The sequence below is a fragment of the Mediterraneibacter sp. ICN-202921 genome, assembly GCF_037890075.1.
In the GTDB taxonomy this organism is placed as follows: domain Bacteria; phylum Bacillota; class Clostridia; order Lachnospirales; family Lachnospiraceae; genus Mediterraneibacter; species Mediterraneibacter massiliensis.
The window spans coordinates 172,452-230,122 of sequence record NZ_JBBKBE010000001.1 but is presented as its reverse complement, the minus strand read 5'-3'; the positions used below and the strand labels follow the sequence as shown (position 1 = coordinate 230,122).

General features: G+C 41.5%; 54 protein-coding genes (2 of these 54 cut by a window edge). 50 read left to right on the top strand and 4 right to left on the bottom strand.

The features are described from left to right. Nucleotides 1-36 carry the start of a Mur ligase family protein gene (locus tag WKT01_RS01130; RefSeq protein WP_059069697.1) on the bottom strand. The gene continues 1,326 nt to the left of window position 1, outside the view, so 36 of the gene's 1,362 nt are visible here — the first part of the coding sequence; its start codon is at nt 34-36; its stop codon lies off the left edge, out of view. A 156-nt stretch (nt 37-192) separates the two neighbouring features. Between WKT01_RS01130 and WKT01_RS01125 the strand changes: the two genes are divergently transcribed. The 9 genes from WKT01_RS01125 (at nt 193) to WKT01_RS01085 (ending at nt 13,995) form a co-directional block, all read left to right on the top strand. Beyond that, nucleotides 193-2,634 (top strand): cation-translocating P-type ATPase, encoded by a 2,442-nt coding sequence (locus WKT01_RS01125; protein WP_059069695.1) that lies wholly within the window; start codon nt 193-195, stop codon nt 2,632-2,634. Beyond that, nucleotides 2,619-3,650 (top strand): 3-deoxy-7-phosphoheptulonate synthase, encoded by a 1,032-nt coding sequence (locus WKT01_RS01120; RefSeq protein ID WP_059069694.1) that lies wholly within the window; start codon nt 2,619-2,621, stop codon nt 3,648-3,650. Before WKT01_RS01125 ends, WKT01_RS01120 begins: the two co-directional genes overlap by 16 nt. Before the next feature lie 446 nt (nt 3,651-4,096). Next, nucleotides 4,097-4,324: a helix-turn-helix domain-containing protein gene (locus WKT01_RS01115; RefSeq protein WP_270394733.1), complete on the top strand. Its 228-nt coding sequence runs from the start codon at nt 4,097-4,099 to the stop codon at nt 4,322-4,324. Next, nucleotides 4,317-5,879, top strand: coding sequence for a type I restriction-modification system subunit M (locus WKT01_RS01110; RefSeq protein ID WP_340311319.1), 1,563 nt, complete (start codon nt 4,317-4,319; stop codon nt 5,877-5,879). The genes WKT01_RS01115 and WKT01_RS01110 overlap by 8 nt, the downstream gene beginning before the upstream one ends. A gap of 3 nt (nt 5,880-5,882) precedes the next feature. Next, the gene (locus WKT01_RS01105; protein ID WP_270394730.1) at nt 5,883-6,656 is read left to right on the top strand and encodes a hypothetical protein; all 774 of its coding nucleotides are present in this window, start codon (nt 5,883-5,885) and stop codon (nt 6,654-6,656) included. Continuing rightward, nucleotides 6,653-8,428 (top strand): restriction endonuclease subunit S, encoded by a 1,776-nt coding sequence (locus WKT01_RS01100; RefSeq protein ID WP_340311318.1) that lies wholly within the window; start codon nt 6,653-6,655, stop codon nt 8,426-8,428. Before WKT01_RS01105 ends, WKT01_RS01100 begins: the two co-directional genes overlap by 4 nt. A gap of 12 nt (nt 8,429-8,440) precedes the next feature. Further along, nucleotides 8,441-11,656, top strand: a complete 3,216-nt coding sequence (locus WKT01_RS01095) for a type I restriction endonuclease subunit R (RefSeq protein WP_270394727.1) — start codon at nt 8,441-8,443, stop codon at nt 11,654-11,656. 536 nt (nt 11,657-12,192) lie between these two features. Further along, nucleotides 12,193-13,224 carry a site-specific integrase gene (locus tag WKT01_RS01090; RefSeq protein WP_270394725.1) on the top strand — a complete coding sequence of 344 codons (1,032 nt, stop codon included), beginning with the start codon at nt 12,193-12,195 and terminating at the stop codon, nt 13,222-13,224. A gap of 309 nt (nt 13,225-13,533) precedes the next feature. Next, nucleotides 13,534-13,995: a low molecular weight protein-tyrosine-phosphatase gene (locus tag WKT01_RS01085; protein ID WP_270394723.1), complete on the top strand. Its 462-nt coding sequence runs from the start codon at nt 13,534-13,536 to the stop codon at nt 13,993-13,995. Here the strand turns inward: WKT01_RS01085 and WKT01_RS01080 are convergent. Next, complete coding sequence (locus WKT01_RS01080) at nt 13,984-14,697, bottom strand: J domain-containing protein (protein WP_059069640.1); 714 nt, start codon at nt 14,695-14,697, stop codon at nt 13,984-13,986. The genes WKT01_RS01085 and WKT01_RS01080 overlap by 12 nt on opposite strands. Nucleotides 14,698-14,847: 150 nt before the next feature. Between WKT01_RS01080 and fliB the strand changes: the two genes are divergently transcribed. The 26 genes from fliB to rnfB all read left to right on the top strand — a co-directional run bounded on the left by fliB (nt 14,848) and on the right by rnfB (nt 42,865). Continuing rightward, complete coding sequence (gene fliB, locus WKT01_RS01075) at nt 14,848-15,993, top strand: flagellin lysine-N-methylase (protein WP_117974334.1); 1,146 nt, start codon at nt 14,848-14,850, stop codon at nt 15,991-15,993. 35 nt (nt 15,994-16,028) lie between these two features. Then, the gene (locus WKT01_RS01070; RefSeq protein WP_117974185.1) at nt 16,029-17,078 is read left to right on the top strand and encodes an alcohol dehydrogenase; all 1,050 of its coding nucleotides are present in this window, start codon (nt 16,029-16,031) and stop codon (nt 17,076-17,078) included. Nucleotides 17,079-17,148: 70 nt separating this feature from the next. Beyond that, nucleotides 17,149-17,928, top strand: coding sequence for a C39 family peptidase (locus tag WKT01_RS01065; RefSeq protein ID WP_117974187.1), 780 nt, complete (start codon nt 17,149-17,151; stop codon nt 17,926-17,928). Between the two features lie 76 nt (nt 17,929-18,004). Further along, on the top strand, nt 18,005-19,243 hold the full coding sequence (locus WKT01_RS01060; RefSeq protein ID WP_117974189.1) for a D-alanyl-D-alanine carboxypeptidase family protein: 1,239 nt from the start codon (nt 18,005-18,007) through the stop codon (nt 19,241-19,243). Between the two features lie 140 nt (nt 19,244-19,383). Then, nucleotides 19,384-20,277 (top strand): metallophosphoesterase, encoded by an 894-nt coding sequence (locus tag WKT01_RS01055; RefSeq protein WP_242866635.1) that lies wholly within the window; start codon nt 19,384-19,386, stop codon nt 20,275-20,277. Between the two features lie 69 nt (nt 20,278-20,346). After that, nucleotides 20,347-21,090 carry a segregation and condensation protein A gene (locus WKT01_RS01050; RefSeq protein WP_059070472.1) on the top strand — a complete coding sequence of 248 codons (744 nt, stop codon included), beginning with the start codon at nt 20,347-20,349 and terminating at the stop codon, nt 21,088-21,090. 4 nt (nt 21,091-21,094) lie between these two features. Beyond that, on the top strand, nt 21,095-21,664 hold the full coding sequence (scpB, locus tag WKT01_RS01045; RefSeq protein ID WP_059070471.1) for an SMC-Scp complex subunit ScpB: 570 nt from the start codon (nt 21,095-21,097) through the stop codon (nt 21,662-21,664). 59 nt (nt 21,665-21,723) lie between these two features. Beyond that, nucleotides 21,724-22,965 (top strand): D-alanyl-D-alanine carboxypeptidase family protein, encoded by a 1,242-nt coding sequence (locus tag WKT01_RS01040; protein ID WP_340311317.1) that lies wholly within the window; start codon nt 21,724-21,726, stop codon nt 22,963-22,965. A gap of 118 nt (nt 22,966-23,083) precedes the next feature. Continuing rightward, nucleotides 23,084-25,075, top strand: a complete 1,992-nt coding sequence (locus WKT01_RS01035; RefSeq protein WP_059069630.1) for a 2-isopropylmalate synthase — start codon at nt 23,084-23,086, stop codon at nt 25,073-25,075. A gap of 493 nt (nt 25,076-25,568) precedes the next feature. Beyond that, nucleotides 25,569-27,008, top strand: a complete 1,440-nt coding sequence (locus WKT01_RS01030) for an acyl-CoA carboxylase subunit beta (RefSeq protein WP_059069627.1) — start codon at nt 25,569-25,571, stop codon at nt 27,006-27,008. Between the two features lie 14 nt (nt 27,009-27,022). Continuing rightward, nucleotides 27,023-27,796, top strand: coding sequence for an OadG family transporter subunit (locus WKT01_RS01025; RefSeq protein WP_117974191.1), 774 nt, complete (start codon nt 27,023-27,025; stop codon nt 27,794-27,796). A gap of 16 nt (nt 27,797-27,812) precedes the next feature. Further along, on the top strand, nt 27,813-28,184 hold the full coding sequence (locus tag WKT01_RS01020) for a biotin/lipoyl-containing protein (RefSeq protein ID WP_059069623.1): 372 nt from the start codon (nt 27,813-27,815) through the stop codon (nt 28,182-28,184). A 20-nt stretch (nt 28,185-28,204) separates the two neighbouring features. Next, on the top strand, nt 28,205-29,356 hold the full coding sequence (locus tag WKT01_RS01015; protein ID WP_059069622.1) for a sodium ion-translocating decarboxylase subunit beta: 1,152 nt from the start codon (nt 28,205-28,207) through the stop codon (nt 29,354-29,356). A 17-nt stretch (nt 29,357-29,373) separates the two neighbouring features. Next, nucleotides 29,374-30,789, top strand: coding sequence for an oxaloacetate decarboxylase subunit alpha (locus WKT01_RS01010; protein WP_059069620.1), 1,416 nt, complete (start codon nt 29,374-29,376; stop codon nt 30,787-30,789). A 142-nt stretch (nt 30,790-30,931) separates the two neighbouring features. Beyond that, nucleotides 30,932-32,716 (top strand): aminopeptidase P family protein, encoded by a 1,785-nt coding sequence (locus WKT01_RS01005; RefSeq protein ID WP_117974193.1) that lies wholly within the window; start codon nt 30,932-30,934, stop codon nt 32,714-32,716. A gap of 17 nt (nt 32,717-32,733) precedes the next feature. Further along, nucleotides 32,734-33,663 (top strand): MurR/RpiR family transcriptional regulator, encoded by a 930-nt coding sequence (locus tag WKT01_RS01000; protein ID WP_059070469.1) that lies wholly within the window; start codon nt 32,734-32,736, stop codon nt 33,661-33,663. Beyond that, nucleotides 33,656-34,906 carry a BaiN/RdsA family NAD(P)/FAD-dependent oxidoreductase gene (locus tag WKT01_RS00995; protein ID WP_059069615.1) on the top strand — a complete coding sequence of 417 codons (1,251 nt, stop codon included), beginning with the start codon at nt 33,656-33,658 and terminating at the stop codon, nt 34,904-34,906. Before WKT01_RS01000 ends, WKT01_RS00995 begins: the two co-directional genes overlap by 8 nt. A gap of 44 nt (nt 34,907-34,950) precedes the next feature. Next, nucleotides 34,951-35,607, top strand: coding sequence for a (d)CMP kinase (gene cmk, locus WKT01_RS00990; RefSeq protein ID WP_059069613.1), 657 nt, complete (start codon nt 34,951-34,953; stop codon nt 35,605-35,607). Between the two features lie 11 nt (nt 35,608-35,618). Then, the gene (gene ispH / locus WKT01_RS00985; protein WP_059070467.1) at nt 35,619-36,473 is read left to right on the top strand and encodes a 4-hydroxy-3-methylbut-2-enyl diphosphate reductase; all 855 of its coding nucleotides are present in this window, start codon (nt 35,619-35,621) and stop codon (nt 36,471-36,473) included. Further along, nucleotides 36,454-37,536 carry a 30S ribosomal protein S1 gene (rpsA, locus tag WKT01_RS00980; protein ID WP_059069611.1) on the top strand — a complete coding sequence of 361 codons (1,083 nt, stop codon included), beginning with the start codon at nt 36,454-36,456 and terminating at the stop codon, nt 37,534-37,536. The genes ispH and rpsA overlap by 20 nt, the downstream gene beginning before the upstream one ends. Before the next feature lie 284 nt (nt 37,537-37,820). Continuing rightward, nucleotides 37,821-39,140, top strand: coding sequence for an electron transport complex subunit RsxC (rsxC, locus tag WKT01_RS00975; protein WP_059069610.1), 1,320 nt, complete (start codon nt 37,821-37,823; stop codon nt 39,138-39,140). Between the two features lie 14 nt (nt 39,141-39,154). After that, a complete protein-coding gene (locus WKT01_RS00970) occupies nt 39,155-40,087 on the top strand; it encodes an RnfABCDGE type electron transport complex subunit D (protein WP_059070466.1) in 933 nt (310 codons plus the stop codon). Then, the gene (locus WKT01_RS00965) at nt 40,087-40,698 is read left to right on the top strand and encodes an RnfABCDGE type electron transport complex subunit G (RefSeq protein ID WP_340311316.1); all 612 of its coding nucleotides are present in this window, start codon (nt 40,087-40,089) and stop codon (nt 40,696-40,698) included. The genes WKT01_RS00970 and WKT01_RS00965 overlap by 1 nt, the downstream gene beginning before the upstream one ends. Further along, the gene (gene rsxE / locus WKT01_RS00960) at nt 40,695-41,420 is read left to right on the top strand and encodes an electron transport complex subunit RsxE (protein WP_117974197.1); all 726 of its coding nucleotides are present in this window, start codon (nt 40,695-40,697) and stop codon (nt 41,418-41,420) included. Before WKT01_RS00965 ends, rsxE begins: the two co-directional genes overlap by 4 nt. A 12-nt stretch (nt 41,421-41,432) precedes the next feature. Beyond that, nucleotides 41,433-42,023: an electron transport complex protein RnfA gene (locus WKT01_RS00955; protein WP_059070464.1), complete on the top strand. Its 591-nt coding sequence runs from the start codon at nt 41,433-41,435 to the stop codon at nt 42,021-42,023. 14 nt (nt 42,024-42,037) lie between these two features. Next, nucleotides 42,038-42,865 carry an RnfABCDGE type electron transport complex subunit B gene (rnfB, locus tag WKT01_RS00950; protein WP_059069604.1) on the top strand — a complete coding sequence of 276 codons (828 nt, stop codon included), beginning with the start codon at nt 42,038-42,040 and terminating at the stop codon, nt 42,863-42,865. A gap of 282 nt (nt 42,866-43,147) precedes the next feature. On the opposite strand, the gene WKT01_RS00945 is transcribed toward rnfB, so the two are convergent. Further along, nucleotides 43,148-44,116, bottom strand: coding sequence for an FAD:protein FMN transferase (locus WKT01_RS00945; protein ID WP_340311315.1), 969 nt, complete (start codon nt 44,114-44,116; stop codon nt 43,148-43,150). Nucleotides 44,117-44,280: 164 nt separating this feature from the next. Between WKT01_RS00945 and WKT01_RS00940 the strand changes: the two genes are divergently transcribed. From WKT01_RS00940 to WKT01_RS00885, 12 genes are all read left to right on the top strand, one after another. After that, the gene (locus WKT01_RS00940; protein ID WP_059069600.1) at nt 44,281-44,637 is read left to right on the top strand and encodes a NusG domain II-containing protein; all 357 of its coding nucleotides are present in this window, start codon (nt 44,281-44,283) and stop codon (nt 44,635-44,637) included. A gap of 48 nt (nt 44,638-44,685) precedes the next feature. After that, nucleotides 44,686-45,180 (top strand): Gx transporter family protein, encoded by a 495-nt coding sequence (locus WKT01_RS00935; RefSeq protein ID WP_059069597.1) that lies wholly within the window; start codon nt 44,686-44,688, stop codon nt 45,178-45,180. A gap of 16 nt (nt 45,181-45,196) precedes the next feature. After that, the gene (gene ruvA / locus WKT01_RS00930; RefSeq protein ID WP_059069595.1) at nt 45,197-45,796 is read left to right on the top strand and encodes a Holliday junction branch migration protein RuvA; all 600 of its coding nucleotides are present in this window, start codon (nt 45,197-45,199) and stop codon (nt 45,794-45,796) included. Nucleotides 45,797-45,835: 39 nt separating this feature from the next. Next, nucleotides 45,836-46,828: a Holliday junction branch migration DNA helicase RuvB gene (ruvB, locus tag WKT01_RS00925; protein ID WP_059069594.1), complete on the top strand. Its 993-nt coding sequence runs from the start codon at nt 45,836-45,838 to the stop codon at nt 46,826-46,828. Between the two features lie 165 nt (nt 46,829-46,993). Beyond that, nucleotides 46,994-47,404: a cell division protein ZapA gene (zapA, locus tag WKT01_RS00920; protein ID WP_059069592.1), complete on the top strand. Its 411-nt coding sequence runs from the start codon at nt 46,994-46,996 to the stop codon at nt 47,402-47,404. A 132-nt stretch (nt 47,405-47,536) separates the two neighbouring features. After that, nucleotides 47,537-49,954 carry a DUF3656 domain-containing U32 family peptidase gene (locus tag WKT01_RS00915; RefSeq protein WP_445299682.1) on the top strand — a complete coding sequence of 806 codons (2,418 nt, stop codon included), beginning with the start codon at nt 47,537-47,539 and terminating at the stop codon, nt 49,952-49,954. Nucleotides 49,955-49,968: 14 nt separating this feature from the next. Then, entirely contained in the window at nt 49,969-51,426 is a 1,458-nt protein-coding gene (locus tag WKT01_RS00910) for an FtsW/RodA/SpoVE family cell cycle protein (RefSeq protein WP_270394709.1), read from the top strand. A gap of 37 nt (nt 51,427-51,463) precedes the next feature. After that, nucleotides 51,464-52,816, top strand: coding sequence for a peptidoglycan D,D-transpeptidase FtsI family protein (locus WKT01_RS00905; RefSeq protein ID WP_117974338.1), 1,353 nt, complete (start codon nt 51,464-51,466; stop codon nt 52,814-52,816). Between the two features lie 18 nt (nt 52,817-52,834). Beyond that, on the top strand, nt 52,835-53,179 hold the full coding sequence (locus WKT01_RS00900) for a hypothetical protein (RefSeq protein WP_270394707.1): 345 nt from the start codon (nt 52,835-52,837) through the stop codon (nt 53,177-53,179). Nucleotides 53,180-53,184: 5 nt separating this feature from the next. Further along, entirely contained in the window at nt 53,185-54,063 is an 879-nt protein-coding gene (locus WKT01_RS00895; protein ID WP_270394705.1) for a DUF2953 domain-containing protein, read from the top strand. Nucleotides 54,064-54,100: 37 nt separating this feature from the next. Further along, nucleotides 54,101-54,508 (top strand): GerW family sporulation protein, encoded by a 408-nt coding sequence (locus WKT01_RS00890; protein ID WP_059069584.1) that lies wholly within the window; start codon nt 54,101-54,103, stop codon nt 54,506-54,508. A gap of 55 nt (nt 54,509-54,563) precedes the next feature. Further along, nucleotides 54,564-54,701, top strand: a complete 138-nt coding sequence (locus WKT01_RS00885; RefSeq protein ID WP_162858245.1) for a hypothetical protein — start codon at nt 54,564-54,566, stop codon at nt 54,699-54,701. Between the two features lie 77 nt (nt 54,702-54,778). Here the strand turns inward: WKT01_RS00885 and rpmB are convergent, their stop codons facing one another. After that, nucleotides 54,779-54,964, bottom strand: coding sequence for a 50S ribosomal protein L28 (gene rpmB, locus WKT01_RS00880; protein ID WP_059069581.1), 186 nt, complete (start codon nt 54,962-54,964; stop codon nt 54,779-54,781). 174 nt (nt 54,965-55,138) lie between these two features. On the opposite strand from rpmB, the gene WKT01_RS00875 reads away from it, so the two are divergent. The 3 genes from WKT01_RS00875 to WKT01_RS00865 form a co-directional block, all read left to right on the top strand. Further along, nucleotides 55,139-55,744 (top strand): cytidylate kinase-like family protein, encoded by a 606-nt coding sequence (locus WKT01_RS00875; protein ID WP_059069579.1) that lies wholly within the window; start codon nt 55,139-55,141, stop codon nt 55,742-55,744. A 95-nt stretch (nt 55,745-55,839) separates the two neighbouring features. Then, nucleotides 55,840-56,199 (top strand): Asp23/Gls24 family envelope stress response protein, encoded by a 360-nt coding sequence (locus WKT01_RS00870; protein WP_059070458.1) that lies wholly within the window; start codon nt 55,840-55,842, stop codon nt 56,197-56,199. Between the two features lie 14 nt (nt 56,200-56,213). After that, a protein-coding gene (locus WKT01_RS00865; protein ID WP_059069577.1) for a DAK2 domain-containing protein crosses the window boundary here: on the top strand, nt 56,214-57,671 show its 5' portion. 195 nt of this gene lie beyond the right edge of the window; 1,458 of the gene's 1,653 nt are visible here — the first part of the coding sequence; it begins with the start codon at nt 56,214-56,216; its stop codon lies beyond the right edge, outside the window.

Here is a 57,671-nt window from a genome sequence, read left to right as displayed (position 1 = left end):
TGCACATTTGATAGCTAATTTACTTCTTAATCTCATACTTATAACCCAACTTTTTATCTATACTTGTATTTTATTAAATACCTGTATTATTATAAGGGAAAAGGCCATAGAAAACAAGGAGTTATTGTGTTAGAATAACAAGGAAATAGAAATAAAAACGGCAGAATACTTCGGAAAGAAGGGAAATTATACATGAGCAAAAAACAGAAGATAAAGGAAGAAGAAAAAAAGGACAGAAGGATCCCGACAACCCGTTACTCTCCAGAATATAGAGTGGGACTTACAAGCGCGCAAGTACAGGAACACAGGCTGCACGGCTGGACAAACAAAGCAGTCGATCCGCCGTCTAAAACGACAAAAGAAATCATTCATGAAAATACATTTACCTATTTTAACTTGATTTTTACGATTCTGGCAGTGCTTTTATGTATTGTAGGGTCTTTTAGGGATCTGACCTTTTTGCCGGTCATCATTTCCAACACACTGATCGGTATCATACAGGAGATACGGGCGAAGAAAGTTCTGGATAAGATGACAATGTTAAATGCGCCTCATGCTCTTGTGGTCAGAGATGGGAAAACATGGACGATTGATGCTGAAGAATTGGTACTGGACGATATTGTTATTTTTCGTGCCGGCAATCAGGTGTGTGCGGACGCAGAAGTATGCGCCGGAGAGGTGCAGGTGAATGAGTCGCTTCTGACAGGGGAATCCGATGAGATTACAAAAAGAAGAGGCGATACATTAATGTCCGGCAGTTTTATCGTTTCCGGACAGTGCCATGCCCGCTTGGAAAAAGTAGGGGCAGATTCGTATATTTCAAAGCTGACGATACAGGCAAAAGAGATGCAGGAAGGCGAACAATCTGAGATGATCCGTTCCCTTGATAAGTTGGTAAAATGTGTCGGAATCGCCATTATCCCAATTGGCCTGGTATTGTTTGGACAGGCATTTTTTCTGCAGGGAGAAGGTTTTCGTTCCAGTGTGACTTCTATGATCGCCGCGATCATTGGGATGATTCCGGAAGGATTATACTTACTCGCCAGCGTGGCGCTTGCGGTAAGTTCTATCCGTCTTGCACAGAAAAAAGTGCTCCTGCATGATATGAAATGTATAGAAACGCTTGCAAGAGTCAATGTCCTCTGTGTGGATAAGACGGGTACTATCACAGAAAATACGATGAAGGTACAGGAAATGATACCTGCTGAAGAATATGAAGAAAAAGAAGACGGCGGACTTTCATTGCTGATAGGAGATTTTGCGGCAGCGATGAGCAGCGATAATATCACGATGGAAGCAGTGAAGGCATATTTTCCGGCGGCTTCGGGCAGAGAAGTTGTATCGAAAACGGGCTTTTCTTCTGCTACAAAATATAGCAGTGTGACTTTTCGGGAAGGCGCTTATGTACTTGGCGCTCCGGAATTTGTGTTAAGAGAAAAGTATCCGGAATATGAAGAGAAGATACTAAGTTATGCTTCGAAAGGAGCCAGAGTACTTGTCTTTGGAAGTTATGATGAAGAGATAGACGGGAAAGCGCTCCATCACGGCATCGTACCGCTGGCATATCTTTTGCTCGCTAATCCGATCCGGGAAGCTGCACAGGAGACCTTCCGATATTTTGCGGAGCAGGGAGTAGAGATCAAGGTGATCTCCGGCGACAATCCGGTGACCGTTTCGGAAGTCGCAAAACAGGCAGGGATCGTCGGGGCAGAACAGTTTATAGACGCTTCTTCTCTGAAAACGCCGGAACAGCTGAAAGAGGCTGTCCTGCATAATACGGTATTTGGAAGAGTGACACCGAACCAGAAGCGGCAGTTTGTACAGGTGTTAAAAGAAGCGGGGCGTACTGTTGCAATGACAGGGGATGGAGTAAATGATGTCCTTGCGCTTAAAGATGCAGACTGCAGTATTGCAATGGCATCTGGAAGCGAGGCGGCAGCGCAGGCATCCCAGTTAGTTTTGCTGGAATCTGATTTTTCCTGTATGCCGCAAGTCGTTTTAGAGGGGCGAAGAGTGGTAAATAATATCCAGCGCTCTGCTAGTTTATTCCTGGTAAAGAATATTTTTTCCTTTTTGTTAAGCCTCTTATCGGTTGTATTTATGTTTACCTATCCACTGGAACCATCACAGGTTTCCTTGATCAGTACATTTACGATTGGGATCCCAGCATTTTTCCTGGCGCTGGAACCAAACAAAAATATCATAAAAGGAAAATTTTTGACGAATGTCTTTTTGAAAGCACTGCCGGCGGCGCTTACAGATGCACTTGCGGTGGGTGCGCTGGTCATCTTTGGTGAGACCTTTGGCGTGAATACGACCGATATTTCTACCGCGGCGACCATGCTTCTTGCAATTGTCGGTTTTATGATCCTGTATACGATCAGTGCGCCGATGAACAAACTGCGTGTCGCTATTTTTGCAGGATCTATAGCAGGGCTTTTATTCTGTAGTTTTTATCTCAATGATTTATTTGCGATCACGGGGATGTCGACAAAATGCGTTATGTTGTTTGTCGTATTCGCAATTGCTACGGAGCCGGTTTTACGTTATTTGACAAGATTGATAGAAAAACTTAGGATTTATTATTTAAGACTGCGCAGAAAAGGAGAGGAAGAAGAATGTCTATACAATTAAACCATGAACTGCCGCTGCCGGATACATTAAAAAAAGAATATCCGCTGCCGGAAGAACTGCGAAAAAGAAAGGAAGAAAGAGACAAGGAGATACAGAAGGTCTTCACAGGAGAGTCAGATCGTTTCCTTGTGATCATCGGCCCTTGTTCCGCAGATAATGAAGATTCTGTGTGTGAATATACAGAGCGTTTGAAAAACGTATCGGATAAGGTATCCGACAAATTATTGATCATACCGAGAGTGTATACAAACAAGCCACGGACTACCGGGGAGGGATATAAGGGAATGCTGCATCAGCCTGATCCGGATAAGGCGCCGGATCTGCTTGCCGGCATCATAGCTATCCGAAAACTGCATATCCGCGTGCTTAGAGAAACCGGACTTTCTTCTGCGGATGAAATGCTGTATCCGGAGAACAGAAGCTACTTAGACGATGTACTGTCGTATGAAGCGATTGGAGCACGCTCGGTAGAAAATCAGCAGCACCGGCTTACTGCCAGCGGAATGGATATCCCCGTAGGAATGAAAAATCCTACCAGCGGAGATTTGTCTGTTATGTTGAATTCTGTAATCGCCGCTCAGCATCCGCACCGCTTTATCTACCGGGGCTGTGATGTAAATACATCTGGGAATCCTTTGGCGCATACGATCCTAAGAGGCGGCGTAGATAAATATGGAAAAAATATTCCCAACTACCATTATGAAGATTTAGTGCGGCTGAAAGAAATGTATCTGAAGCAAGAACTGAAAAATCCAGCTGTTATCATCGATACAAATCATTCTAATTCAGGCAAACAGTTCCAAGAGCAGCCAAGAATCATAAGCGAGGTCCTTCATAGCCGCAGCTATAATCCTGAACTGAAGAAATTAGTGAAAGGTGTCATGGTAGAGAGTTATCTCGTAGAAGGAAGACAGGATATTGGCGAGGATCATATCTATGGAAAATCCATCACTGATCCCTGCCTGGGATGGAAAGAGACAGAAGAAATGCTGTACATGATGGCGGAGAAGGTGTAAGGATGGAGTTATAGCAAGAAATTTACTGACCATAGAAGCGAGGTTGAGATATTTACTGATTCAAATGTTTGGAGAGGATTTTATACTTATGGCTTCAAGAGCAGAGTGGATTTACCAGAAAGAGCGTACGGTCATATGATATGCCGCGAATAAGAAGAAACACATAGATGATTAGAGGATTATTTATTTGCCACGGCAGGATAAACGTGTAGGTTGCATATTTCCGCAACATTGGGCGGTATTGGGGCAAATCAAGGCATATAAAAAGGCACGATACTACGGTATTGCTACGAATGAAGTTTTAGAGCCGAAAATATAGAAAATTGTGTGTAATCACTTCGTTTCTGGGTTTCGAGACGGAGTGATTTCTTTTTGTACAGATTGAAAAATTCACTTTTTCGTGATATACTTTACCTACATCTGTTAAGAATTAATGGAGGGATGACATGGCAGTCAGTTACAAAAAATTATTCCATTTACTGATAGAAAAAGATATGACAAATGCACAGTTGCAGCAGGAGGCTGGCTTCTCTGCAAATATCATCACACGGCTGAAACGTAATGGGTATATTTCCCTCGAAAGCGTGGAGAGTATATGTCGAGTTTTAAACTGTGGCGTTGACGATATTCTGGAATTTATACCAGAGGATAACGGAGGAAAAGAGAATGGTTGATACCAAAAAGGAACAGGAACGTGATGAATTGCACCGTGCAATATGGGCGATTGCAGATGAGCTGCGTGGAGCAGTCGATGGTTGGGATTTTAAAAATTATGTTCTTGGCACAATGTTCTATCGCTATATTTCCGAGAACTTGTGTAATTATATAAACAGTGGTGAGGCTGATGCAGGTAACATCAGATTTGATTTTGCAAAAATATCAGATGAGGATGCAGAAGAAGCAAGAGAAGGATTGGTAGAAGAAAAAGGATTCTTCATTCTGCCGAGTGAGTTGTTTTGCAATGTACGTGCGGATGCTGCAAATGATGAAAATTTAAATGAAACATTGGAGCGTGTGTTCCGACATATAGAGGAATCTGCACAAGGAAGCGAGTCGGAAAGCGATTTTGCCGGATTATTCGATGATTATGATGTAAACAGTAATAAATTAGGTGCTACAGTTGCAAAACGTAATGAAAAACTCGTAAAACTTCTGAATGGCGTGGGTGAAATGAATCTGGGAGATGTGAAAGACCATTCCATTGATGCCTTTGGTGATGCATATGAGTACCTTATGACCATGTACGCATCGAACGCTGGAAAATCTGGTGGGGAATTCTTTACTCCGGCAGATGTGTCTGAATTACTCACACGACTTGGTACTGTAGGAAAAACAGAAATCAATAAAGTATATGATCCAGCTTGCGGTTCTGGTTCATTGCTTCTGAAGGCTGAGAAAATTCTTGGCAAGGATGCTATCCGTAATGGATTTTACGGTCAGGAAATCAATATCACAACCTACAACTTGTGTCGTATCAATATGTTTTTGCATGATGTTGGATTCGATAAATTCAATATTGCCTGTGAAGATACATTGCTTGCACCACAGCACTGGGACGATGAACCGTTTGAATTAATAGTATCCAATCCACCATATTCTATAAAATGGGCAGGAACAGATAATCCATTGTTGATTAATGATCCGAGATTTTCTCCTGCCGGAGTGCTTGCACCGAAAAGTAAGGCTGACATGGCATTTATTATGCACAGTTTATCGTGGCTTGCGTCTAATGGAACTGCTGCCATTGTATGCTTTCCGGGAATTATGTATCGTGGTGGTGCAGAGCAGAAAATCCGTAAATATCTTGTGGACAATAACTATGTGGATTGTATTATTCAGTTGCCGAGTAATCTGTTCTTTGGTACTTCGATTGCAACTTGTATTGTGGTGATGAAAAAGAACAAGACAGATAATAAGACTCTGTTTATTGATGCTACAAGCGAATGCGTGAAGGTTACCAACAATAATAAACTGACCCCAGAGAATATCGACCGGATCGTGGATGTGTTTGCAAAGCGTGAAGAAGTGGAGCATTTTGCACATCTGGCTAGTTATGAGGAAGTATCCGGAAATGATTATAATTTGTCTGTGTCTACATATGTTGAAGCCGAAGATACCAGAGAGAAAATTGATATTGTGAAGTTGAATGCGGAAATCAAAGAAATTGTTGCTCGTGAGCAGGTACTTCGTGATGAGATTGATAAAATTATCGCAGAAATTGAGGTGTAATTTATGGGAGAATTTTTTCCGAATCAATATTGGGGAATGGATATGTGGAAACATGGGGAATTGCCGATAATAGAATCACACGATTTTAATTTCTTTAGATGTCTTGAATTTAACGATAGTTATTATGGAAAAACAGTAAGTGAACTTCATAGTGGGAATCTTAGATTAAGTAGAAAAGATAATAGGTATTCAAATCTCTTTCCCGGACAAAAACTGTCATATTGGGCAGACAGTCCACAAACGGCAAGGGCAGAAATAAAAAAGTGGGGATCAAGTAATAATATTTTGACATTTTGGGCATATGATGATGGGAGCAGTTTTATTCCTACAATTTATCCGGCTGAAAATATTCGGATAATTGATGGAGTTCATTTTGGTTTTGATAAAATATTGAAAAAAGTCGGTAACTATGAGGAATTGACTCGTAGCGAAAAAGAATTTATTGATAAAATAGGACGTGAAAAGCCAGATTGTCTCGCATATTATTCAGAAGCCAAAGAGGGAGGCATTTGCTTTTTATTTTTTGAACAAGGATTTAAAAAACTTTCACTTCGTGAGGTAGCATTACGTTTGGGCGATTATAAAGGAAAGAACACAGCAAGGGTGACTTGTGCGGTTACAAGTGATTTTAGTCCGATATTGGAAGGCTATGGCTATTATTTTTCCCCAATTGCAAAGATGAAATATGATGATAAATACACAACAAGTGATGAATATATACTAAGAAAGCAAGTTGAGGACTATTCACATGAACAAATAACGGAGATGATGCGATGAGCAGATTAGATGAATTGATTACTGAGTTTTGCCCTAATGGTGTGGAATATAGAGAATTAAAAGATATATTGACAATTAAAAATGGCAAAGACTATAAGAGCCTTACAGAAGGTAAGTACCCAGTGTATGGTTCTGGTGGAATTATGACGTATGTATCGGACTATCTATACAATAAACCATCTGTATTGATTCCGAGAAAGGGCTCTATTGATAAATTGTACTACGTAGAAGAACCATTTTGGAATGTAGATACGATATTCTATACAGAAATTGATACAAAACAGGTGATCCCAAGATATGTATATTTTTGCTTGCAGAAAGAACATTTGGAACAATATAATACGGCTGGTGGTGTACCAAGTCTAACACAAAGAGTACTTAATAAGGTTAAACTCCCTGTACCTCCTCTGGAGGTACAACGTGAAATAGTCCGCGTGTTGGACTCTTTCACGTTACTTACAGCCGAGCTTACAGCCGAGCTTACAGCCGAGCTTACAGCTCGGAAGAAACAGTATGAATTTTATCGTAATAAACTGTTGACATTTTGCAACAATGTTAAAATTGTTCCGTTAGCTGATATTGCTGATATTGGTACTGGTAGTAGTAACACTAATGAAGGAATTGAAGAAGGTAAATATCCTTTTTATGTCCGCTCACAGGAACCGTTGCGAAAAAATGAATATGAATATGATGAAACTGCGATTATTACTGCTGGCGATGGGGTCGGTGTAGGAAAGGTATTTCATTATGTTGAAGGAAAATATGCTTTGCATCAAAGAGCATACCGAATTCATATAAATACTCCAGATGTATTACCGAGGTATTATTTTCATTATATGAGATCAGCATTTTTACCATATATACAGAAAACTATGTTTCAGGGGTCGGTAGCATCTATTCGGAGACCGATGCTAAATCAATTTCCCGTTCCTATTCCAGCATTGGATGTGCAGAAAAGGATTGTTAATGTACTTGATAATTTTGAATCCATCTGCACTGACCTGAATATTGGTTTGCCAGCCGAAATTGAAACACGCCAGAAGCAATATGAATATTATCGTGATTTGCTCTTGACATTTGCTGAAACAGGCAACATGCTCATGACAGACAGACAGACAGACAGACAGACAGACAGACAGACAGACAGACAGACAGAGCTGAGCGCAATTAAGCTTATTCAGTATGTGTTTGGATATGCAACCGTTAGTCTTGATTATATTGTTGATTTCAGAAATGGGAAAGGACATGAAAAAAATATTGTATCTGATGGAAAATATATTGTTGTAAATTCTAAGTTTATTTCTACTGATGGACAAGTGAAAAAATATGCGGATGAACAGATTTGTCCATTATATGTGAATGATATTCTGATGGTTATGAGTGATTTACCAAATGGTCGTGCGTTGGCGAAATGTTATTTAGTTGATGAAGACGATAAATATACTCTTAATCAGAGAATTGGAGCATTTACAGTTAGCAGACCAGATTTGGTTACTACAAAATATTTGTATTATATATTAAGCCGCAATCCACAGTTGTTAAGATATGATAACGGAGCAGATCAAACAAATTTACGGAAAGCAGATATTTTAAATATTTTAATTGCTATTCCAACGGTCAAGGAGCAGAAAAAAATCACAGAAATTCTCGATCGTTTTGACATTCTTTGCAATGATCTATCCACAGGACTTCCGGCAGAAATCGAAGCACGTCAGAAGCAATATGAATATTACAGGGATAAGCTGTTATCTTTTAAAGAATTACCAAAGTAAGGAGGCGAGGATGTGCCATACTTTAATATTGTAGCGGAGACATCGGAGAACACCGTTGTCACAGAATATGAGCCAGTGAAAAAACGTTCTGACAGTTACCAGAGCGAAGCAGAACTGGAACAGGAATTTATCCGTCTGCTCTGCGAACAGGGATATGAGTATCTGCCTATTCACACGGAGAAAGATCTGATTTCCAATCTCCGTAAAAAATTAGAGGAACTGAATAATTATCAGTTTTCAGACACAGAGTGGGATGCTTTTTTCAAAAATGCTGTTGCGAATCCCAATGAACATATTGTGGAAAAGACTCGTAAGATACAGGAGGATAATGTCCAAGTTCTGACTCGTGATGATGGCTCTTCCAAGAACATTACGTTTATAGATAAAAAGAACATTCATAATAACAGGTTGCAGGTCATCAATCAATATGTGATTGGTACAGCGAACGGTGCAAAGCATGATAACCGCTATGATGTTACAGTATTAGTCAATGGTCTGCCGCTTGTGCATATTGAGCTGAAGCGTAGAGGTGTTGCCATCCGTGAGGCATTCAACCAGATTAACCGTTACCGAAGGGATTCTTTTTGGGCAGGGTGCGGACTGTATGAGTACATCCAGATTTTTGTTATATCAAATGGAACAAATACAAAGTATTATTCCAACAGCACTAGACGGAATGCAGAAAAGGAACATGAAAAGCGGGGAGCAAGTAAGACTAAGACAAGTAATAGTTTTGAGTTTACCTGCTTCTGGGCAGATGCCAATAACCGTGTGATTCCAGATTTGATTGACTTTACAAAGACCTTCTTCGCAAAGCATACAATTCTGAATATTCTTACGAAATATTGTATTTTTACATCGGAAGATATGCTAATGGTTATGCGCCCGTATCAGATTACAGCTACGGAGCGAATTCTCAATCGTATCGAAATTGCCAATAATTATAAGAAGTACGGAAGTGTCGAGGGTGGTGGTTACATCTGGCATACCACAGGTTCTGGAAAGACACTGACTTCATTTAAGACGGCAAGACTGGCATCGAAGCTGCCGTATATTGATAAGGTACTGTTTGTGGTTGACCGTAAAGATCTGGATTACCAGACTATGAAAGAATATGACCGTTTTGAAAAGGGTGCAGCCAACAGCAATACATCGACTACCATATTAAAACGGCAGTTGGAAGACCCAGATGCGCATATAATCATTACCACAATTCAGAAACTGGCTACCTTTATAAAAAAGAATCCGGGACATGAAGTTTATCTGAAACATATCGTTATTATTTTTGACGAATGCCATCGCAGCCAGTTTGGGGATATGCACACTGCTATTGTAAAAAATTTTAAGAAATATCATCTGTTTGGATTTACAGGAACACCAATCTTCTCTGTTAATTCTGGCAGAGCCAAGAATCCAGAATTCTTTACTACAGGTCAGACCTTTGGAGATCAGCTCCACAGTTATACGATTGTGGATGCCATTAACGATAAAAATGTTCTTCCATTCCGGGTTGATTATATTAAAACGATGGATGTGGAAGAAGAAATTACAGACGAGATGGTCTGGGACATCAATCGGGAAAAGGTTATGATGGCTCCTGAGCGCATTCGTATTGTAACGCAGTACATACTGGAACATTTTGATCAGAAGACGTATCGTGGGGATAAAACATACATATATAATGCGCTTACTAATATTGCAGAGGTAGCTTCTGCCAAGCGGGATGAGGTAGAGGAAATCAAGCAGAAACAGCGTATCAGTGGTTTTAATTCTATTTTTGCGGTATCGAGTGTTCCGATGGCAAAATTATATTATCAGGAATTCAAAAAGCAGATGGCAGTAGACCCGACCAAGAAATTGCGTGTCGCAACCATTTTCAGTTATGGTGCAAACGAAGAAGAATCGGATGGTATTCTGGATGAAGAAAATTCTGAAGATACCTCCGCACTTGATCAGCTGTCTAGAGAATTTCTGGAAGAAGCCATTAAGGATTATAATGAAATGTTCCATACCAATTACGATACCTCAAGTGATAAATTCCAGAATTATTATAAAGATGTGTCGCTTCGCATGAAAAATAAGGAACTGGATATCTTGATCGTAGTAAATATGTTCCTTACAGGTTTTGATGCCACAACCATGAATACGCTATGGGTAGATAAAAATCTGAAAATGCACGGACTGATACAGGCATTTTCTCGTACCAACCGTATTCTGAATTCTATTAAGACCTTTGGAAATATTGTGTGTTTCCGAAATCTGCAAAAGCGTGTAGATAGCGCGATTTCACTGTTTGGGGATAAGAATGCCGGAGGTATTGTACTGCTACAGAGTTTTAAAGATTATTATTATGGATATGAGTCTATAGATGGTAAACCGATGCCGGGTTATGTGGATATGATGGAGGACTTGAATCATAAATTTCCGTTATCAGAACCGCAGATTATCGGAGAACAGAATCAAAAGGACTTTATTGCTTTGTTTGGCGCAATTCTCCGTATGAGAAATCTTTTGCTTTCTTTTGATGAGTTCAAGGGCAATGAGCTGATTTCTGAGCGTGATTTACAGGATTATCTTGGGCGTTATCAGGACTTGCGTGATGAGTGGAAACGCAAGCGACAGGAAAGTACGGATATTACAGATGATGTGGTATTTGAAATTGAACTGATCCGGCAGATAGAAATTAACATTGATTATATTCTCATGCTTGTAAAGAAGTATCATGATACACACTGCGAAGACAAGGAAGTGCTGATAACCATCAATAAGGCGATTGATGCGAGTCCAGAGTTACGCAGTAAGAAACAGCTCATTGAAACTTTTATTGCAGGAATCAATGAAGTGGATGATGTCATGAATGAGTGGCACGAATTTGTGGTGGCACAGCGTGATCATGACCTTGATGTTATCATTAAGGAAGAAAAGTTAAAGCCAGAGGATACCCGAAAGTTCATAGAAAATGCGTTTCGGGACGGCGAAATTAGAACAGTCGGAACTGACATAGATAAACTTATGCCGCCGATATCCCGCTTTGGTGGTGGTGGAAGAACCAGAAAAAAACAGGGAGTTATTGAAAAACTGAAAGCCTTCTTTGAAAAGTATTTTGGCATCGGAGGTTCGTCTGCCTTTACAGAGCCGGAGCATAAAACAGTGGTATATGATTTGAATGGTCAGGAAACGCTGTCGATGGTAGCAGAAGAAAAAACTCCATACGGAAAGCAATCATAAATGAATTGAGCCACATGGAAAGTGATCCGCTGTGGCTTTTTTCTATGGGAGGGGGATTGAAATCTCTACAGACTTTCTTCTTGAAGACCGCCGCCCCCTTTCGTGCGAATTTTCGCAGAATTAAACAGGGGGGATACCCATCAAATTTAAATTATATGGAAATATCCGCACAATATCGTTGTATTAGCTGATTTTGTTTTGCCGGATAGTACCGAAATATGCAGAAAAATCGTGTGAAAAACAGCATAAAAAGCACAAATTTTATGCGCACATTTTGGCAGTAATATAAGCAGAAATGTCTTGCTATTCTGCGTCGTCAGAGTGATATATGTACTATCGAAAAAAGAAAGTGGGTACATATTATGAAGAATGAAATCAGATTTACATTGGAATTGAAACAGAGACCGAAGCTGGCACAGGCGATTGGTGATATACTGGGAGTACCACCGCATTATGAATAGGTACCAAGCTGCGCATATAACATTGCAGGATACCGACTGGACAAAGAGGGCGTGTTACATATTCCAGAAGGAACAATGGAAGAAACGGTGGAAGAGTTGATTCAGCAGTTACAGAAACGAGGGTTTCAGGTTGATGCAGAATTAACGAAAACAGTGCCAATGCAACAGGATAAGCTGACTGTAGCAATACCGAGAGAAAGCCTTACCGATACAGCTTTGGAAAATTTGCAGAAAATCATAGCAAATAAGCAGACACTCCTCCAACGGGCATTTCGAACGGACAGCACAGAAATTGAAATCACAGAGGAAAAAATAAATTTTACATGGTTTCCATACACAGCGGATGGAGAAAATCCATTTGGATTTCAGTTGGCGGGTGTGGTAGTCAATGACAGCGTAACCAGAGAAGCTATTGCAAAAGAACAAATGAATAAGTTCTTGAAATTCGTGCATGATGATAATGTGTACTGTAAATATTATGAGGTAATTTATATTCTCTTTCACACAGGAATGCGAATTTCGGAATTCTGCGGATTGACAATTAGCGATATTGATTTGGAAAATAATATCGTAAACATTGACCACCAGTTGCAGAGAACTTCGGATATGAAGTACATTCTAGATACTACCAAAACTGATGCAGGAACAAGGAAACTGCCGATCACACAGGATGTGGCAGATTGTTTTCGGTCAATCCTTGAAGATAGGAAGAAGCCGAGATATGAGAAAATGATAAAGGGGCATACGGGATTTCTGTTTCTTGATAAAAACGGAAATCCAGAAGTAGCAATGCACTGGCAACATCGACTGAATCACATGGTAAAACGCTACAATGATATTTACAGAGTGCAGATGCCGAACATCACACCGCATGTATGTAGACACACCTACTGTTCCAATATGGCGAAGTCGGGTATGAACCCAAAAACTTTGCAATACTTGATGGGACACTCGGATATCAGCGTCACAATGAACACCTATACCCATTGGGGACTGGAAGATGCTGCTGATGAGCTGAAGAAAATGGAAGATGTGGAGAAAGTGCGGAGAGAAATGGAAAAAGGACAGGAGAAACCGATGAACCAGAAAATGTTCCGAGCAATTTAATATGGAAGCGAAAAGTATATGCAGAGGGAGTTGCAACTGGACAGCTCCCTTTTTTACTGCGTAAAAATTATATTCAGAAGTATCTTCATATATGGTATAATAGTGGTAATTTATAAAAAGGCGAGAAAATACCAGTAGTAATCAGGAATGATTTATACTACGTTTTGACTACGATTGACGGCTGTGTTTTGCACGGATTTGCAAAAAATTGTAGAATGTATCACAGATTCTGTGTAGATAAGATTTTGCAGAAAAGTTGGCAAAACCTTGCAAAACTGGGCATTATTTCGCAGTTTGAAAGGAGAAATTATGAGAATTCGAGTGCTTTTCGTGTGCCACGGCAATATCTGCCGCAGCACCATGGCAGAATATGTTATGAAAGATTTGGTACATAGATCCGAACTATCGGATTCGTTTTATATTGATTCCGCGGCCACCAGCCGAGAGGAAATTGGCAATCCCGTTCACCACGGCACTCGTCGTAAGTTAAAAGAGGTAGGGATTCCCTGCGGAGACCACAAGGCACGCCAGATGGAGAAGGCGGACTATAGGAAATTTGACTATCTGATCGGGATGGAGGAGTGGAATCTGCGGAATATGCTGCGGATTTTAGGGGAGGATCCGAAGAAAAAGGTATATCGTCTTCTGGACTTTTCAGATTATCCAAGAGATATTGCAGATCCTTGGTATACAGGTGATTTTGACACAACGTACGAGGATGTAAAAGAGGGCTGTGAAGCCCTCCTCAAAGAATGTCTCCTACGCCTCTAAAGCGTAGGAGAGCAATTTTTTCAAATTGTGGTGAAATTGCCGGTTGCAAGATTTCAGCCGTAGTTTTTCCGCATTAGTTTTATTCTGTTCTACGAAAGCGTCATATCTGGCAAACAGAGTAAGATAATCTATGTTTTGTTTTTGTCCCCAGTGAACCAGAACCCAGTTCATAGCGTCAAGATTCCAGTAATCCATCGGGATTTCAGCATTTTTTAAAATAGCGATATATTGGATCGCCTGCAGAGATAATTGATTCAGCTGGCGAGTACGGAATGTATTTTCTTTTGCATCCTTCCCTATTTTTTTGAACAGCTTTTGGGGAAGGCGTTTTTTCGATGTCTTATGTTCCATCAGATGAATACTTTGTTCAAGCGTTTCATTCAATTTGCAGGCAGCGTTCCAGTAGGTAACAAAAGAAGGGGAAGAAGTTTTTTCTTCTTTTAGATCTGTCATTGTATAAGTACGGAAGACGCGCTGCTGTTTTCCGAATAATTTTTGATTGTATTTTTTTCTTTTTTCCGGATGAGAAAGTATCCGGTAAGCCTCCAGTATTTCCTGCATATATGCAGTTGTATCAATATCGTTTTGCATATTTGCATCTGGATGATAGACTTTTGCCAGCGCATTTTTTGCGCTGGTGATTTCTTCCAATGTTGCATCGCGGGATACGCCAAGGATTTCATAGTATGTACGAGTCCCCATGCCAACCTCCTTATTATTGTTCATTATTTATTCTACCCATGATAAATATACGCCATAAAAAAGGAAAAATCAAGAAAAATGACAGCGAAACCATTTTGCTGTATTGCAGATGAGCAGAGGCATGTTACAATAAAAACAGGAGGAAAGAATATGCAGTATACAGTTTTGCACTATTATAAAGAATTTACGTGCACGGCAGGGAAATGCCCGGATACTTGCTGTGCAGGCTGGAAGATCATGATCGATAAAAACTCTTTGAGAAAATACAAAAAAACAAAAACAGATTTTGGGAACCGTCTGAAAAATGAGATTGACTGGAAGGAAGGTTCCTTTCGGACCTACAGGGGAAGATGTGCATTTTTAAATGAGGAAAATCTATGCGATATTTACCGGGAAGCAGGGAAAGAAATGTTGTGCAGGACATGCAGGCAGTATCCCAGGCATATAGAAGAATATGAAGGACTTAGGGAAATTTCGCTTTGTCTATCTTGTCCTGAAGTAGCTAAAATTGTACTGGGGATGAAAGAGCCGGTAAGGTTTCTGACAGCAGAAACAGACAAAGAGGAAAGAGACTATTCTGAATTTGACTTTTTCTTATTTACCAAGCTGATGGATGCCAGAGATTTGATGATTGCTGTTTTACAAGACAGGAAGCATCCCATTGACGCAAGAATGGCAATGGTCTTATCGATGTCCCATGATCTGCAGGAACGGATCGACAAAAATGCACTGTCAGAAACAGAGAAGCTTTTTGCAAGATATGAGCAGCCGGAGGGGCTTGTGTGGTTTCAAAAAAGAGTAGAAGAGATTCGAAAAAAAGAGGGGTACCTAAAGGAGAAAGAAAGTATTATAAGAGAATGCTTCCGGCTGCTGGATAAGCTGGAAGTATTAAAGAAAGAATGGCCCGCTTATTTATCTGCGCTGCGGCAGAGACACGATCAAAAGAAACGAACGTCTGAGAAACAGGCTGAAAAAAGTGGGGGAAGGCAAATGGAAATCTGGACAGAACAGATCATGGTTTATTTTTTGTTTACCTATTTCTGCGGAGCCGTATATGACAGCGACGCCTACAGCAAATGTAAATTTTCGTTCGTATGTACGATCCTGCTGCGGGAAATGCTATGGGCGATGGATATAGAAAATATGGAAGAAGAAAAAAGCCTGGAAGAGGCGGCGGATTTGGTACATCAGTTTGCGCGGGAAGTGGAACATTCGGATAAAAATAAAAAGATCCTGGAGCAGCTTTTAAGAAAGGAGAATTTATTTTCCTTGGAAAGGCTTCTGGAAACGTTATAAACTTTGTGGTTGAACAGGAGGATAGAAAAAAGAATATGAAAGCAGTCGTATATCATGGAAATGGGAGGATTGGGCTGGAAGAACGTCCGATACCTGAACTTCGGGAAGACACAGATGCGTTGGTGGAAGTAACATTAACGACCATATGTTCCAGCGATATTCATATCAAACACGGGATGGTTCCCAAGGCAAAGGAAGGTGTCATACTGGGGCATGAATTTGTGGGAAAAGTCGTACAGACCGGAAGCGCGGTAAGGAAAATACAGCCTGGCGATCGAGTGGCAGTCAATGTGGAAACATTCTGCGGAGAATGTTATTTTTGCAAAAAAGGGTATGTGAACAACTGCCAGGATAAAAATGGCGGATGGGCGTTAGGATGTAGGATAGATGGCGGACAGGCAGAGTATGTACGTATTCCCTATGCGGATAATGGACTGACGAAGATACCGGCATCTGTCAGCGATGAAGCAGCTCTTTTTACAGGAGATTTACTTTCTACCGGTTACTGGGCGGCAAAAATGGCAGAGATACATCCGGAAGATACGGTGGCTGTGATCGGTGCTGGTCCGGCGGGGATCTGCACAATGCTTTGTGCGGCTCTGTACCATCCGGCAAAACTTATCGCCATAGACATAGATAAGCAGCGGCTGGAAGTGGTGAAACAAAAAGGGATAGCAGATGTAGTACTAGATTCCGGATCAGATCGTATAGAGGAAAGAATACGGGAACTGACAGAAGGCAGAGGTGCAGATTTTGTAATAGAAGCAGCCGGAACTTGTGAGACATTTGAGCTAGCGTGGAAGATCGCGCGTCCCAATGCAGTGGTCGGTATCGTAGCAATGTATGAAAGCCCGCAGCTCCTCCCGCTTCCGGATATGTACGGAAAAAATCTGACATTTAAGACCGGAGGAGTAGATGCGGCAGACTGCAAAAAAATATTGGAGGAAATTGAAAAGGGAAATTTGAATACAGAATGTATGATCACACATCGGACTACATTGGAGCATAGTATAGAAGCATATGATATATTTGAAAATAAGAAAGAGGGTGTCATCAAATACGCGATCAGGATGCGTGGAAAGTAAGTGTTGTATATGGTGTGGCGACACAACGGTCAGGGAAAAGCAAATGAAAAAGGAAGGGATATAAATATATATGAAGAGGGGTCGAAATATAGTGGCGTTTTTACTGTTCTTGGTATCCGTGGTAAGTACTGCCGGATGTGAAAGTGTGATCACAGAAAACGCCTGTCTTTCCGAGGAACACGTGGAAGCACCGGATGTGCCGGCTTCAGAGAAAAAATATGAAAGCAGTAAACAGAACAAAAGTATAGAAGAAATGATGAGGGAGATAGAAAAAAAGCGCTTGCCCTCTTCAGTGGCCTTGGATGTGAAACCAATCTATCAGGAACCGGAACTTCCTACTGGCTGTGAAGCGGTATCCTTGACTATGCTGCTTGCGTACGAAGGGTTTGATCTGGAAAAGATGACCATTGCCGAGGAATATCTGGTCTATAGTAAAAACTGGGATTTGGATGAAGGATACGTAGGAAATCCGACTACATATGAAGGAGCAGGTTGTTTTCCGCCCACGATCGTGCAGACAGCAAAAAAATATCTCACAGCCCAAAAATCTTCTCTAGAGGCTGTGGATCTTACAGGAAAAAGTATGGAAGAATTACTCCATTATGTAGCGGATGGACATCCGGTGGCTGTGTGGACTTCTATGTACATGGAAGCTCCTATTTTGACAGAACAGGAAGAAAGTACGTTTCCGTGGTATGATACGGAACATTGTGTCGTGCTTTCCGGGTATGATTTAGAAGAGGATATTTTGATCGTTCAGGATCCACTTATGGGAACGATCGACAGGAAACAGAAAGAATTTACAGAGATATATGATCTCATTGGACGATATGCTGTCGTACTATTATGACAAGAGGGTTCCTGTTCTATTTTTAGGCTTCCTCTACTATATTGGTAATAGACGATATAGTAGAGGGAGTTATTTTATGAAAGCAGTTTTGGGAGTGCTTTTAAGTGCCTTATTGTGTGTGCAGAGTGTATATGCCATGCCGGTAGGAACAGAGATTTTGTATGAGGAGGAACAGGAGGAAAACACAGTTGAGAATGAGGGAGGAGAAGAACAGGAAAATATCGAACAGACAGGCGGTCTGGAAATCAGTGCGCCGTCCGTGATTTTAATGGAGGCATCTACGGGCAGTGTGATATACGAAAAGGACGCAGACACGAAAAGACCCCCGGCAAGCGTAACTAAGATCATGACGCTTCTTCTGATATTTGATGCAATAGAAGAAGGCAAGATTTCATTGGAGGATAAAGTGACAACCTCGGAATATGCCGCATCCATGGGAGGTTCACAGGTTTTTCTGGAGGTCGGAGAAATGCAGACGGTGGATACGCTGCTCAAGTGCATCTCTGTTGCAAGCGCCAACGATGCCTGTGTGGCAATGGCAGAATATATAGCCGGCAATGAGGAAGAATTTGTTCGCAGGATGAATGAACGGGCAAGAGAACTGGGAATGGAAAGTACAAATTTTGTCAATTGTAATGGATTGGATGCAGAAGGACATGAAACAAGTGCAAGAGATATTGCGTTGATGTCCAGAGAGCTGATCACAAAATATCCTCAGATACACGAATACTGCATGGTATGGATGGAAAACATCACGCATACGACGGGAAAAGGAAGTTCCGAATTTGGGCTAACGAATACAAACAAACTTGTAAGACAGTATGAGTATACGACCGGATTGAAAACCGGCTCTACCGAGGACGCGAAATTTTGTGTTTCTGCGACAGCAGAAAAAAACGGTGTGGAACTGATCGCAGTCGTTATGGCAGCGGAAAATTCAAAACTGAGATTTAAGGATGCTACGACACTGTTAAATTATGGTTTTGGAAAATGCCAGGTCTATCGAGATAAAGAACCAGAAAAGATGAAGCCAATTGCTGTTGAAGGCGGCGTCCACGAGAAGGCTGCCTGCGGATATGCACAGACATTTACATATATGGACACGACCGGGGCAAACTTAAATGAAATTACAAAAAGTGTGGAAATAAAAGAACCGGTAAAAGCGCCTGTGAAAAAAGGAGAACAGATTGGAAAGATTATCTATAAACTGAACGGAAAAGAAATAGGCAGTACAATGATCATAGCAGAAGAAAACGTGAAAAAGGCAGGTATATGGGATCATCTGAAGAGGGTCTTCAAACAAGTATGTATTTGACAGCGCAAAAAGTGTATGCCGTCTGCCTGTGAGAGAAAAAAAGAAAGTCTGTACCAAATATAGACTATGTTTTATAATAGAAAAAGACATGATATGGCATAATGACAAGAAAGTACCAGAAGCATAAGGGGGATGGCAGATTGAAAACATTAGGGGTATTAGGGGGGATGGCAGCGGCAGCGTTGCTTTTATGTATTGGAGAAATGTATAGAGAACAAAAAATATTTCAAGTTACAAAATATGTATTTCAGACGAAAAAAGTATCCCCTTCGTCCGAAAAAATAAAGATCCTCTTTTTAAGTGATCAGCACAATAAAATATATGGAAATACGAATGAAGTGCTATATGAGGCTGTGGGGGAGGAAAAGCCTGATCTTATCTTGATCGGCGGAGACATGCTGATAGGGAAGCGGGGCGTTTCGGCAAAGCCGGCGCTTGATTTTGTAAGCCGGCTGCCCCGGATCTGTCCCGTGTATTATGTAAATGGGAACCACGAGCAGCGAATGAAAGAAGGAGAAGACTATTTTTGCAGTGCATATGAAAACTACAAGAAGATGCTGCAAAAAGCCGGTGTATATTTTTTGGAAAATGAAAGTGTAAATATAGATATACGAGGGACGGCTCTTTGTATCAGCGGCTTGGAACTGCCGCTGCATACATATAAAAAATTTCAGACATTTTCAATCTGCGCGGAAGATATCAAGAAATGTATTGGAGATGCTAGAGAAGAAAGACTGCATATATTGCTGGCCCATAATCCGGCTTTTGCAGAAGCTTATAAAAAATGGGGAGCAGATCTTGTGTTGGCAGGACATCTGCATGGCGGACTTGTCAGATTTCCGGGATGGAGAGGAGTGATCACTCCGCAATTTAAACTATTCCCAAAATATTCCGGAGAAATGCAAAAAGAGAACGGACAGGCGGTGATCGTAAGCCGCGGCCTGGGGATGCACACGATCAAGATCCGCCTGTTTAATAAAGCGGAGATTGTCTCTGTATCTCTCGTTCATCCGGCTGAAAAGATTTCCTTGTGAAAACAGAAAAATTCCCGTATAATGGGTAAAGTTGATATACATATGTGTATAAAACAAGATGGAGGAGATATGGGGATACCGGTAAAACTGGAGGTGTTTGAAGGTCCGCTGGATCTTTTGCTGCACCTGATCGATAAAAATAAAATAGATATTTATGATATTCCGATCGTAGAGATCACCAATCAGTATATGGAGTACATACGAAATATGCCGAGAGAGGATTTAAATATCATGAGTGAGTTCCTTGTGATGGCGGCCACTCTTTTGGATATTAAATGTAAAATGCTTCTTCCAAAAGAGATCAATGACGACGGCGAGGAGGAAGATCCACGAAAGGAGCTTGTAGAACAGCTTCTTCAGTATAAAATGTATACATATATGGCAGAGGAGTTAAAAGACAGGCAGGTAGAGGCGCAGTGTGTATTTTATAAAAAGTCAACTGTACCGCTTCAGGTACAGGAATATGAGGAACCTGTGGATCTGGACATGCTGCTGCAAGATCTGACTTTGCAGAAACTTCACCGTGTGTTTCAGGATGTTTTAAGACGACAGGACGAAAAGATCGATCCGGTCAGAAGTAAGTTTGGAAAAATAGAAAAAGAAGAAGTGACGTTAAATGATAAACTTGCCTATATCAAAGACTATATAGAAAAACATAGAAAATTTTCTTTTCGGCAGCTCTTGGAGAAACAAAGAAGCAGGATGCAGACAGTCGTTACTTTTCTCGCGGTGCTGGAGCTGATGAAAATGGGGACGATCCATGTGGAACAATCGGATATCTGCGGTGAGATTATGATTGAAAGGAATGTATAAACAGATGGAGATTGAAAAATTGCAGGGAATCATTGAAGCTATTCTCTTTACGATGGGTGATTCGGTAGAATTGAATAAGATCGCCGCGGCGATCGAACATGATGAAAATACGACAAGAAAGATCATCCACAACATGATGGACAGCTACGAAGAAGAAAATCGAGGCATACGTATTATCGAATTAGACGATTCGTTTCAGATGTGCACGAAAAAGGAAGACTATGAATATCTGATCCGGATCGCCAAACAGCCTAAGAGATATGTTTTGACGGATGTTTTGTTGGAGACATTGTCTATCGTCGCATATAAACAGCCGGTGACAAAGTTAGAGATTGAGAAAATCCGAGGGGTGAAATCAGATCATGCGGTAAATAAACTGGTAGAATATGGACTTGTGGAAGAAGCAGGCAGGATGGAGGCTCCGGGGAGACCGCTTTTATTTAAAACGACAGAAGAATTTTTACGGCGGTTTGGCGTGCAGTCTTTAGAAGATCTGCCTTCTCTGAACGAAGAACAGATCGAACACTTTAAGGAGGAAGCGGAAGATGAGGCGCAGTTGAAACTGGATATATAGGTGTTCTATTTTATCCGGAGGCAACATAGATAGTAGTAAGAGTATACTGTGGAGGCAGTATGGGAAAACGGATAGTATGCGTGATTCTTTTTTTGACACTTATTTTTATTTCACTGCCGGGAATGTCTTTAAAAGCCTTGGAGGAAGAAAAGACAAAAGAAACAGAACAGAAAATAGAGGAACCCCAAAATTTATACGCCCAGTCAGCAGTTTTGATGGATGCAGACAGCGGGCGTATTTTATTTGCGAAAAACGGACAAGAAGAACGTCCTATGGCAAGTACGACGAAGATCATGACGTGTATACTGGCATTGGAACTGGGAGAACCGGAAGAAAAAGTGACAGTGAGCAAAGAGGCGGCAGTACAGCCGCAGGTAAAATTAGGTATGCGTGAAGGCCAGACGTTTTATTTAAAAGACCTTTTGTATTCTTTGATGTTGGAATCGCATAATGATACGGCTGTTGCGGTAGCAGAACATATTGCGGGAAGCACAGAAAAATTTGCAGAAAAAATGAATGAAAAGGCAGAAGAATTAGGCTGTAGCCATACGTATTTTATCACGCCAAATGGTCTGGATGGAGAAGATGAAACCGGAAACCATCATACGACAGCAGAAGAACTGGCAGTGATCATGAAATATTGTATTACGAGTTCACCAAAAGCAAAAGAGTTTCTTACGGTCACACAGATGAAAGAATATAGCTTTTCAGACTGTGAAGGCACTGCAGAGTATCATTGTGTTAATCACAACGCATTTCTTGCCATGATGGAGGGAGCAATTTCGGGAAAAACGGGTTTTACGGCAGATGCAGGATATTGCTATGTAGGGGCGCTGACTGATGGAGGCAGGACCTTTATCGTGGTTCTTCTTGCCTGCGGATGGCCGAACCATAAAGGATATAAATGGGCAGATACAAGAAAGCTTATGCAGTATGGACTGGATAATTATCAATATAGAGACGTATGGAAAGATCTTCCGGTCCATACGATTTTCGTACAAAATGGCGTATCAAAAACTTTCCTGCCGGGAGAAAAAGCGAAAACAGCGGTATCGGTAACTGGGAAAGAATGTAAACTCCTTTTACGTAAAGATGAGCAGATCACGGTAGAATTTAAAATACCGGAGGAAATAACAGCTCCTGTAAAAAAGGGCAGTGTGATCGGAAAAGCGGTATATTCGGTTGGAGAAGAAAAGCTTGCGGAATATGAAATTTTAGCAGAAGAAAACGTTGAAAAGCGTTCCTTTTTCTGGAGTAGTACATATATTTTTCGAAAATATTTTTTAAATGAGAATGCGTAGGTTAAAATAAATCAATATAAATGATTAATATTGCCACTGGTATATAGGGGATTACTGTGGTAGTATAAGGGAAAATAAAAAAAGACAATGAAATTGATAAAATATAAGGAGAAGAAAAATGAAAAACTGTGCGAAATACGAGAAAACTTATTTTATGCCTCCAGAAGAATGTTATGATTGGGTGAAAAAAGATTACATAGAGAAGCCTCCTGCCTGGTGTAGTGTGGATCTGCGGGATGGAAATCAGGCTCTGATCGAACCGATGAGTCTGGAAGAAAAGCTGGAGTTTTTCCAACTTTTAGTCGATGTAGGCTTTAAGTCGATTGAAGTTGGTTTTCCTGCCGCTTCAGAAACAGAATATCAATTCCTGCGGGCGCTGATCGAACAGAATATGATCCCCGAGGACGTGACAATACAGGTACTTACACAGGCCAGAGAGCATATTATCAGGAAGACATTTGAAGCAGTAAAAGGGGCACCTCATGCTGTTATACATGTATACAATTCTACGTCTGTGGCACAAAGAGAACAGGTGTTTAAAAAAGACAAGGAACAGATAAAGAAGATTGCCGTGGACGGTGCGAAACTTTTAAAGAAACTGGCACAGGAAACAGATGGAAATTTTACATTTGAATATAGTCCGGAGAGTTTTCAGGGGACAGAGGTGGAGTATGCGCTGGAGGTATGTAATGCGGTCTTAAAAGTGTGGAAACCGACGAAGAAGAATAAAGCGATCATCAATCTTCCTACGACAGTTGAGAATGCAATGCCGCATGTATTTGCGAGCCAGGTAGAATTTTTCCATAAGCATCTGCTTTATCGGGAAAATGTTATACTTTCTCTGCACCCACATAATGACAGAGGATCTGGGATCAGTGATGCGGAGTTGGGAATACTGGCAGGGGCAGACAGGATCGAAGGCACACTTTTCGGAAATGGAGAGAGAACCGGAAATGTAGATATTATCACGCTGGCTATGAATATGTTTTCACAGGGGGTGGATCCGGGACTGGACTTTTCGGATATGAGTGATATATGCGAAGTGTATGAGAGAGTTACACGGATGAAGGTCTCACCGCGTCAGCCTTATGCGGGAGAATTAGTATTTACAGCATTTTCCGGTTCCCACCAAGATGCGATCGCAAAGGGAATGGCATGGAGAGAAGAAAAGAACTGCAGTACATGGACGGTTCCTTATCTGCCCATTGATCCGCAGGATGTAGGCAGAAGATATGATTCTGATGTGATCAGGATCAACAGTCAGTCAGGAAAAGGTGGAATCAACTATATTTTAAAACAGAGTTTTGGTATCAGCCTTCCGGAAAAAATGAAGGAGGAAGTCGGATATCTTGTGAAAGATGTATCGGACAAAGCACACAAAGAGCTGACTCCAGATTGGGTATACCATATTTTTGAAGACCATTATATTAATGCAAAGACCACGTTTACAGTCGATGCATGTCATTTTAAACAGGAAGATGGGATCGTAGCAGAGGCGACGATCCATCACAAAGGAAATGATCGTGTGATCATGGGCGTAGGAAATGGGCGTCTGGATGCAGTCAGCAATGCGATCAAGCAGTATTTTGATATTAGTTATGAACTTGCGTTTTATGAAGAACATTCGCTGACAAAAGGGTCTTCCTCCAGAGCGGTTGCTTATGTGGGTGTGATCTGTAATAAAAAGAAATACTGGGGTGTTGGAATTGACGCAGATATTATCAAAGCGTCGGTGGAGGCTTTGGTAGTGGCTGTAAATAAGATAGAAGAAATTGCGAATCTGGATTCCTGCAAGGATGAAAGACTTTTAGAAATCACGAATTATATTTATGCCAATTACAAGGAAGTGACGCTGGATGATCTGTCGGAAAAATTCTTCCTTTCCAAACCGTATCTTTCTAAATATATCAAAGAAAAATCCGGTATGACGTTTGGCGACATTCTGAAAAAAGTAAGAATGAAAAAAGCAAGAGCCATGCTCAGAAGCAGCAATGCTACCGTTGAGAGTATAGCCGAAACTGTAGGGTATCAAAACGTAGAACACTTTAATCGTATATTTAAGAAAATGTATAATATCACACCAGTACAGTTTAGAAACAGAAAGGCTTGATTTAAGAAATGAGAAAATAGAGAAAACAGTTATAGTTGGACGTCCCATTACACAGACACGCCGCTATAGCTGTTTTTCTTCGTGTTTTATAAAAAATAGTTATTTTTTGTAGAAGAGATAATTGCAATTTTTGTTTTGTGATTTTTCATTATGTAGACAAGAAAAGAGGGGGAAGAAGAGGGGAGACAGTCTGTTTTACATTTAATATTTATGAAAGAAAATAGAAAAAATGCATGTAAAAAAGCCTTATCCGTTGTGCGGAAAAACTTTGTCATATGTCTTTGGAAATTTTAAAGAAGACACGACAAATACAGTGATCTTGCAAGTTTTAGAGAGTGGGATTTCATTCTGAAAATAGCGGGATTTCATTATGTGAAAAAAATGTCATTTTGGGTATTTATGAATTGAATTTTTAACGTAGATGTTATATACTTATAATTGGCAGAAATTTTGGTTTATTTAAAACAAATTTATTTATATGGAGGGCTAGAATATGAGCTACAATGCAACAGGAAACTCAGCAAGCAGAAGAATTGCCACTATGCTTGATGAGGGAAGCTTCGTTGAAATCGGCGGTGCTGTTACAGCCAGAAGCACGGATTTCAATCTGCAGGAACAAGAGACTCCTTCTGATGGCGTTATTACAGGATATGGGGTCATCGACGGAAATCTTGTGTATGTATACAGCCAGGACGCAACTGTATTAAAGGGAGCTATTGGCGAAATGCATGCCAAGAAGATTGCCAATATTTATGATATGGCAATGAAAATGGGAGCGCCGGTCATCGGATTGATCGACTGTGCGGGCTTAAGACTGCAGGAGGCGACAGATGCTCTTGAGGCGTTTGGAAGTGTTTATTACAAACAATCTATGGCATCCGGCGTGGTTCCACAGATCACGGCGATCTTCGGCATGTGCGGCGGTGGCCTTGCCGTTGTACCGGGACTTACGGATTTTACTTTTATGGAAAGTAAAGAAGGAAGATTGTTCGTGAATTCTCCGAATGCTCTGGAAGGAAATGAAATTTCTAAATGTGATACATCCAGTGCGCAGTACCAGAGTGCAACAGCAGGTCTGGTAGATGGGATCGGAACAGAAGAAGAAATCTTGGGACAGATACGGTCTCTTATCTGTATGATCCCGGCTAATTATGAAGATGATCTTTCTTACGTAGAGTGCACAGATGATCTGAACCGTGTCTGCGCAGAGATTGCAAACGCGGCAGAAGATACTTCGATCGCGCTTGCTATGCTGGCAGATGATCAGAACTTTTTTGAAACAAAGAAAGAGTACGCTCAAGATATGGTGACAGGTTTTCTGCGTCTGAACGGAATGACGGTAGGCGCCGTTGCAAATCGTTCTAAGGCATATGATGAAGAAGGAAAGGTTTCCGCGGAATTTGGCTGTGGACTTACTGTAGACGGCTGTAAAAAGGCAATTGATTTTGTGAATTTCTGTGATGCGTTTTCTATCCCAGTGTTGACACTTACAAATGTGTCCGGTTTTGCGGCAACAGTGGAATCAGAGAAAAATATGGCCAGAGCCGTTGCAAGAATGACTTATACATTTGCAAACGCAACAGTTCCAAAAGTGAATGTGATCGTAGGAAAGGCATATGGAAGCGCTTATGTGGCTATGAACAGTAAATCTATAGGAGCAGATATGGTGTATGCTTGGCCGTCAGCAGAAATTGGAATGATGGACTCTGCGCTTGCGGCAAAGATCATGTATGCAGATGCAGATGCGGATATGTTAAAGGCGAAAGCGGCAGAATATAAAGAACTGCAGTCGAGCCCAATGTCTGCGGCAAGAAGAGGATATGTAGATGCGATCATCGAGCCTGCAGATACAAGAAAATATGTGATCGGTGCGTTTGAAATGCTGTTCACAAAGAGAGAGGATCGTCCGGACAAAAAGCACGGTACGGTTTAGTGAGGTGAGGCGAAGTGAAGAAAAAAATTAGTTTATTAGGACTTGTCCTCATTCTCGTCCTTAGCTTTACAGGATGTGGCAGCAAGTCCGATGTACAAGAATATGATAAAAGCACCCTGGAAGAACAGGCTAATATGATTCTCTATAATTTCAGCATGATGACAGAGGAGGATTTTGAAACCTTTGAATCTATGTCTGACTTAGAATTGAATCTGACTCTGCTTCAATCAGGGATTAAAATGGAACCGGCTGATTTTCTGACGATGATCGAAGCGTGGAAGGCCGGGCAGGAAGAATGCGGCACCTATCAGAAAAATGACGCGTTTGAAATGGAAACGACAAATGAAGGTGTGAAATTGACAGCTCCGGCAGACTTTGAGGACAGAGACGGGACGATCGAATTTGTCTTTGATGAAGATATGAATATGGAAAGCCTGACTGTCAGTGCAGAGTATTCACTGGGAGAAATTCTTGAAAAAGCAGGATTGAATACAATATTAGGTATGGGAACTGTATTCGTAGTACTGATTTTTATTTCATTTATTATTTCCCTGTTTAAGTTTATTCCTGCAATTGAAAAGAAATTCAAAAAACAGGCTAAGACAGAGGCAGCAGAAACGCCGGCTGTACCGAAAGCAGAGCTAAAGGCAGCTGTGTCAGAGCCTAATCAGGGAGACGAAGAACTGGCTGCAGTTATCGCAGCGGCAGTAGCTGCTTCGGAAGGAACTTCTACAGACGGCTTTATTGTCCGTTCAATTAAGAGAAGAAAATCAAATAAATGGAATTAATCAGGAGGAAACGAAAATGAAAAACTATACAATTACAGTAAATGGAAATGTGTATGATGTAACAGTAGAAGAAAAAGGCGCGGGCGTGGCACCGGCTGCACCAGTACCGGCAGCTGCACCGAAAGCAGCTCCAAAGGCTGCACCAGCACCGGCACCGAAAGCAGCAGGGGCAGGAAGCATTCAGGTGAAAGCCGGAGCAGCGGGAAAGGTATTTAAAATCGAAGCAAATGTAGGACAGAGTGTACAGTCGGGAGATACAGTCATCATTATCGAAGCTATGAAGATGGAAATCCCAGTAGTAGCCCCGGAAGCGGGTACAGTTGCTAGTATCGATGTGGCAGTAGGCGACGCCATTGAAGCAGGAGCAGTACTGGCTACATTAAACTAGTTTACCAGGAGGTTTGACAAATGGAATATATTTCAAATACGCTGGGGAATCTTGTACAGCAGACTGCCTTCATGAATCTTACGGTCGGAAACCTGATCATGATCGGCGTTGCGTGTATCTTTCTCTATTTAGCGATCAGACATGGTTTTGAGCCGCTTTTGCTTGTCCCGATTGCGTTTGGTATGCTGCTTGTTAATATCTATCCGGATATTATGCTGCATGCTGATGAAGCGGCAAATGGAACAGGCGGGCTTCTCTATTATTTTTATGTACTTGATGAATGGTCTATTCTTCCATCTCTGATTTTCCTAGGAGTTGGAGCAATGACAGACTTTGGTCCGTTGATTGCGAATCCGAAGAGCTTTTTGCTCGGTGCGGCGGCACAGTTCGGAATTTTTGCGGCATATCTTGGAGCTATGGCGATGGGATTCTCAGATAAAGCTGCTGCTGCGATCTCGATCATCGGCGGAGCAGACGGTCCGACATCTATCTTCCTGGCAGGAAAACTGCAGCAGACAGCGATCTTGGGACCGATTGCGGTGGCGGCATATTCTTATATGTCATTAGTGCCGATCATTCAGCCGCCGATCATGAAACTTCTGACGACGAAAAAAGAACGTCAGATCAAGATGGAACAGTTAAGACCTGTGTCCAAACTGGAAAGGATCCTGTTCCCGATTATTGTTACGATCGTTGTATGTGTGATCCTGCCTACTACAGCTCCTCTTGTAGGTATGTTGATGCTTGGAAACCTGTTCAGAGAGAGTGGTGTTGTAAGACAGCTTACAGAGACGGCTTCCAATGCTTTGATGTATATCGTCGTCATCCTGCTTGGTACATCTGTAGGCGCTACGACCAGTGCAGAGGCATTTCTGAACTGGGATACGATCAAGATCGTTATCCTTGGTCTGGTTGCGTTCGCGTTTGGTACAGCAGCAGGTGTATTGTTTGGTAAACTGATGTGTTGGGCTACGAAGGGAAAGGTAAATCCGTTGATCGGTTCTGCAGGTGTATCTGCGGTGCCTATGGCAGCCAGAGTTTCCCAGAAAGTCGGAGCAGAGGCAGATCCTACAAACTTCCTGCTGATGCATGCAATGGGGCCAAACGTTGCCGGAGTTATCGGTACTGCTGTTGCAGCCGGAACATTTATGGCGATCTTTGGTGTTAAATAAAAGTGGAGGAAAAATAAATGGCAGAGATTGAAAAGAAACCAGTTAAAATAACAGAGACCATTCTGCGTGACGCGCATCAGTCCTTGATCGCGACCAGAATGACAACAGAACAGATGTTACCGATTGTTGAAAAGATGGATAAGGTAGGCTATCACGCCGTAGAATGTTGGGGCGGGGCAACATTTGACGCTTCCCTTCGTTTCCTGCATGAAGATCCATGGGAAAGACTCCGCAAATTCCGCGATGGTTTCAAAAATACAAAATTGCAGATGCTTTTCCGTGGACAGAATATCCTTGGATACCGTCCATATGCAGATGATGTAGTAGAGTATTTTGTGCAGAAATCTGTAGCAAACGGAATCGATATTATCCGTATTTTTGACTGTTTAAATGATATCCGTAATCTTCAGACAGCTGTAACTGCCGCAAACAAAGAAAAAGCACATGCGCAGGTAGCGATGTCCTACACGCTGGGAGATGCTTATACATTAGAGTACTGGAAAGATCTTGCAAAGAAGATCGAGGATATGGGCGCGAATTCTATTTGCGTAAAAGACATGGCAGGGCTTCTTTGCCCATATCAGGCTACAGAGCTTGTAACAGCATTGAAAGAAGTCGTAGATATCCCGATCGAGATGCACACACATTATACATCCGGTGTTGCATCCATGACATATCTGAAGGCAGTAGAAGCGGGAGCCGACATTATTGATACAGCTATGTCACCGTTCGCACTGGGCACTTCACAGCCAGCTACAGAGGTTATGGTAGAAACATTTAAAGGCACACCATATGATACAGGACTGGATCAGAATCTTCTGGCAGAGATCGCAGATTATTTCAGACCGATCCGTGATGAAGCTCTGGATAGTGGCCTGTTAAATCCAAAGAATATGGGTGTAAACATTAAGACACTTTTATATCAGGTTCCAGGAGGTATGCTTTCTAACTTGACTTCTCAGTTAAAGGAACAGGGAGCAGAAGATAAATTCTACGATGTTCTGGAAGAAGTACCGCGTGTGCGCAAAGATTTGGGAGAGCCGCCTTTGGTTACGCCATCTTCACAGATTGTTGGCACACAGGCTGTATTTAATGTTCTGATGGGCGAACGCTATAAGATGGCTACAAAAGAAACAAAGGACATCCTGTCCGGAAAATACGGCGCGACTGTAAAACCGTTTAATGAAGAGATACAGAAGAAAGTAATCGGTGAGGATGCAGAAGTGATCACATGCCGTCCGGCAGACCTGATCCCTAATGAACTGGATACACTTCGTAAAGAATGCGAACAGTGGATACAGCAGGATGAAGATGTGCTCACATATGCACTTTTCCCACAAGTTGCGGTAGATTTCTTTAAATACAGAGAAGCACAGCAGACGAAAGTGGACGCAAAAGTTGCTGATACAGAGAATGGTTCTTATCCTGTATAAAGGCAGGAAAACTGTATAAAAATGAGAAAAAAGTAAATGGTATTCTTGAGAAAGAGTACTGTTTACTTTTTTTATGGCTGAAATCCATTTGTACTGGAAATGCTTTTCATGGTATAATGTTACAGGTTATAAGGAGGCATATATGAGTATAGCAGAGAGAATCGTCAGATTAAGGATGTATATGAAATCTCATGAGATAGATTTATGTATCATACCGACTGCAGACTATCATCAAAGTGAATATGTAGGAGAATATTTTAAATTAAGAGAATATATGACCGGTTTTACCGGCTCGGCGGGAACAGCAGTTTTTACGAGAGAAAAGGCTGGACTTTGGACAGACGGCCGGTATTTCCTCCAGGCAGAAGAACAGCTGAAAGGGACCGGGATTTCATTGTATCGCACAGGAGAACCAGGTGTGCCTTCTGCCGAGGAATTCATAAAGGAAGAACTGCCTGTGAAGGGCTGCATAGGGGTGGATGGAAGGACGATAGGCGTCAATACCGGAGAGGTGTATGAGAAGTTGGCGGCGGAAAAGAACGGCCGCTTTTTATATGATTTAGATATAGCTTCTTTCGTATGGAAAGAACGTCCCTCTTTGTCTCGCAAACCTGCTTTTTTTCTTCCTTTAAAATATACTGGAGAGAGCACACAGGAGAAACTGGGACGTGTGAGACAGGTTATGAAAAAGAACCGAGCAGACAGTCATATAGTGACAAGTCTGGACGATATAGGATGGCTTCTAAACATACGTGGACGGGATGTTGAATATTTTCCGCTGCTTTTGTCCTATTTGATGATCGGATCGGATACGGCGGAATTGTATGTTGACGAAAATAAGTTTTCAGAAGAAATAAAAGCAGAGCTAAAAAAGAATGGAGTCGTTCTTCTTCCCTACAACAGTATATATGAGCGGATAAAAAAGGCAGAATATAACGCAGTGCTTTTAGACAGAGATAGGGTAAATTATACATTATATAAAAATCTTCCTAAACAGGCGCGAGTCATCTGGAAGGAAAATCCGGAAATTATGATGAAGTGCGTGAAAAATGAAATAGAAGTAGAAAATATCAGGAAAGCGCATTTAAAGGATGGAGTTGCCCATACGAAATTTATGTATTGGCTGAAGAAAAATATAGGTACAAAAAAGATTACGGAATTGGAAGTATCCGACAAGTTAGAAGCCTTTCGAAAGGAACAAGAAGGCTTCTTATGGCCCAGTTTTGATCCAATCTGTGCGTATGGAGAACATGGGGCAATCGTCCATTACAGTGCCTCGCGAGAGACAAATGTCCAAATCAAGGAGGGAGGACTTCTTCTTACAGATACAGGCGGCAATTATTTGGAAGGTTCTACAGATATTACGAGAACGATTGCAATAGGAGAGATACCGCAGGAACAAAAAGAACATTTTACTCTGGTAGCTGCCAGTATGCTTAGGCTGTCCGATGCCCGATTTCTCTATGGATGTACCGGAGAAACTTTAGATTATGCGGCGCGGGAACCCTTCTGGAGAGAAAATCTGGATTTTAATCACGGAACAGGGCATGGAGTAGGATATCTGGGAAATATACATGAGCCTCCCATTGCTTTTCGCTGGAAAAGCGGCAAAAATTCTCTTCCGCCATTGGAAGAAAATATGGTGATCACAGACGAACCTGGGCTTTATATAACAGGGGCATACGGAATACGGCTGGAAAATGAACTCTTGGTACGTGCGGGAGAAAAAAATGCCTATGGGCAGTTTATGTATTTTGAGACACTTACGTTCGTTCCCATTGATCTAGATGCAGTGGAACCGGAAAAATTGGACGAGCGGGAGAAGAAACTTCTGAACAGATATCATGCTGAAGTATATGAAAAGATCGCGCCATTCCTTTCAAAAGAGGAATGCAAATGGCTGCAGGAGTATACAAGACCAATATAAGAAGGATAGGTAGGAACATGGAAATAGGAGAAAACAGTGCAAATGAACTTTTGATCCGCATGGAAGAAAAATATGCGAAGCTGAGTAAAGGACAGAAGCGCCTTGCAGATTATGTACGGGAAAATTATGACAAAGCAGTATTTCTTACAGCATCTAAATTGGGGGAGATTGTGGGAGTCAGTGAATCTACAGTAGTCCGATTTGCCACACAGTTGGGATATAAAGGATACCCTGGATTCCAGAAAGCTTTGGAAGAATTAGTGAGAACGAGACTGAATTCCATACAGAGGATGGAAGTGACATACGGAAGGATCAGTCAGCCTGAGATATTAGCGACTGTCTTGCAGTCTGATATTGAAAAGATCAAACTGACGTTGGCCGGAATCGATCAGAAGGCTTTTGAGCTTGCAATCGATACGATATTACATGTAGAAAAGATTTATGTCATCGGCATCAGAAGCTGTGCTCCGCTTGCCTCTTTCTTAAGTTTTTATCTGAATCTGATCTGTGAGAATGTTGTTCTGGTCAATACAAACAGTTCCAGTGAGATTTTTGAGCAGCTGATCCGTATCAATGAGAAAGATGTGATCATTGGGATCAGCTTTCCGAGGTATTCGATGCGTACGTTGAAGGCATTGGAGTTTGCGAGCAACCGGAAAGCAAAGGTGATTACTTTGACGGACAGTGTGCATTCTCCGATGAATCTGTATTCGTCCTGTAATTTGATCGCCAGAAGTGATATGGCATCTATCGTTGATTCTTTGGTGGCGCCTTTAAGTGTGATCAATGCGCTTGTAGTCGCATTGTGCATGAAAAAGCAGACAGAAGTTGTCAGTACATTGGAAACATTAGAAAAAATCTGGGATGAATACCAGGTATACAGCGGGGATGAGTTGAATCATGTAAGTGATATGAGACTGCAAAAGGAGAAGAAGATAGATGAGTAAGGTACTCATAATCGGAGGCGGAGCCGCAGGGATGATGGCGGCAGTTTTTGCTGCCAGGCAAGGCAGTGAAGTACATATTTTTGAAAAGAATGAGAAACTTGGAAAGAAGCTGTTTATTACGGGAAAAGGGCGCTGTAATTTTACAAATGCCGCAGACGCGGAAGTGTTTTTTGCTTCTGTTGTGAGCAATCCCAAATTTATGTACAGTGGTTTCTACAGCTTTACAAATGAACAGGTGATTCGTTTTTTTGAAGATCTTGGTGTGAAAACAAAGGTGGAGAGGGGAGAGCGGGCGTTCCCGGCATCGGATCATTCCTCTGATATCATACAAGCGCTGAAAAGAGAGATGGAAAGATTAGGTGTACATGTTCACCTGCAGACGGAGGTGGTAGAAGTATGTACAAAAGACGAAAGATTTAGTGCTCTTTGTATGAAAAACGGAGAAAGTATAGAAGGAGATGCCTGCATTGTGGCTACAGGAGGACTTTCTTATCCATCTACAGGTTCTACAGGAGACGGGTATCGTTTTGCCCGTGCATGCGGGCATACAGTGACAGAGCTTTTGCCGGCCCTTGTACCTTTGGAAGTAAAAGAGTGGTATGCAAAGGAACTGCAGGGACTCTCCCTTAAAAATATTTCTATACAAGTGACAGATGGAAAGAAAAAGTTATATGAAGAATTTGGAGAGATGCTGTTTACCCACTATGGTGTGAGCGGTCCGGTCATATTGAGCGCAAGCAGCATGGTGGGAAAGGCACTGAAGAAAAAGGAGCTGACACTTCATATTGATCTGAAGCCTGCGCTTTCTTATGAAAAGCTGGATCAAAGAATACTGCGGGAATTTGAAGCAAATCACAACAGGCAGTTTAAAAATGTAATCTCTGGTCTTTTTCCGGCAAAGCTGCGTCCTGTGATGATCGAACTGTCGGGTATACCTTCAGAGAAGAAAATCCACGAAATCACGAAGGAGGAACGAAAAGGTTTTATCCGTGTGATCAAGGACTTTCAGATGACACTGACAGGTTCGAGAGAATATCGAGAGGCGATCATCACACAGGGAGGAGTAAATGTTAAAGAAATCGATCCCGGAACAATGGAATCAAAATGTACGAAAGGTGTATATTTTGCAGGAGAAGTGTTGGATATAGATGCTCTAACCGGGGGATTTAATCTCCAGGTATGCTGGAGTACGGCATATTTAGCAGCATTTTCTGCGAGTGAGGAGATTTTCCAAGGAAAATAAAATAGAAAAAGACAGTAATAAAGAATACAAGGAGCGTGTATAAAATGGGATATAATGTAGCAGTGGATGGTCCGGCAGGTGCAGGAAAAAGCACGATCGCCAGACTGGTGGCTAAGAAAAAGGGATATATATATGTAGATACAGGAGCTATGTACCGTGCGCTTGCCGTATACTTCCTGGATAATGGAATAAAGGCGGAAAATACGGAAGAAGTGGTAAGAGCCTGTGAGAAAGCAGAAGTGAGTATTGCTTACAGAGACGGTGTTCAGCAGGTTATGTTAAATGGAGAAAACGTGACAGATAGATTAAGAAATGAAGAAGTGGGAAATATGGCGTCAGCTACTTCCGCTGTCCCCCAGGTACGGCAGAAACTGCTTTCACTTCAAAAAAACCTGGCGAGGAAAGAAGATGTTATTATGGATGGACGAGATATAGGAACTAACATTCTTCCAAATGCGGATGTGAAAATTTATCTGACAGCGAGTGTGGATACAAGAGCTTTACGCAGATATAAAGAACTAAAAGAGAAAAAGATCCCATGTGATTTTGAAGAGATCAAACAGGATATTGCAAAACGGGATGAACAAGATATGAATCGGAAAACAGCACCTCTGCGCATGGCCGAGGATGCAATTTTGATCGATAGCTCGGATATGACGATCGAAGAAGTGGTGGAAAAAATTTGTAGTTACTGTAAATGAAAGGCAGGAAAATGAAGATCATAAAAGCAAAGACGGCAGGGTTTTGTTTTGGAGTCAGGCGCGCTGTAGATACGGTATATGAACAGCTTGCAGAAAACAGCGGACAGAAGATATATACCTATGGACCGATCATACACAATGAGGAAGTTATAAAGGACATGGAGAAAAGAGGGGTCACTGTTTTGCGGTCAGAGGAAGAACTAGAAGCGGTGACGGAAGGAATCGTGATCATCCGTTCTCATGGTGTTGAAAAGCGGATCTATGAAAAATTGAACAGCCGCCAGATCACTGTGGTGGATGCGACGTGTCCTTTTGTTAAAAAGATACACACGATCGTAGAGCGAGAAAGTGAGAAGGGAAAACATATCATCATTATAGGAGATCCCGAACATCCGGAGGTAAAGGGGATAAGAGGCTGGGCAGGTAAAGATACAACAGTTATACAGAGTGTTTCGGATATGGAAAAACTTCCTGTCGAAAAAAAGAAAAAAATCTGTATCGTCGCTCAGACGACATTTAATTACAACAAATTTAAAGATTTAGTTGAAATTATTTCGGAAAAGAGTTATGATGTAAGTGTTTTAAATACAATCTGTAATGCTACAAAGGAACGCCAGACTGAGGCACGAAGTATTGCAGAAGCGGTGGATGCTATGATAGTGATTGGCGATAAACATAGTTCCAATACCCAGAAGTTATTTGAAATTTGTAACAGAGCATGTAAAGATACGTACTATATACAGACGCTTGACGATTTGGATTTGAATCAATTAGGGTCAGTGGAAACAGTAGGTATTACAGCGGGGGCATCCACGCCCAACAATATAATTGAGGAGGTTCAAAATAATGTCAGAATTATCTTTTGAACAAATGTTAGATGAGTCATTCAAAACAATTCATAATGGAGAGGTAGTCGAGGGTACTGTGATCGATGTGAAGCCAGAGGAGATCATCCTGAACATCGGTTATAAAGCAGATGGTATCATTACGAAAAATGAGTACTCCAATGACCCGTCTATCGACCTTACGACAGTTGTTTCAGTCGGGGATACGATGAGTGTTAAAGTTTTGAAGGTAAATGATGGAGAAGGTCAGGTACTGCTTACATATAAGCGTCTTGCTGCTGAAAAGGGCAATGAAAGATTAAGAGAAGCGTACGAAAATAAAGAAGTATTAAAAGCAACGGTTACGCAGATTCTGGGTGGAGGCTTATGTGCAACTGTTGAGGAGGCACGTGTATTTATCCCGGCAAGTCTTGTATCAGACTCTTATGAAAAAGATCTCAGTAAATACGAAGGACAGGAGATTGAATTTGTGATCAGTGAATTCAATCCGCGCAGAAACCGTGTTATTGGAGATAGAAGACAGCTGTTAGTAGCAGAACGTGCAGAGAGACAAAAAGAGTTGTTCGCAAAACTGCATATCGGAGATACAGTGGAAGGTACTGTAAAGAATGTTACAGACTTTGGCGCATTTATTGATTTAGGTGGCGTTGATGGTCTTCTGCATATTTCTGAAATGTCTTGGGGCAGAGTAGAGAATCCTAAGAAGGTATTCCAGGTAGGGGATACATTGAAAGTTCTTGTAAAAGATATTCATGATACGAAGATTGCTTTGAGTTTGAAGTTCCCAGAGACGAATCCTTGGGCACATGCATCTGAGAATTTTGCGGTAGGTACTGTGATCAATGGAAAAGTAGCTAGGATGACAGATTTTGGCGCATTTATAGAGTTGGCGCCAGGAGTAGACGCATTGCTCCATGTTTCACAGATTTCAAGAGCACATGTGGAAAAGCCATCAGATGTACTTTCTATAGGACAGGAGATTACGGCTAAGATTGTGGATCTTAATGAGGCAGAAAAGAAGATCAGTCTGAGTATGAAAGTGTTGGAAGCAGAGGCAGTTCCTTCAGATGAAAGTGAGGAATAAGGGATTAGATTCTTTGGTGTTTAGAAAAGAATAAATGTATATTAAGAGGCGGTTGTGTTGACCGCCTCTTATTTTGGCTCTTTGCCAGTATATATTTTTAACAGGTAAGGACACTGTATTAAGAAAAGCAGAAATACCGTAGAAATAAATTTTAAGATGTTAAAAAATCGACAAAATGTACGTATAAATGTGCAATTATTCTATTTCAAATACTAGATTTTGTGTGGAGATTTTAGTACAATAAACATATTGTGAGACAAGCAAGGGAAAGGAAGGGAAAGAAAATGGGACTTTTAACTTTTAAAGGCGGCATCCATCCAAATGATGGAAAAAGTCTTGCAAAAGATCGGTCAATTATGCAGATCCTCCCAAAGGGACAGCTGGTCTATCCGCTTTCACAACATATAGGCGCTCCGGCAAATCCCGTTGTAAAAAAGGGAGATCATGTACTAAAAGGTCAAATGCTGGCAGAAGCAGGCGGGTTTGTTTCTGCTCCGATATATGCTTCTGTATCGGGGACTGTAAAGGGTCTGGAACAACACTTTAATCCAGCAGGAAGCAAGGTAGAGTGTATTGTTGTAGAAAACGACGGAGAATATGAGGAGATAGAATATGAACCGGTTAAGCCGCTTTCTGAGTTATCAAACGATGAAATTTTAACAAAGATAGGCAATGCAGGGATCGTAGGCATGGGAGGTGCCGGCTTTCCGACCAGAGTAAAACTGTCGCCAAAAGAGCCGGAAAAGATAGAATATATCATTGCCAATTGTGCGGAATGTGAACCTTATATAACTGCAGATTACCGACGTATGTTAGAGAACACGCAGGAACTGGTAAGCGGAATGAAAGTGGTTCTTTCTCTTTTCCCTAAAGCAAAGGGGATTTTTGCAGTAGAGGACAATAAAAAGGACTGTATCGAGAAATTAAAAGCAGCTGTTGCAGATGAGCCTAGGATAGAAGTGAAGGTACTGATGACAAAGTATCCACAAGGAGCAGAACGGCAGCTGATTTATGCTGTAACAAAGAGAGCGATCAATTCGACGATGCTTCCGGCGGATGCAGGTTGTATTGTGGATAATGTGGAAACGATGATCGCAATCCATTATGCAGTGATCGAAGGAAAACCGCTGATGGAGAGAATTGTAACGGTAAGTGGAGACGATATTGAACATCCGGGCAATTTTAAAGTATTGCTGGGGACAAGCCATAGAGAATTAGTCGAAGCAGCGGGCGGTTTTAAAGAGGATCCTGAAAAATTGATTTCAGGAGGTCCTATGATGGGCTTTGCGATGGTCACGTTGGATGCACCTGTGACAAAGACATCTTCTTCCATCCTTGCCTTTAAAGAAGACATTGTGGCAAAATCACCTGCTACAGCCTGTATCAACTGTGGCAGATGTGTAGAGGTGTGTCCAAGCCGTATCATTCCTTCCAGATTGGCAGACTATGCCGAGAGGATGGATGAGGCTTCTTTTATCGGCATGAATGGATTGGAATGTGTAGAGTGCGGTTCCTGCAGTTATGTCTGTCCTGCAAAAAGGCCGTTGAAACAGGCGATTGGTTCCATGCGGAAAATTGCACTGGCAAATAAGAGGAAAAAGTAAGAGAGGTGGAAAAAGTGAAGGAAAATTTAAACGTATCATCCTCGCCGCACATTCGAGATAAGGTGACAAGCAGTAATATCATGCTCATGGTAGTGATTGCACTGCTTCCGGCAACTATATTTGGGATTTATAATTTCAGACATGAGGATGCGTGGATTTTAGTGGTTGTCACGACAGCGGCAGCGGTATTGTCTGAATATATTTATGAAAAACTTATGCATAAGCCAATTACGATCAAAGATTTCAGTGCTGTTGTAACCGGGCTTTTGCTGGCCTTGAACCTTCCACCGACACTTCCGTGGTGGATGGGAGTGCTAGGTGCAATATTCGCAATTATCGTAGTAAAACAGCTGTTTGGCGGTTTAGGACAGAATTTTATGAATCCAGCTCTGGGAGCAAGATGTTTTCTGCTGATCTGTTTTACCGGACGAATGACCTATTTTGTCTATGACGGAGTGACAGGCGCGACTCCGCTTGCAGAATTAAAAGCAGGACAGGCTGTGAATACGATGGATATGCTGCTGGGAAATATCCGCGGTACGATCGGGGAGACTTCCGTAATTGCGATCATGATAGGAGCAATGTTCCTTCTTCTAATGGGTGTGATCGATCTTCGGATACCGGGTACATATATTGTGACATTTGTAATTTTTATCACAATTTTTGGAGGACACGGGATAGATGCACAGTACATTACAGCACACTTGTGCGGCGGCGGTTTGATGCTTGGAGCGTGGTTTATGGCTACAGATTATGTGACGTCTCCGATCACAAGCAGCGGTAAGATCGTATACGGTGTCTGTTTGGGAATCCTGACAGGGCTGTTCCGGTTGTTTGGAGGTTCTGCAGAAGGGGTTTCCTATGCGATCATTATCAGTAACCTTTTGGTACCATTGATCGAAAAGGTTACTCTTCCCAAACCATTTGGTAAAGGAGGAGAGAAATAATGCAAAAAATTATAAAAAATACGCTGATATTAACAGCAATCACAGTAGTTGCAGGGCTTTTGCTCGGAATCGTCTATGGAATCACAGAAAAGCCAATTGCGGCTTCACAGGAGAAAGCAAAACAAGAGGCATTTCAGGCAGTCTTAAAGGATGCCGCTTCCTTTGAGACATATAAGGAGTTTGACGCAGACGAGGCATCGTCTTTGTTAAAGGAAAACGGATATGCACAGGATGACATAATGGAAATTGCAGAGGCGAAAAATGCAGGAGGCGAAACAATCGGATACGTTATCAATGTAGCTTCCCATGAAGGTTATGGGGGAGATATAGAGATGTCCGTAGGTATCTTAAATGACGGTACTGTAAAAGGCATAGAAATGCTTTCGATCAGTGAAACAGCAGGACTTGGAATGAAAGCAAATGAAGCAGATTTCAAAGAACAGTTTAAGGATAAGCAAGTAGAAAAATTCTCTTATACAAAAACCGGAGAAGAAGGCGACGATAAAATCGATGCGATCAGCGGAGCTACGATTACAACAAACGCCGTCACGAATGCAGTGGATTCTGCGCTCGTATATTTTCAGAATGAGTTAGGGGGGCGGTGTGAATGAGTAAATGTATAGAGCGAATTTATAATGGTGTGATAAAAGAAAATCCGACTTTTGTTCTTATGCTGGGCATGTGTCCGACACTGGCGGTTACAACATCAGCTGTCAACGGTGTCGGTATGGGACTTTCTACGACTGCAGTGCTCGTTATGTCCAATATGCTTATCTCCATGCTCCGTAAGATCATACCGGATTCCGTGAGAATGCCGGCGTTTATAGTCGTTGTCGCATCTTTTGTGACAATTGTAGATTTCTTGTTGGAAGGTTTTGTTCCCTCCTTGTATGATGCTCTTGGGCTTTATATTCCGCTCATTGTTGTAAACTGTATCATTTTGGGAAGAGCAGAAAGTTATGCTTCGAAGAATCCGGTTTTGCCGTCCATTTTTGACGGAATTGGCATGGGGTTAGGTTTTACGATCGGACTTACCTGTATCGGGATCGTAAGAGAAATACTCGGCGCGGGGAAAGTGTTCAACATGCAGATACTTCCGGATTCCTATGAGCCATTGACGATCTTTATCCTGGCTCCGGGAGCGTTCTTTGTTCTTGCCGGGCTTGTTGCGCTGCAGAATAAAATAAAAAACAAGGCGGCAAAAAGAGGGGAGAAAAGGAATGAAACAGCACTGCATACTGGATGTGGAGAAGGATGCACATCCTGTGCAAATCAGTCAGTATGTAATGGGCATATATTCCCGACAGGTGCTGACAAGGAAGAGAAAGAATAGGAGGAAATGACAGTGAAAGAGTTATTATTGATCGCAGTAGGTTCTGCGCTTGTAAATAATGTAGTCCTTAGCCAATTTCTAGGTATCTGTCCTTTCCTGGGTGTCTCTAAGAATGTGAAGACAGCCGCCGGAATGGGCGGAGCCGTTGTATTTGTTATAACAATCGCATCTTTTGTGACTGGACTGATCTATAAATTCATACTTGGCAATAAAAATATTATGGGCGGAAAACTAGAATATCTTAACACAATCGTATTTATTCTGGTCATTGCCGCACTCGTTCAATTTGTAGAGATGTTTTTGAAAAAAGCAATGCCGCCGCTTTATAATGCGTTGGGTGTATATCTGCCCTTGATCACGACAAATTGTGCGGTTCTTGGTGTTGCGCTGACAAACGTGCAGGATGGATATGGTGTGCTGACAGGAGTGATAAATGGTTTTGCTACGGCAGTTGGTTTCCTTATTGCTATTGTTCTGATGGCTGGTATACGTGAGAAAATCGAATACAATGATATTTCGGAATCCTTTCAGGGAACTCCGATCGTTCTTGTGACGGCCGGATTAATGGCAATTGCATTTTTCGGATTTTCAGGATTGATATAGGAGGGACATAACGTATGAGTATAGGAGCAATAATTTTAGCCGCCGTTGTGGTAGGGGGTACAGGTGTATTCATCGGAGTCTTTCTTGGTATATCTGGAAAGAAATTTGCTGTTGAGGTCGATGAAAGAGAAGAGGCAATCCTTGGTGTTTTGCCAGGAAATAACTGTGGGGGCTGCGGATATGCAGGCTGTTCCGGACTTGCAGCTGCAATCGTTAAAGGAGAAGCGGAAGTGGGAGGCTGTCCGGTGGGCGGTTCTGAAGTTGCAGCAAAAATCGGAGAGATCATGGGACAGGCAGCTGGAGAACAAGAGCGTAAAGTTGCATTTGTAAAATGCGCCGGTACTTGTGAGAAAGCAAAGACAGAATATGAATATTTTGGGATAAAAGACTGCATCATGGCAAGTCAAATGCAAGATGGAGGCGCAAAAGGCTGTTCTTTCGGATGTTTGGGGTATGGAAGCTGTGTAAAAGCCTGTCCATTTGACGCCATCCATATTCAGGATGGTATAGCGGTAGTAGATAAAGAAGCCTGCAAAGCTTGTGGAAAGTGTATTGCTGCCTGCCCGAAACATTTGATAGAGTTGATTCCATATAAACAGAAAACATTCGTACAGTGCAGTTCAAATGATAAAGGAAAAGCACTCATGGATGTATGTGAGGTGGGATGTATCGGCTGTCGCCTGTGTGAAAAAAATTGTGAAGCAGGCGCGATCACAGTGAAAAATTTCCTTGCCCATATAGACGCAGATAAATGTACAAACTGCGGTGTCTGCGCAGAAAAATGCCCAAGGAAGATCATTAGAAGTTTCACTTTACTGCCAGAAGGCAGATTCCGCAATTAGATTTCAGAAGAAAAGACGACTTCACGCTGTTATATATCTCCAATCAGAAGGAAATACATACTTCTGTTTGGAAGTACGCAGCAGCGTGAAGTCGATTTTTTTAACAGAAACATGAACTTAAGCGGAGAAAGTGTATGTGTGAGCGAGGAATTTCGGCAAAACTCTGACGAGCGATGTAATATACAGTTGACGCATAATCATTTTTTCGAATACTTCCGCAGTGTTAACTCAATTCCGCTTATGCTTCTTTTCGTACTGCTTGTTGTTTCGTTAAATGTATATTTAATTACTGTAGTGTAGTTCATAATCGTCTGTTACGAATATGGCTTCTATTCCATCCAGTTTTTGAATGAGTTCCATACCTTTTTCTAAACCTAGGTTATAGCAGGTTGTGCTCAGCGCGTCTCCATCCACGGAATATTCGGAAAGGATTGTTACTTGAACAAGGTTGTTTTCGCAAGGATAACCTGTATCGGGATCAAGGATATGATGATAGATCTTGCCTGCTTTTTCAAAGTATCGCACATAATTGCCGGAAGAAACGACAGAGCGGTCTTTGGTGTCCAGGTAGGTAATAGCAGTACCAGTTTCATCAAAGGGCTTTTGTATACCGATTTTAAAAGGAGTGCCGTCGACATGTCCGCCAAGAGCCAGGATATTTCCTCCCAGATTGATAAGGGCATGTTCGATTTCAGCACTTTCTAAATATTCTTTTAGTTTGTCTGCAATATATCCTTTTGCGATACCGCCAAGATCAATCTGGGCTTTTGGATCTTTTAAGGTAACTGTATTGCCGTTTACTTCTACATTTTGAAAGTTGATATGGGACAAAGCATCTTGAATAGCTTGTGGATCAGGAAGTTCTTTTGTTTCATTATCCTGAAACTTCCAGAGTGTGTTGACAGTTCCGACTGTAATATCAAATTTCCCATTAGAGAGTTCTCCGTAGTCAAGTCCGATCTGTATTAGTTCTGCCGTCTCATCTGCTACTTCTACAGGCATACCGTTAGAAGAATTAATACGAGATACATCACTACTTTCTATCGTACGGCTGAAAAGACTTTCATAGTATTCGCACAGGTCTTCACAATGGGCAAGTATTTCTTCGTCAGCTCCCCAAATAGTAAGTGTTATCACTGTATCAAAGTAAATACCTGTCATCTGCTGTTTTTCATTGAGCGGAGGAGAAGCACAGCCAACGACAGATACCATAATGGAACAAGAAAGCAAGTAAGTAAGTAATCGTTTCATAGGTACCTCACTTATTTTATTGTGTTTTAAATGGCATAAAGCATTGTAGGTAAACAAAAATCATACTTTCCCTATTATACCGGGGATTCAGAAAAAGTACAATCGAACATGTGATTGCATTCTATATAACGGTATGCTATGATAATGCGTAAAGAGGTTGAAAAATGAAAAAAAATGATTGGTTTTTAGTTGGTATGGTATTGCTGACAGCAAGCGGCTTTTTCTTATTTCAATTTTTAAAGCCAGACAATGAAAACAAGCAGGTTGTCATAACGGTAGATAAGGAACTCTATGGAATCTATGACTTGGAAGAGGAGCAAAAGATTGATATAGAGGGAATGAATGTACTTGAAATAAAAGAGGGGCAGGTGAAGATGCAAGAAGCGGATTGTCCGGATTTGTTATGTGTTCATCACAAAGCAATTTCGAAAGAAGGAGAAAGTATCATCTGCCTTCCCAATAAGGTTGTAGTAACGATAAGAGGGGAAGAAGAAAGTAATGTAGATGCAATGACAAATTAGAGGAAGAGTTCCGACATAGGGGGAAATGGGGATAAGAAAGGAGACAGCTTGAAGAACAGAGCGGCATATTTCGGAGTATTTACAGCGCTGGCATTGATCTTTAGTTATGTGGAAACATGTATTCCCATCTCGTTTGGCATACCAGGAGTGAAATTAGGGCTTGCCAATCTTATGATCGTCATCATGCTGTACAAAGGAACTGCCAAAGAGGCCTGTTTGCTTTCTGTTGTGCGGATTTTACTTTCCGGTTTTTTATTTGGCAGTCTTTTTAGCATCTTGTATAGCCTTGCAGGGGGGATATTAAGCCTTGCTGTGATGATCGGATTAAAAAGAAAGAATACATACAGTGTGATCGGAGTCAGTATTGCGGGCGGTGTGTTTCACAATATTGGTCAGCTTATCGTAGCCATGATGGTCGTGGAGACGCTTTCGGTTGGCTATTATGTTCCGGTTTTACTTGTGGCAGGATGTGTGACAGGAGCGCTGATCGGAACAGTATCTGAAGCAGTATTAAAGCGTACGGCCAATATCAGATTAGAATGAGCGAAAGGAAATGCAGATGATTTCATATATCAGAGGAGAACTCGCAGCGATTGAAAAAGAAAAAGTAGTTGTAGATGTAGGCGGGGTGGGTTACGGTATCTATATGCCGGAACAATCTATGGGACTTCTGCCGTCTCCAGGGCATGAGGTAAAAATACATACGTACCTCAATGTGCGGGAGGACGCCATGCAGTTATTTGGCTTCTTGACAAAAGAAGAACTAGAGATTTTCAAAATGCTGATTGGTGTCAGCGGGATTGGACCCAAAGGCGGATTAAATATTTTATCCAGTTTATCTGGAGACGAGCTGCGTTTTGCGGTGCTTTCAGGAGATGTCAAAGCAATCTCAAAGGCACCGGGGATCGGAAAAAAAACGGCGGAGAAATTGATCATCGAACTGAAAGATAAGTTGGATATCGAGGATATACTGCATACAGATAAAGAAGAACCGAGGACGGCGCTGGACTCTGGCACAGGGGAAGTACAGACAGAGGCTGTACAGGCACTGGTTGCCTTGGGATATGGCAGTGCAGAAAGTCTAAGAGCTGTAAAAAAGGCAGGAGAACTTACGACAGTAGAAGCTGTCTTAAAAGAGGCATTAAAATATTTATTCTAATGCATTTACAGAAAAAATAGTATAAAGCAGGTTGGAAATATGGAAAAGCGAATTATCACAACAGAAAATCTGGAAGAGGACAGTAAGATCGAAAGCAGTTTGCGGCCTCAGTCTTTAGACGAGTATATCGGACAGGAGAAGGCAAAGAAAACGCTTTCTATATACATCAAAGCGGCTAAGGCAAGAAAGGAAGCGCTGGATCATGTATTGTTTTATGGACCGCCGGGACTTGGAAAGACGACATTAGCTGGCATTATTGCAAATGAAATGGGAGTCAACTTGAAAGTAACCAGCGGACCTGCTATAGAAAAACCAGGAGAGATGGCGGCAATCTTGAATAATCTACAGGAAAATGACGTTCTTTTTGTAGATGAGATACATAGGTTGAACAGGCAGGTGGAAGAAGTTTTGTATCCTGCTATGGAGGACTATGCGATCGATATAATGATCGGGAAAGGGGCGACCGCACGTTCTATCCGACTGGATCTGCCTAAATTTACACTGGTAGGAGCGACTACCAGAGCTGGTATGCTGACAGCACCGTTAAGAGACCGTTTCGGAGTTATAAACCGTCTGGAATTTTATACAGAGAAGGAACTTGCGACGATCATCATCCGCTCGGCAGCTCTGCTTGATGTTGCAATCGAACCGGATGGGGCGGTGGAACTGGCAAGACGCTCGCGGGGAACCCCCCGTTTGGCAAATCGTCTTTTAAAAAGAGTACGGGATTTTGCACAGGTAAAATATGATGGCATTATTACAGAACAAGTAGCGAATCTTGCGCTAGATCTTTTAGACGTAGATAAATATGGCCTGGATTCTATCGACAGAAATATTTTACAGACTATGATCGAGAAATTCAAAGGCGGTCCGGTAGGACTTGATACTCTGGCGGCCTCAATCTCTGAGGATGCAGGCACATTAGAGGAGGTATATGAACCATATCTGTTAAAAAATGGGTTTATCCAGAGGACACCGCGGGGCAGAGTCGTTACGGAACTTGCCTATGCACATTTAGGAATCCCGTTATAAAGCGAAAATACGTACAAACCGGACAAGACCGTCGGTTGTAGCGATGAAAAGGCTGATTCCAGGATCGGAACAACTATACGGATTCCTGACAGAGAAACGAAAAAAGAGTTGGTTTTTGTCTCTAAATAGTTTATAATAGCAGTTAGGAAATGCAAGGAGGAAGCTATGAGTTCAGCAAAGCACTATACAGAAGTATTGATCGGAGGAAAAGTATATACTTTAAGCGGGTTTGAAGGTGAGGAATATCTTCAGAAAGTGTCCTCCTATCTGAACCATAAGATCACAGAATGCGCAAACAGTGAGGGATACAGAAAGCAAAGCGCGGATACCCGTAATGTCCTTCTTGCTTTGAATATTGCAGATGATTATTTTAAGGCAAAAAAGCAGGGGGATTCCCTAGAGAACGATATAGAATTGAAAGATAAAGAGATGTATGATCTGAAGCATGAATTAATCTCAGCCCAGATCAAATTGGAAAATGCCGAGAAAGAACTTGCGAAGATGAAAGAAGATAACAATGACCTTCAGATGCAGATCGTAAAACTGGAGACAGAGATGAAGAACCGCAGAAGATAAGAATCTGTCATGGAAAGTCGGAGAAACTTCCTTTGTGAAGATAAACATGGGGTGTGTGGCTTTTGCCGGACATCCTTTCTTTATTGCCATGCAAAATAAAAGCAGTATACAGGAGAAAATGATATGTCTAGAATGCATAGGAAAATAGAAATTTTAGCACCGGCGGGAAATTTTGAAAGTTTTATGACTGCCGTGAACGCAGGGGCTGATGCAGTATATGCAGGAGGTCCCCGTTTTGGCGCGCGTGCGTATGCAGATAACTTTACCGTACAGGAATTGACAGAGGCGATCGACTATGCACATCTGCATCAGAAAAAGTTTTATTTGACAGTGAACACACTTTTAAAAAATAGTGAAATATCCGGACTTTACAAATATCTAGAACCTTTATACTGCCAGGGACTGGATGCGGTGATCGTGCAGGATATCGGTGTTTTATCTTTTGTTAGGACCTATTTTCCTGAGATGGAGATACATGCCAGTACACAGATGACGATCACCAATGTAAAGGGGGCACAGTTTTTAAAGGACGCAGGGGTAAAAAGGGTTGTGCCGGCAAGAGAATTGGCTCTTTCGGAAATTCAGGATATACAAAGGCAGACAGGAATGGATGTGGAATGTTTCGTGCATGGAGCACTTTGCTACTGTTATTCAGGACAGTGTCTGTTGAGCAGCTTTATCGGCGGTAGAAGTGGAAACCGAGGACAATGCGCGCAGCCGTGCAGGCTTCCATATTCTGTCGGAAAGAAAAAAGGATATCTCCTTAGTTTAAAGGATATTTGTACTTTAGATATGATCCCAGCATTGGCGGAGGCTGGAATTCATTCTTTTAAGATTGAAGGAAGAATGAAAAGGCCGGAATATGTGGCAGCAGTAACAGCTATGTACCGAAAATATCTGGATAAATATATGGCAGAAGGAAAAGAGAATTTTTCTGTGGAGCCGGAAGATATAGAGCGGTTAAAAGATATTTATAACAGGGGTGGTTTTCATGCAGGGTATTATAAGAAGCACAATGGGAAAGATATGCTGTCCCTTGACAGACCGAATCATGCAGGGGTGCCCGCAGTGAGAGTACTTTCTCAAACTAAACGGGAAGTAAAGGCAGATGCACTTGTCGATATTCATAAAGGGGATATACTGGAACTGACGGAAAAACGAGAAAACTATACATTTGGAAAAGATGTAAAAAAGGGGGAGAAAGTTACATTTCTGGCTCCAAAGCAGCAGTTCTATAAAAAGGGAAAAATCTTAAACCGGATACGAAACAAAACGCTTCTGGATGAGATGGATAAAGCATATGTTTTTGCAAGAAAACAAGAGAAAGTGGATGGAAGTCTGCATATTCTGAAAGGAAGGCAGGCTGTGCTGCGCCTGACAAATGGAATGCATTCTGTTGAAGTATATACAGAAGAATGTGTATCTGGGGCACAGACAAGACCGCTTACGAAAGAAGAAGTAAAAGCACAGCTTACAAAAACAGGAAATACGCAGTTTTATTTTGAAAATTTAGAGATAGAGATGGAAGAAAATATCTTTTTGCCTATGCAGCAGATCAAGCAGATGCGAAGAGATGCTCTGGCAGCATTGGAAAAGGAAATCTGTCGAAGTTATCGAAGGGCTGCTGCAGCTGATGAGAAAAATGTACGGGATGCATTTGAAGTATTACAGGTGAGAAGCGGTAAAGACCGTGCAGATACTCTTCCGTTCGTGTCTGTATCGGTAGAAACAGAAGAACAATTGTACGCAGTGCTTGCATTTTGTGAGAAAATGCAGCAGCAGAAAGTAAAAGTTTCCCGTTTATATTTGGATTTTCAGATCAGCGGAACATTATTCCTATCAAAAAACATATGTACAGTTTGTGAAAGAATCAGAAAATATGGTGTAGAAATTTACTATGCTATGCCGCATATCTTCAGAGAGCAGGCACTTAGAGCCATGACAAAGTCATACGAGACATTCTATATGTTCTGCATGGACGGGGTACTCGTGCGAAATTATGAAGAGATCCAATTTTTAAGAGAGCAGAAATTTGACAAGCCGATAATTCTGGACCATAATCTATATATATTCAATCAATATGGGAAGCGGTTTTTTGAGGAACAGAAGTTTACCTCGTTTACTGCTCCGATGGAGCTGAATGTAAAGGAACTGGAAGAACTGGGGATTGAAAATGCAGAACTGACTGTATATGGGCATATTCCGGTAACGATAAGTGCACAGTGTATTACAAAAACTATGGATGGCTGCACAAAGGAACCAGGTATGTTAATGCTTACCGACCGGTATAAAAATCTGTTTCCAGTTAAAAATTACTGTAGTCTCTGCTATAATGTAATATATAATACTGCTCCGTTATATTTGGCGGATCTGACAGAAGAAATCAGAACGCTTTGTCCGAAAAGTCTGCGCTTTGCCTTTACTGTAGAAACGAAAGAGAGAACTTTGGAAATATTAGAAAAAGCAGGGCAGGATCTTACAGGAGAAACAAAAAATACAGCGTCTCATTTTTCTTATACAAGAGGACATTTCAGACGCGGAATCCTATAGAAGCAGGTGAAATCGTGATTAATATAATTGTGGAATTATCAAAATATATCATTGTCATTTTGATGGCTGCCTATACCTTTTCATGTTTTTCTATTTTTGCACAAAATTATGAAGATGATGAGAAGCGTGTATTAGTCAGACAGAATGTTTTGATGTTTACGTTGCAGCTGGTTGCATATGTTGTTATGTATTTAAAATCAAAAGATGGGAAAATACTATTTATTTATGCCGTGCAGACGGTTGTATTTTTGGCAGTCATCCTTTTGTATAATCTTATCTATCCGAATGTATCCAGGCTGGTCGTTAATAATATGTGTATGCTGATGAATGCAGGAATGATCATGATCACACGTTTGTCTTATGACAATGAAGTGCCGTTTGACAATGCGATAAAGCAAATGATATTTATCGCACTTGGAGTTACTTTTGGTCTGGTGGTGCCAATTCTTATCAAAAAACTGAAATCTCTGGCTGACTGGACGTATCTTTATGCAGGCGCGGGGCTGGCGGCGCTTTTACTTGTAGCAGTTTTCGCAGTGAGCTCCGGAGGAGCTAAATTAGGCTTTACTGTATTTGGTTTTGGGATACAGCCATCGGAGTTTGTTAAAATCTTATTTGTATTTTATGTGGCGGCAAGTCTGAAGAAGTCTACAGAATTTAAAAATATCGTGATTACGACTGCCGTGGCAGCGGCTCATGTTTTGATTTTAGTGTTGTCTACCGATCTGGGAGCGGCACTGATCTTATTTGTCGTTTATCTGATCATGCTCTATGTGGCGACACGCAAGCCTTTATATGCGGTGGCAGGGATTGCGGCGGGCAGTGCGGCAGCTGTAATCGGATATCATCTTTTTGCCCATATCAAAGTACGCGTATCTGTCTGGAAAGATCCGTTCGCTTCGTACAGTAACGGCGGTTATCAGGTGGCACAATCCTTGTTTGCGATCGGGACAGGCAGTTGGTTTGGAATGGGATTGTTTCAGGGGCTTCCCGATAGTATTCCGGTGGCAGAGACGGATTTTATTTTTTCGGCGATCGCGGAAGAACTGGGGCTTATTTTTGCACTGTGCTTGATCTTGATCTGTGTAAGCTGCTATGTGATGTTTTTAAATATTGCCATGGAGATTCGCAATCAGTTTTATAAACTTGTTGCTCTTGGATTAGGTACCTGTTATATTTTCCAAGTGTTTTTGACGATCGGTGGAGTGACTAAGTTCATTCCGTCGACTGGGGTCACACTTCCTCTTGTCAGCTATGGCGGCAGTTCTATGCTGAGTACAATGATCATGTTTGGCATCATACAAGGTCTCTATATCTTGAGAGAAGATGAAGAAGAAAAGATGGAGCGAAGACGAGAAAGTAAGTTAAGAAAAGAGAGAGAGTTGAGAAATGAACCGAGAAGAACGACCAAGAAAAAAACAACAAAAGAAAAGCCGCGTTTCGAAGAAGTCCCGAAACAAAGAGTTCGCTAGAGTCACGTATCTTTTTGTTATTTTATTTCTTGCACTGATGGCATATATTGTCTATTTTAATATTGTGAAGGCAAAAACAATCGTAAACAGTCCTTATAATGAAAGACAGAATGCATTTGCAGATCGCATCGTCAGGGGAAGCATTACAGATCGGAACGGAAATGTTCTTGCTGAGACAGAAGTGGCAGAGGATGGAACAGAGATAAGGACGTATCCATATGGTCCTGCCTTTGCGCACGTCGTAGGCTACAGTAGTGAAACGGCAGGAAAAAGCGGATTGGAATCAGTGGAGAACTTTGAACTTTTGACGTCCAATGCATTTTTTGTTCAAAAAATCACGAATTCTTTCAAAGGAGAGAAGAATATAGGTGACACGGTTGTAACCACGCTGGATGCAGATCTCCAACAAGCCTCCTATGATGCTTTGGGAAGCAATAAAGGAGCTGTCATTGTGATGGAGGCAGATACAGGAAAAATTCTTGCGATGGTTTCCAGTCCGACTTATGATCCCAATACAGTGGACGTTGACTGGGAGTATTTAAACACAGAAGATAACGGGAGTCCGCTTTTGAACCGGGTGACGCAGGGAGCGTATGCGCCGGGATCTACGTTTAAGATCGTGACGACCCTGGAATTTATGCGTGAAGATAAAAATTATGGAGAGTATGGATATGAGTGCAGTGGAGAAATCACAGAGGATGGCACGACGATCCATTGCTTTGACAGTACAGTTCATGGATGGGAAGATCTGCGCAGTTCCTTTGCAAATTCCTGCAACGCCTCTTTTGCAAATATCGGTTTGTCTTTGGATAAGTCTTCTTACCGAAAGACAGCGGAAGATCTATTGTTTAACAAGGCACTTCCAACTGTGCTGGAATATTCTAAAAGTTCTTTTGCTGTAACAGAAAAAACAGACAGTGCGGAAATAATGATGACGGCAATGGGACAGGGCAAAACACTCGTAAGCCCATATCATATGGCTTTGATCACACAGGCAATAGCAAACGGCGGCACATTGATGGAGCCATATCTTGTCGATAAAGTGACGAATTATACCGGCAGTGAGATACGCAAAAATGTACCGAAAAGCTATAAGAGACTGATGACTTCAGCAGAAGCTTCACAGCTAAAGGAATATATGGAGGCAGTCGTGCAGGAGGGAACAGGCTCTTTGCTAAATGGCGATTCCTATACTGTGGCCGGAAAAACCGGAACTGCAGAATACAGTATGACGGACGGAGAAAAAACACATTCCTGGTTTGTAGGTTTTACAAATGTAGATAATCCAGAACTGGTGATCAGCGTGATCATAGAAGGATATGATGGAAATGATGGCGCAAAAGCCGTTCCGATCGCAAAACAGATCCTAGATTCCTATTATTATCAGTAAATGAAGGTGGCACAGAATATGCAGATGAAATTTTACTGTGATTTATATGTCAGTGATTCCTGGATGCATAAAAAAACAAAAATTGTGGAAAAATTACAGAAAAATAAATTGCAGCCACAAGTTTATATTATCGCACTGGCACAGGGAGAACAAAACCAGCTGGAAATTTTTTCAAGCATGCTTATCAAACAACATATCTTTGAACACAGTACTCTTTTTATCGTAGGGATTGTTTCCGGTTATGAAGAAGCGCTCTGTGTGCTGGAAGAGATTTCCAAAAAGGTATATGAAGAGACAAAAGGACTTTGCATCCGCCGTTATATAGTAAAGCGGCAGGAAGAATTTGAAAAGGCAGGGTATTGAGACTGATGATACATATCATTCTGTTTGTGTTAAAAATTTTAGGATGGATCGTTCTTGTAATACTGGGACTTCTTTTGCTTTTGAGCCTGACAGTCTTGTTTGCAGGCTTTCAGTACAGAGGTAAGGCAAAATGTATGGGGGCACTCGATACATTGAGCGTGGGGCTGGAGTTTTCCTGGCTTTTTCATTTGATAAAAGGAAGGTTTTTTTATGAGAATGGTAATATGAAATGGCGGCTGCGTGTGGCATGGAAGACCTTTCCGTCAGACAGGAAAACGAAAGATATGCATAAAACTGTTGCAGAACCAGAATTTGTAAAAACAAAAGAGAAAGAAGAACCGAATCTAAAAGAGAAGGATGTAGAAAAGAAAGATACAGAAGAAAAGGTACATACGGAGTATAAGAAGACAGCAGAAAAGACAGAAAGATATGATGCGTTTAAGGCGAAAAAGCAGAAAAAAGCAAATAAATTAGAATATACATTCCGTAAAATCTGTGATACTATAAAAGCACTGAAAACAAAAAAAGAACATGTCTTGGACTTTATAAGGGAAGAGGTCCATAGAAGTGCTTTCAAAAAAGGAGTAAAAGAGTTAAAGCGTCTGGGAGGCTTTTTAAAGCCGGATGTACTTGAAGCGGATTTGAAGTTCGGCTTTTCTGATCCGGCTGTAACGGGATATACACTTGGCGTGCTCAGTATGATTTATCCTTTTATAGGAGAACATGTACAGTTGGAACCGGATTTTGAAAATAAAATATTAAAAGGACAGGCATTTGTACAAGGCAAGATAAGGGGGATATATCCGGTTATTTTCTTGTGGAATATGCTGTGGAGTAAACAAGTGCGCCAAACGATAGCAGATATAAAAAATTTCCGGTTATAAAATCGAAGAAAAACCATCAATAAGGAGGCGTTTAATAATGGCAGAAGAAACGAATTTTAAGGCAACGGTAGAATCTTTGTTTAAAGGGATGGATGGGGTCATATCATCGAAGACAGTAGTCGGAGACGCGATCCATATTAATGATACGATCATTCTTCCTCTGGTAGATGTATCTTTTGGAATCGGCGCAGGGGCCTTTTCGGGAGACAAGAAGGAAAAAGGAATGGGAGGAATCGGCGGTAAAGTTACACCTAGCGCTGTGATCGTGATCCAAGGGGGAAAGACTAGACTTGTAAATATCAAAAATCAGGATACCATTACAAAAATTTTGGATATGGTGCCGGATGTAGTAGACCGTTTTGCCTCCAGAAAAGAGGATAAGGTCACAGAAGAAGATGTTATGGATATTTTAAGTACAGAAGCAGAGGACGAAAAAAAGGAATAATGGTGCTTTTGCCGTCATAAATATAGAAGTAAGCAATCAGTCGGAAGTGAAAGAGATGAAAAGAGTAATCGGATTTGCATTATTCTGGATGGCTCTGGGAATGTTCTTGATGCTGCTGCTTTCGAATATGGTATGGGGAGTCATTCTTATTCTTGTTTTCCTCATATTGGGATATAAGTTATTTTGCTGTTAAAAAAACTGCCGTCTATAAAAGAAATTATATATTTCCTCTATAGACGGCAATTTTTCATAGCTGTGATATTTTCTGCATTATGCACGTTCTACGCGTCCGGATTTCAGACAAGATGTACATACATACATTCTTTTTGCCCCGCCTTCTGTTTTTACACGAACGGATTTTACATTTGATTTCCACATTTTTGGTGTTTTTCTATGAGAGTGACTTACGTGATTCCCGAAGTGAGCACCCTTTTCACAAATAGCACATTTAGCCATCATTGCACCTCCTAACAATCTGAACTCGTCCATATAGGCTCATAACAATGGTATTTTAACAGAAAGAATACATGATTGCAAGCATTTTTTCTATTTTCTCTTTTGCGGTTCACATAATTCTTTTTTCGTGATAAAATCATAGTAAGAAAATCAAGGTAGAAAGCGGGGATCATTATGAAGAAAAGAATTATCACGATAGGAAGACAATATGGCAGCAATGGACGTTCTATTGCACAGAAACTGTCCGATAAACTCGGAATTCATTATTATGACAAGGAATTGATCTACCTTGCCAGTCAAAAAAATGATATTTCCTATGAAGAACTGTTAAAAGTGGATGAAAAGAGAGCGGATCCCTGGCGTTATCCGGTGGAAGACGATATGCAGATGAACCGCCGTTTCCGCTATGAGCCTATGAATGATGTCTTGTTTGAAACAGAAAAAAAAGTGATTTTGGAATTGGCAGAAAAAGAAGATTGTATTATTGTCGGGAGATGTGCAAACTATGTACTAAGAGAAAAAGAAAATGTCCGCAACATCTTTTTCTATGCGCCGTTAGAAGAAAGGATAAAGACGATCATGGAACGTGCTTCTGTAGATGAAAAAGAAGCGGCATACCTGATCAAGAAAATTGACAAGCAGAGACGGTACTATTATAATTCTTATACGGATCGTCGTTGGGAAGATATGGAACAGTATGATATCTGCATGGATACAGTGAAGATGTCAGTAGATTCTATATTAGATATTTTATGTGCAGTTTATGAATCTATATTGTAAATTTGTGGAAGAGATAGTATAATACCCATATCAGCGTCCTATATTTGGGCGCTGTTTGTGAGCGAAATCCATTTTAGAATTGGAGGGAATATATGATGAAGGGAAGCATGAGTACAGAATTGGGAGTGATCACTGTAAATCCAGATGTCATTGCTAAATATGCCGGTTCCATGGCAGTAGAATGTTTCGGGATCGTGGGCATGGCAGCGGTGAATATGAAAGATGGTCTCGTAAGGCTGCTGAAAAAAGAGAGTCTGACCCATGGAATCCAGGTGGAGATTACAGAGGACAACATTCTGACGCTGGATTTTCATGTTATTGTAGCATACGGGGTGAATATCCTGTCTGTTTCTGATAATCTTATGAATAATGTGAAATATAAGGTGGAGGAGTTCACCGGTATGACAGTAGATAAAATAAACATCTTCGTTGAAGGTGTCAGAGTGATTGATTAAGGAGGATACTTATCGTGGGTATTAAAACGATAGATACAAGCATGCTTCAAAAGATGTTTCTTGCCGGCGCGGCAAATTTAGAAGCAAAAAAGGAATTCATTAATGAATTAAATGTCTTTCCGGTTCCGGACGGAGATACAGGAACGAATATGACACTGACGATCATGTCAGCGGCTAAGGAGGTAAGCGCGCTTGAAAAAGCGGATATGAATTCTGTCTCTAAAGCGATCTCTTCTGGCTCTTTGCGGGGAGCAAGAGGAAATTCGGGTGTGATCTTGTCGCAGCTTTTGAGAGGATTTACAAAAGAAATCAGGGAGTGTCAAGAAATTAATGTTCCTATTTTGGCAAAAGCATGCGAGAGAGCTACAATGACTGCCTACAAGGCGGTTATGAAGCCGAAAGAAGGAACGATACTGACTGTAGCAAAGGGGATTGCGCAGAAGGCAGCCGAACTGGCGGAGACAACAGATGATCTGGAAATCTTTCTTCCAGAAGTACTTTCACATGCGAAGGATGTGCTCGCACAGACGCCGGAACTTCTCCCGGTACTGAAAGAAGCAGGCGTTGTAGATTCCGGGGGACAAGGACTTTTAGAAGTGTTAAATGGCGCTTACGACGCTTTTCTTGGAAAAGAGATTGATTATTCTAAAATAGCTTCTGGCAGCGGCGCTAAGATTGTAAAACCGTCCTCTCAGGCGGAAGCAGACATTAAATTTGGTTACTGTACGGAATTTATTATTCTGACAGAAAAAGCTTTTGTGGAAAAGGATGAGACAGAATTCAAGGGATATTTAGAGTCTATTGGAGATTCCATTGTTTGTGTAGCAGACGATGATATCGTAAAGATCCATGTACACACGAACGATCCCGGACTTGCTATCCAGAAGGCGCTTACGTATGGACAGCTTTCACGCATAAAAATTGACAATATGCGGGAAGAACATCAGGAAAAGCTGATCAGAGACGCGGAAAAAGTCGCGGCACAGCAAAAGAAACAAGAACCACGTAAATCAGTTGGATTTATTGCGGTGTCCATCGGAGACGGCATGAATGATATTTTCCGTGAATTAGGAGTGGATTATATTATCGAAGGCGGACAGACGATGAATCCGAGCACGGAGGATATGCTAACAGCTATCGACAATGTCAATGCAGACCATATTTTTATCCTTCCTAATAATAAAAATATCATTTTAGCGGCGAACCAAGCACAGTCGCTTACAAAAGATAAAGATATCCTTGTGATCCCAACCAAAACGGTTCCGCAGGGCATCACGGCGGTGATAAATTATATGCCGGAGGCAGACGTTGATACAAATATGGAAGTGATGAGCGAGGGGATTGCAAATGTAAAAACAGGACAGATCACTTACGCGGTGAGAGACACGAAGATTGACGATAAAGAGATCCATGAAGGAGATATCATGGGAATCGGAGATGCGGGAATTCTTTCCGTAGGGGAGTCTGTAGAG

Bases quoted from the DNA above. Each gene is read 5' to 3' on its own strand.
- WKT01_RS00940 (WP_059069600.1), top strand. From the start codon at position 44,281: ATGAAAAAAAATGATTGGTTTTTAGTTGGTATGGTATTGCTGACAGCA.
- WKT01_RS01120 (WP_059069694.1), top strand. From the start codon at position 2,619: ATGTCTATACAATTAAACCATGAACTGCCGCTGCCGGATACATTAAAA.
- WKT01_RS00875 (WP_059069579.1), top strand. From the start codon at position 55,139: ATGAAGAAAAGAATTATCACGATAGGAAGACAATATGGCAGCAATGGA.
- WKT01_RS01040 (WP_340311317.1), top strand. From the start codon at position 21,724: ATGGGAAAACGGATAGTATGCGTGATTCTTTTTTTGACACTTATTTTT.
- ruvB (WP_059069594.1), top strand. From the start codon at position 45,836: ATGGAAAAGCGAATTATCACAACAGAAAATCTGGAAGAGGACAGTAAG.
- WKT01_RS00945 (WP_340311315.1), bottom strand. From the start codon at position 44,116: ATGAAACGATTACTTACTTACTTGCTTTCTTGTTCCATTATGGTATCT.
- ispH (WP_059070467.1), top strand. From the start codon at position 35,619: ATGAAGATCATAAAAGCAAAGACGGCAGGGTTTTGTTTTGGAGTCAGG.
- WKT01_RS01000 (WP_059070469.1), top strand. From the start codon at position 32,734: ATGGAAATAGGAGAAAACAGTGCAAATGAACTTTTGATCCGCATGGAA.
- WKT01_RS01005 (WP_117974193.1), top strand. From the start codon at position 30,932: ATGAGTATAGCAGAGAGAATCGTCAGATTAAGGATGTATATGAAATCT.
- cmk (WP_059069613.1), top strand. From the start codon at position 34,951: ATGGGATATAATGTAGCAGTGGATGGTCCGGCAGGTGCAGGAAAAAGC.
- WKT01_RS00995 (WP_059069615.1), top strand. From the start codon at position 33,656: ATGAGTAAGGTACTCATAATCGGAGGCGGAGCCGCAGGGATGATGGCG.
- WKT01_RS01100 (WP_340311318.1), top strand. From the start codon at position 6,653: ATGAGCAGATTAGATGAATTGATTACTGAGTTTTGCCCTAATGGTGTG.
- WKT01_RS01110 (WP_340311319.1), top strand. From the start codon at position 4,317: ATGGTTGATACCAAAAAGGAACAGGAACGTGATGAATTGCACCGTGCA.
- WKT01_RS00890 (WP_059069584.1), top strand. From the start codon at position 54,101: ATGGCAGAAGAAACGAATTTTAAGGCAACGGTAGAATCTTTGTTTAAA.
- WKT01_RS01115 (WP_270394733.1), top strand. From the start codon at position 4,097: ATGGCAGTCAGTTACAAAAAATTATTCCATTTACTGATAGAAAAAGAT.
- rpmB (WP_059069581.1), bottom strand. From the start codon at position 54,964: ATGGCTAAATGTGCTATTTGTGAAAAGGGTGCTCACTTCGGGAATCAC.
- WKT01_RS01090 (WP_270394725.1), top strand. From the start codon at position 12,193: ATGGAAGAAACGGTGGAAGAGTTGATTCAGCAGTTACAGAAACGAGGG.
- WKT01_RS00915 (WP_445299682.1), top strand. From the start codon at position 47,537: ATGCATAGGAAAATAGAAATTTTAGCACCGGCGGGAAATTTTGAAAGT.
- WKT01_RS00965 (WP_340311316.1), top strand. From the start codon at position 40,087: ATGCAAAAAATTATAAAAAATACGCTGATATTAACAGCAATCACAGTA.
- zapA (WP_059069592.1), top strand. From the start codon at position 46,994: ATGAGTTCAGCAAAGCACTATACAGAAGTATTGATCGGAGGAAAAGTA.
- WKT01_RS00870 (WP_059070458.1), top strand. From the start codon at position 55,840: ATGAAGGGAAGCATGAGTACAGAATTGGGAGTGATCACTGTAAATCCA.
- rsxE (WP_117974197.1), top strand. From the start codon at position 40,695: ATGAGTAAATGTATAGAGCGAATTTATAATGGTGTGATAAAAGAAAAT.
- fliB (WP_117974334.1), top strand. From the start codon at position 14,848: ATGCAGTATACAGTTTTGCACTATTATAAAGAATTTACGTGCACGGCA.
- WKT01_RS00895 (WP_270394705.1), top strand. From the start codon at position 53,185: ATGATACATATCATTCTGTTTGTGTTAAAAATTTTAGGATGGATCGTT.
- scpB (WP_059070471.1), top strand. From the start codon at position 21,095: ATGGAGATTGAAAAATTGCAGGGAATCATTGAAGCTATTCTCTTTACG.
- WKT01_RS00905 (WP_117974338.1), top strand. From the start codon at position 51,464: ATGGCATATATTGTCTATTTTAATATTGTGAAGGCAAAAACAATCGTA.
- WKT01_RS00885 (WP_162858245.1), top strand. From the start codon at position 54,564: ATGAAAAGAGTAATCGGATTTGCATTATTCTGGATGGCTCTGGGAATG.
- WKT01_RS01050 (WP_059070472.1), top strand. From the start codon at position 20,347: ATGGGGATACCGGTAAAACTGGAGGTGTTTGAAGGTCCGCTGGATCTT.
- WKT01_RS01065 (WP_117974187.1), top strand. From the start codon at position 17,149: ATGAAGAGGGGTCGAAATATAGTGGCGTTTTTACTGTTCTTGGTATCC.
- WKT01_RS01105 (WP_270394730.1), top strand. From the start codon at position 5,883: ATGGGAGAATTTTTTCCGAATCAATATTGGGGAATGGATATGTGGAAA.
- rpsA (WP_059069611.1), top strand. From the start codon at position 36,454: ATGTCAGAATTATCTTTTGAACAAATGTTAGATGAGTCATTCAAAACA.
- WKT01_RS01060 (WP_117974189.1), top strand. From the start codon at position 18,005: ATGAAAGCAGTTTTGGGAGTGCTTTTAAGTGCCTTATTGTGTGTGCAG.
- WKT01_RS01020 (WP_059069623.1), top strand. From the start codon at position 27,813: ATGAAAAACTATACAATTACAGTAAATGGAAATGTGTATGATGTAACA.
- WKT01_RS01010 (WP_059069620.1), top strand. From the start codon at position 29,374: ATGGCAGAGATTGAAAAGAAACCAGTTAAAATAACAGAGACCATTCTG.
- rsxC (WP_059069610.1), top strand. From the start codon at position 37,821: ATGGGACTTTTAACTTTTAAAGGCGGCATCCATCCAAATGATGGAAAA.
- WKT01_RS01085 (WP_270394723.1), top strand. From the start codon at position 13,534: ATGAGAATTCGAGTGCTTTTCGTGTGCCACGGCAATATCTGCCGCAGC.
- WKT01_RS00900 (WP_270394707.1), top strand. From the start codon at position 52,835: ATGCAGATGAAATTTTACTGTGATTTATATGTCAGTGATTCCTGGATG.
- WKT01_RS01030 (WP_059069627.1), top strand. From the start codon at position 25,569: ATGAGCTACAATGCAACAGGAAACTCAGCAAGCAGAAGAATTGCCACT.
- WKT01_RS01070 (WP_117974185.1), top strand. From the start codon at position 16,029: ATGAAAGCAGTCGTATATCATGGAAATGGGAGGATTGGGCTGGAAGAA.
- WKT01_RS01125 (WP_059069695.1), top strand. From the start codon at position 193: ATGAGCAAAAAACAGAAGATAAAGGAAGAAGAAAAAAAGGACAGAAGG.
- rnfB (WP_059069604.1), top strand. From the start codon at position 42,038: ATGAGTATAGGAGCAATAATTTTAGCCGCCGTTGTGGTAGGGGGTACA.
- ruvA (WP_059069595.1), top strand. From the start codon at position 45,197: ATGATTTCATATATCAGAGGAGAACTCGCAGCGATTGAAAAAGAAAAA.
- WKT01_RS01080 (WP_059069640.1), bottom strand. From the start codon at position 14,697: ATGGGGACTCGTACATACTATGAAATCCTTGGCGTATCCCGCGATGCA.
- WKT01_RS01015 (WP_059069622.1), top strand. From the start codon at position 28,205: ATGGAATATATTTCAAATACGCTGGGGAATCTTGTACAGCAGACTGCC.
- WKT01_RS01035 (WP_059069630.1), top strand. From the start codon at position 23,084: ATGAAAAACTGTGCGAAATACGAGAAAACTTATTTTATGCCTCCAGAA.